This is a genomic window from Pseudomonas sp. B2021 (genome assembly GCF_018135665.1).
GTDB classification, from domain to species: Bacteria; Pseudomonadota; Gammaproteobacteria; order Pseudomonadales; family Pseudomonadaceae; genus Aquipseudomonas; species Aquipseudomonas lactis.
This window is the reverse complement of record NZ_SMOF01000001.1, coordinates 1,989,098-2,045,000: the sequence shown is the minus strand read 5'-3', so window position 1 is coordinate 2,045,000 and position 55,903 is coordinate 1,989,098. Positions and strand designations below refer to the sequence as shown.

Below are 55,903 nucleotides of genomic sequence, written 5' to 3'. Positions count from 1 at the left end.
ATCAAGTTGGCCATGCAGAGCTCTTCGCGCAAAAGCTGATACGCGTGAGCCGATGACCGCAATGACCAGACACGTGCTGGTCATTGCGGTTTTTTGCGCTGGCTGTTAATTGATATCGACTCGGCTTACCGCTGGATTCGCTTGCATCACAAAAGCCGAAGCGGGAAGCTGGAACTGTCATTCACGTTACGGAGAACCTGCGCCTTGGATTGGCCCACCCTGCTGACCCGCGAACGTCTTGGAAAACCCCTGCACAGCCCTGAAGAACTGGGCCGCAGCCCCTTCCACAAAGATCACGACCGCATTATTTTCTCCGGCGCGTTCCGGCGCCTGGGCCGCAAGACCCAAGTGCATCCGGTTTCGAGTAACGACCATATCCATACACGCTTGACCCACTCCCTGGAAGTCAGCTGCGTGGGGCGTTCACTCGGCATGCGCGTGGGCGAAACCCTGCGCAGCGCCCTGCCCGACTGGTGCGACCCGAGCGACCTGGGCATGGTGGTGCAATCGGCCTGCCTGGCCCATGACATCGGCAACCCGCCATTCGGGCATTCTGGCGAAGACGCCATTCGCCACTGGTTCCAACAGGCCGCCGGGCGCGGCTGGCTGGATGACATGAGCGGCGCGGAACGCAATGACTTCCTGAACTTCGAAGGCAATGCCCAGGGCTTTCGGGTACTCACCCAACTTGAATACCATCAGTTCGACGGCGGCACGCGGCTGACCTACGCCACGTTGGGCACTTACCTCAAATACCCCTGGACCGCCCGCCACGCCGACTCGCTGGGCTACAAGAAACACAAGTTCGGCTGTTATCAGAGCGAGCTGCCGATTCTTGAGCAGATCGCCCACAAGCTTGGCCTGCCCCAGTTGGAGGAGCAACGCTGGGCACGTCACCCGCTCGTCTACCTGATGGAGGCCGCCGACGATATCTGCTATGCGCTGATCGACTTGGAAGACGGCCTGGAAATGGAGCTTCTGCAGTACGCCGAAGTCGAGTCGCTGCTGCTGAACCTGGTCGGCGATGACCTGCCGCAAACCTATCGCCAACTGGGCCCAATGGACTCACGTCGCCGCAAGCTGGCGATCCTGCGCGGCAAAGCCATCGAGCACCTGACCAATGCGGCGGCGCAGGCGTTTGTCGAACAGCAGGACGCCCTGTTGGCCGGCACGCTGCCCGGTGACTTGGTGGAGCACATGCACGGCCCGGCAAAGCGCTGCGTGCTGGATGCCAAGGACATGGCGCGCAAGAAGATCTTCCAGGACAAGCGCAAGACATTGCATGAGATCGGGGCCTACACCACCCTGGAAATTCTGCTGAATGCCTTTTGCGGCGCGGCCCTGGAGCAACATGGCGGGCGCACGCCGTCGTTCAAGAACCGGCGCATTCTCGATTTGCTGGGCAATAGCGCGCCGGACCCCGCCTGGCCGCTGCACGCCTCTTTCCTGCGCATGATCGACTTCATCGCCGGTATGACCGACAGCTACGCCACCGAAATGGCACGGGAAATGACTGGGCGCTCCAGCCCTCAATAACGACTCCATCCAGCTGCCTGTTCCCTGAAGCGAATTGCCCTACGATGGGAACAGAGCGGCCTGATCGAATTCGTACAGGCGCACGAAGAATAATCACGCGCGCCCCCAACGGACCCGCCGAGTAATTCCTACTGCCCCCATCGACGCTTGCCTTACTGTGTGCTCTTTATGCCCAGCTATTCTCTTCGTATTGTTTTGGTGGAGGATCACCCCTTTCAACTCATGGCCACCCAGTGCCTGCTCAGAAGCTTCGGCTTCGATCAACTGACCCCGGTGGAAAACGCCGAGCAAGCCATACGCGTGATGAGTCAGTCCGAACACCCTTTCGACCTGATGTTATGCGACCAATGCCTGCCCGACCTGCCCGGGCTTGAATTGGTGGAAATCGCCAGCCGCCGGCGCTTCATCACCAGCGCTATCTTGTTAAGCGGTTTACCCACCTCGGAATTGGTTAACCTGACGATACAAGCCGCACAACGAAGTCTGCCCCTCCTTGGCTACTTATCAAAACCTCTGAACAAAGATGAACTTGAGCGATTAGTCCGCTCAACTTTTAACCCGCTCCTGTAGGATTTTAAACATCCCCTACAACGAAAAACGATTCGGGGTCCGCCGTAAATCTCCAAGCCTCCTTTCTTGTCTGGCTCATCCTCAAAACGCTCACATGCGCTGTCACGATTACCTAACAACTTGTAGGCCGATACCTTTTTAAATGTAGGAACTTTCCTGTTCTGCATCTACTCCGTGCGAGCTTCATACTGCGCACTCACCTTCTGAGCTAATGTGCCCGCTTTATCTGCACCTGCATGGAAAGTGACTATGAACACAGTTTTTATTATCGATGACCACCCCGTTATCCGGCTTGCCATTCGAATGTTGCTGGAGCACGAAGGTTACAAAGTCGTCGGCGAAACAGATAACGGGTGCGATGCCATACAGATGGTCCGTGAATGCCTTCCAGACCTGGTGATTCTCGACATCAGCATCCCGAAACTTGATGGCCTTGAGGTGCTCTGCCGGTTCAACGCCATGAACACCTCCATGAAAACCCTGGTGCTCACGGCCCAATGCCCCACGCTGTTTGCCACGCGCTGCATGCGCTCGGGGGCGGAAGGCTACGTGTGCAAGGAGGGTGACCTGAGCGAGTTGCTGAGTGCCATTCGCGCGGTGCTGTCCGGCTACAACTACTTCCCCAGCCAGGCCTTGAATGGCCCCGGAACCGAAGGCATGGATGCTCAAGAGCTGGAGCTGTTCAAGACCGTCAACGACCGGGAACTGATGGTCCTGCAACTGTTTGCACAGGGCCGCACTAACAAGGAAATCGCCAAAGGCATGTTCTTAAGTAACAAGACCGTCAGCACTTATAAAAAGAGACTCATGCAAAAACTTCAAGCCAAATCCTTGGTTGACCTCATCGAGATGGCAAAACGAAACGCGCTAGTGTGAGAAAGCGGATGCCCAGGCGTATAAAGGACTATCTAATAATACTAAGTGCCGGTTTGTACTTCAGCACGACTGTGCTCGCTGAGCACCAAACCAGCCCGGAACGCTTCACCCTCTTGAGTCGCGCGGGAGCTGTTCAACTGGACACTCATTTTGACAAGGCCCAGCGCCAGTGGCTGCAGAACAAACGTGAACTAACGCTGGGGACATCCACGCCCGACTACCCGCCCTTCGACCTCACTTCCAGCGGCCATGATTACGAAGGCCTTACCGCCGACTATGCAGGACTGCTGGCCAAGGCACTCTCCCTGCCCATCACTGTGATGCGCTACCCCTCCCGAGCGGCGGCCATTCGTGCCCTGGAAGCCGGGGAAATTGACCTGCTGGGCTCCTCCAACGGGTTTGAAGCTGCAACGCCGAACCTTATCCTCTCCGAACCCTATGCCGTGGACCAGCCGGTGCTGGTCACGCGCGAGGGAGAAACCCGCAGCCTCAGCGAAGGCCTCGACGGGCTGCGCCTGAGCCTTGTCTATCACTACCTGCCGCTCAATGAGGTGGAAAAGCTGTACCCCAAGGCGATCATCCGCGCCTACCCGTCTTATCAAAATGCCTTGAATGCAGTGGCCTTCGACCAGGCGGATGTGTTTCTCGGTGACACCATTTCCACCCATTACATGATCAACAAGGGCTATCTCAAAAACATTCGCATGGCCAACTTCGGCAAGCATGAAGCTTATGGTTTCAGTTTTGCCACACGCCAGGACAACCGGATGCTCCTCAGCATTGTCGATTCAGCCCTGGCCTCGGTGCCCATCAACGAAAGGGACAGCATTGCCAAGCGCTGGAGCGCCGGCAGCGACATCCTGCTGACCGACCAGAAACTGCAACTGACCCAGCGCGAAGAGCGTTGGCTCAAAGATCACCCGGTGGTCACGGTGATCGTCAACGAAACCTTCGCGCCCCTGACGTTCTTCGATGCGGACGGTAATTTTCGCGGGATCACCGCCGATCTGCTGGAGTTGATTCGCCTGCGCACCGGCCTGCGTTTTTCGGTGCAGCGCGGGCGCGACGTCAACGCGATGATCGATCAGGTCGCGGCTCAGAAAATCGATATGATCGGGGCCATCGTTCCAAGCAACGAACGAGACTCACAGCTTAATTTCAGCCGTCCTTACCTGGAAAACTCCTATGTGCTGCTGACGCGCAAAGAGCCAGGGGCGCCCACGAACATGGAGCAAATGGCAGGAAAGCGTCTGGCTATAACCCAGGGCAACCCCTTGGCCGCAACTTTGGGCAAGGACTTTCCTGAGATTCACCTGGTGGAAACCAGTGATACATTCAGAGCATCTGAGTTGCTCGCACAGGGACAAGTGGACGGGGCCGTGAATACCCTGGTGATCGCCAACTACTTCCTGTCTTCCCAGGTTTTCCAGGACCGCCTGCAAATCAGTGCCAGCATCGGCACGACCCCTGCGACCTTCACCCTGGCCACCTCGCGTCAAGCCACGGAGTTGAGCTCTATCCTCGACAAGGCCCTGCTCAGCATTGCCCCGGATGAAATGGGTGTGATCAACAGCCGCTGGCGTGGCTATACCGCCGCGTCCGACAGCTACTGGCGTAACTACCATCAATTGATCGCGCGCATCATCATCGGCACCGGGCTGTTGCTATTGATTTCCCTGGCCTGGAATGCCTACATGCGTCGCCAGATCAAGCATCGAAAAATGGCCGAACGCGCCCTCAACGATCAGTTCGAGTTCATGCGCGCACTGGTCAATGAGACGCCGCATCCGATCTACGTGCGCGACCGCAATGGGCTGTTGCAGACCTGTAACGACAGCTACCTGCAGGTGTTCGATGTCAAGCGCGAAGAGGTGATCGGCAAAAGCGTGACCCAGATGACCATGGCCCTGGCGTCGGAAGCAGCCCAGTATCATGCTGACTACCTGCGCGTAGTCGCCGAGGGCAACCCGCTGATCCTCGATCGCAGCCTGCATATCCACGACAGGAAACTGACCATCTACCATTGGATCCTGCCCTACCGCGACTCCACGGGTGAAGTCCAAGGCATCATCGGTGGCTGGATCGATATCAGTGACCGACGCCAGCTATTCGATGAACTACGCGCAGCCAAGGAGCGTGCCGACGAGGCCAACCGCGCCAAGAGCACGTTCCTGGCCACCATGAGCCACGAGATTCGCACCCCGATGAACGCCGTGATCGGCATGCTCGAACTGACGCTCAAGCGCGCCGACCAAGGGCACCTTGACCGTCCGGCGATCGAGGTGGCGTACAACTCGGCCAGAGACCTGCTGGAGCTGATCGGTGACATTCTCGACATCGCGCGTATCGAGTCCGGCCGCCTCAGCCTAGCGCCGGAGCGCGTCAACCTGCGGGAGGTGATTGAATCAGTGGTGCGCGTCTTCGACGGGCTGGCACGGCAGAAAACCCTCAGCCTGCTGCTGGAGTTCAAACCCGATCTGAACGATATCGAGGTGCTGATAGACCCACTGCGCTTCAAGCAGGTGCTATCGAACCTTGTCAGCAACGCGATCAAGTTCACCGAACAGGGGCAGGTCAAGATCAAGGTTGAGCTGCAGCCTACCCAGGCCCCGGAGCAGATCGAGCTGAGACTGGTGGTGGAAGACACCGGCATCGGCATCAGCCGGGAAGACCAACTGCGCCTGTTCGAACCCTTTGCCCAAGCGGACAACTCCGGGCAACTGGCCCGCAGTGGCGCGGGCCTGGGGCTGGTGATCTGCCGCAGCCTGTGCGCGATGATGGGCGGCCAATTGAGCCTGAGCAGCGTGCCCATGGTAGGCACCCAGGTGCACGTCAACCTCAGCATGCCTCGCCTGCAAGCGATCCAGGCGGAGGGTGAACACACGCCGCAAACGCCGGCCACCGCACTGGTGCTTAACGTACTGGTGGTAGACGACCACCCGGCGAACCGCCTGCTGATGTGCCAGCAACTGGGCTACCTGGGGCATAAATTCACCGCTGCCGAGCACGGTGCGGCGGGGTTCCAGGCCTGGCGTAAAGAGCATTTCGACCTGGTGATTGCCGACTGCAACATGCCCATCATGAATGGCTATGAACTGAGTCGCTCAATCCGTGAGTATGAGCAGCGCGAACAATTGGTGCCCTGCGTGGTACTGGGCTTTACCGCCAATGCCCAGCCAGAAGAAAGACAACGGTGCGTGCAGGCCGGCATGGATGACTGTCTGTTCAAGCCCATCAGCCTCACCGTATTGGAGCGCCAACTGGCACACATTGTCCCTAAAGCCGTGCACCAACGACTGGACCTCGAATGCCTGGAAGCGTTGACCGGAGGTGACCCCCATTTGAGTAGACGCCTGCTGGAGGAACTACTGAGCAGCAGCCATCAAGACCGCCAGATCCTTAGCGAACTGCTGGATCGACACGCGCCACTCTCGGAAATTATTGAGCAAGCCCACAAGATCAAGGGCGCAGCCCGTATCGTGCAAGCCCATTCATTGGCGGGGCAATGCGAAGCCTTGGAGCAAAGCTGTTCTCGCAATGAGGAGTGGGCCGTGATCGAAAGCGGTATCAAGGCCCTGGAACAACTCATGCAGGCACTGGAAAAGATGCTGCAGGTTCAACTGGATGAGCTGCAAAGCCAATAATCGCCAGGGCCGGTAGGGGCAGGAGTGAGCAAACGCGCCCCTACCCCAACCTGCCTTAGCACCAGCCGCTTCAGCAGTCGGTCAACCGCAGGAAAATCTCCGCCAGCCGCTCAATGCCCACCTGGTCCTGAGGGGTGAACCGGGCCAGCAATGGGCTGTCGAGGTCAAGAACGCCAATCAGGCGACCGTCCTTGACCAAGGGCACTACCAATTCACTGTTCGAAGCGCTGTCACAGGCGATATGGCCTGGGAACGCGTGCACATCCTCCACGCGCTGGGTTTGCCGCGTTGCCGCAGCCGCACCACACACGCCACGACCAAATGGAATGCGCACACAGGCGATCTGCCCCTGGAAGGGCCCCAGTACCAACTCTTCATTGCGATTGAGGTAAAAGCCCGCCCAGTTCAAGTCATCCAACTGGTTGAACAGGAACGCGGAAAACTGCGCACTGTTGGCAATAAAATCGCGCTCATCAGCCAACAACGACTCCAGTTGCGCGCACAGCATGGCATAGCCATCAAGGCCGCTGCCGGCCTGTTGTAAATCGATCATGGTTGACGTTCCAACAATTTAAGACCCACCCAGTAACGGGCGAATTGATAGGCACACCGGCCATTGCGGTTGCCCCGCCCAGTGGCCCAACGCACCGCGAGGACATCAAGCTGCTCATCGCGCTGCCACTGCAAGCCGGCCTTGCTGGCCAACTCGCCGATCCAGTGCTCCACCACACCCAGGAAATGCTCCTGGCTAAACGGGTAGAACGACAGCCACAGGCCAAAACGATCCGACAAGGCAATCTTGTCTTCAACCGCCTCGCTCGGGTGCAATTCGCCATCCACGCGCTTCCAGTTGTCATTGTCGCTCTGGTTTTCCGGCACCAGGTGGCGACGGTTGGACGTGGCATACAGCAGCACGTTTTCCGGCGCCTGTTCCAGGGAGCCATCGAGCACGCTCTTGAGCACGCGATAGTCGCCTTCGCCGGCCTCAAACGACAGGTCATCGCAAAACAGAATAAAGCGTTGGGGGAGCTTGAGCAGTTGCTCGACTACCCGCGGCAGATCCGCCAGGTGGTCACGCTCGATCTCGATAAGACGCAAGCCCGCCTTGGCGTGCTGGGCAAGCAAGGCACGAACCATGGAAGACTTGCCGGTGCCACGCGAACCCCATAACAGCGCATGGTTGGCGGGCAAACCGTCGAGGAACTGTTGGGTGTTGCGCGCCAGTTGCTCGCGTTGTTTATCGACACCGATCAGGTCCGACAGGCGCATGTCCAGGCTGACTTCCAGCGGCAACAGGAAGCCACTGCGGCCTTCGCGCTGCCAACGGGCGGCCAGGCATTGGCTCCAGTCGATCGCTTGGCGCGGGGCGGGTAACAACGGTTCCAGGCGAGCCAGCACCGCATCGGCGCGCTCAAGAAAGGCATTCAATCGAGAATCCACAGCTATTCCTCTGGCAACTTCTTGCAAAAGATGGCGTATTGGCAACCCTGCGGCACACTGCATGGGCTGCATCAAAAAAACGATTCATGCCGGGCGAGCCAAAGCGTGTGGATGTTCAGCTATGCTTGCCGGGCGAAGGGAAACGCTAAGTGGTTCAACACTCGATGGATATCAAGTTCGCCCACCGCTTGTCTTATAAACAAGCCAGATTGACTGTGCTGGTCGGTTTCGTCTTGGGAACCCTGCTCAGCCTGATCCAAATCGGCATTGATTATGCCAGTGAAGACGCATCCATCAACCGTGAAATACGCTCACTGATTGAAATCAGCCACAACCCGGCGTCACGCATCGCCTACAACATCGATGCCGAACTCGCCCAGGAACTGACCCTGGGCCTGCTGCACTCCCCTGCCATCATCCGCGCGCAGTTGATCGACAACAATGGGGTGGTGCTGGCGGACGTCAACCGCCCGCGCAAAGAAAGCAACTATCGGCCCGTCAGCGATTTTCTGTTTGGCGCCAATCGCCAGTTCGAAGACCGGCTGTTTCTCAGCCATATGCCCAACGACTCGCTGGGTGTGCTGCGCCTGGACGTCGACACCTATGCCTTTGGCAGCCGTTTCCTGCATCGCGCCGAGATCACCCTGCTCAACGGCTTCGCCCGCAGCCTGCTGCTCACCGGGATTTTGCTCGGCCTGTTCTACGTAATGCTCACCCAACCGCTGGTGCGCATTATCCGCGAGCTGAGCACACGCAAACAGGCGCGCCTGGATTGCCCACCGGGGCATGAACACGATGAAATCGGCGTGCTGGTCAGCGTCGCCAACCAGCAATTCGAAAACATGGAAACCGAGATCCAGCAGCGGCGCCACGCCGAAGACCGCCTTACGGAGTACCTGGGGCAACTTGAGAATATCGTTTCGGCGCGCACCCTTGAACTCAAGGCCAGCAACCAACGCTTGAGCCAGTCCAACGATGAGCTGGAGGCGGCGAAAATGACGGCGCTGGGCATGGCCCAGGCGCGGGCGGCATTCCTGGCCAATATGAGCCATGAAATCCGCACGCCACTCAACGGGCTGCTGGGCATGATTGCCCTGTCACTGGACAGCCCGCTGACCGCCGAACAGCGCCAGCAACTGTCCATTGCCCATGACTCAGGCAAAGTGCTGGTGGAGTTGCTCAACGATATTCTCGACCTGTCCAAATTCGACGCCGGCCAGTTGGAACTGGAGCATATCCCCTTCGACCTGGGCTCCCTGGTGGAGGACACCGCCAACCTGCTGTCGCAAAACGCTGCGCCGAGTGTGGAGCTGACCTGCCTGATCGACCCGCAATTTCCCGCCCAGGTGATCGGTGACCCGACCCGTGTGCGGCAAATCGTCAGCAACTTGCTCTCCAATGCCTTGAAGTTCACCCGCTTCGGCCGCGTCGATGTGCGCCTGCGCGCCTTGGAAGGCCGGGTCAGCATCGAAGTGTGCGACACCGGCATTGGCATCGCCCAGGAAGCCCAGGTGAAAATTTTCCAACCGTTCACCCAGGCCGGCGCTGGCATCACCCGCCAGTTTGGTGGAACGGGATTGGGCCTGGCGTTGACCCATAACCTGTGCGAAGCGATGCAAGGTCGCTTGAGTATCAGTTCGGAGGTGGGCTTTGGCAGCCAGTTCTGCGCCGATCTACCGCTGCCGGCGCATTTGCCTGCCACACGCTATGCACCGCTCACCGGCGAGGTGATCGCCATCACCAACGCCGGCGGCGGGCTGACGGAGCTGCTCACCACGCTATTGCCCTCTTGGGGGCTGACGCCGCGCTGTTATTCCCAGGACGACGATTTGAGCGGGCTGGCGCCCGACCTGTTGATCACCGACTGCCCTGAGTGCTTGTTCCGCTTGCGCCCGGGCATCAGCGCGCCGATTCTGCTGGTCACCGCCTACGGCAACTTTTTGCCCAGCGCTGAAGTCGCGGCCCTGGCGCCGCTACAACAACAGGCACGCCCGTTGAGCCGTAACGCGCTGTACCAGATCTTGCAACGCAACCTGCGCAGCGACGCGCAACTGGTGCTCGACCCGGTACAGATAGAGGCCGCACCGCTTGCGCACCGTGCGCGCATCCTGTTGGTGGAGGACAACGCGGTCAACCAACTGGTGGCCAAGGGCATGCTCAGCAAGCTCGGGTGCGAGGTGATCGTCGCGGCCCACGGTGGCGAAGCCCTCAGGCTGCTGGAGGACCAGCGCTTCGATATGGTGTTGATGGACTGCAACATGCCCGTGATGGATGGCTATGAGGCCAGCCGACAAATTCGCCGCAGCGGGCGTTGGCCGGACTTGCCCATCGTGGCCTTGACCGCCAATGCGATGGCCGAAGAACGCGAGCGTTGCCGGGCGGCGGGTATGAACGACTACCTGGCCAAGCCGTTTCGACGGGAAGAACTCAACGCCTTGCTGGAACTGTGGGTACCGAAGACCACCAGCCTCTGACGGGTACCCGCACCGCGTAGGTCATTTGAGCAGGGCTTCGATCTCCTGGGTCAAGTCCTGGGGCTTGGTGGTTGGCGCAAAACGCTTGACCTGCTGGCCATCACGGCCGATGAGAAACTTGGTGAAGTTCCACTTGATGTTCTTGGAGCCCAGCAGACCCGGTGCCTGTTTTTTCAACTGCACGAACAGCGGGTGGGCATCGCTGCCATTGACGTCGATTTTCTTGAACAGCGGAAAACTGACGCCGAAGTTCAGCTCGCAGAACTCGGATATCGCACCTTCGTTGCCCGGCTCCTGCTTGCCGAACTGGTTGCAGGGAAAGCCGAGCACTACCAGGCCCTGGTCCTTGTATTGCTGCCAAAGCTGCTCAAGGCCCTTGTACTGCGGGGTGAAGCCGCATTTGCTGGCGGTGTTGACCACCAGAATGGCCTTGCCGGCAAAATCGGCCAAGGTTTTTTGTTCACCCTTGATGGTGGTGCAAGGGATGCTCAGCAGGGAGTCGCTCATGGCAATACCTCAAGTCAGCGAAAGAAGAACCTTATTCGTGTAGGAGCGAGCTTGCTCGCGAAAAACTCCCAGACGCCGCGTTCATTCAGGCGCCCCGCGTTATCGTTGACGTTTTTCGCGAGCAAGCGCGCTCCTACGGGGGCTATGCAAGCCTAGCGCGGCACCAGATCCAGGCATACCGAGTTGATGCAGTAGCGCAGGCCCGTCGGCGGTGGACCGTCCGGGAACACATGCCCCAGGTGTGCATCACATTTGGCGCAGGTGACTTCGGTGCGAATCATGCCGTGACTGACGTCGCGGATCTCGACCATTGCGCTATCGGCAATCGGCTCATAGAAGCTGGGCCAGCCGCAGCCGGAATCAAACTTGGCCTTGGAATCGAACAGCGGCTCGTTGCAGCAGATGCAGTGGTAGACGCCGTCGGTCTTGGTGGCGTTGTACTTGCCGCTGAACGGTCGCTCGGTACCCTTGAGACGGCACACGTTGTACTGCTCCGGATCGAGCATCGCCTTCCATTCGTCTACAGTTTTCTGCAACTTATCCATCGGTACACCTCGGCAACTGAAAAACCCTGATCTGTGTCTTTTCCATGGATCAGGCGGCACGTATGATTGCGCCTCTTCAAAACGCCAGTCTGGCACCCGCGCCACCGGCATTCAAACGTATTTATGGGTGCGGGCCGTGCAGGCTTCACCCTACGGTAGTGCCTACGCCGTCGGGATCGTTCATTTTCAGGATCACATCGCCATGCAGGTCAGCAAATCGAACAAGCTCGCCAACGTCTGCTACGACATTCGCGGCCCAGTGCTCAAGCACGCCAAACGCCTGGAAGAGGAAGGCCATCGCATCCTCAAGCTGAACATTGGCAACCCGGCGCCGTTTGGTTTCGAGGCGCCGGACGAAATCCTCCAGGATGTGATCCGCAACCTGCCGACCGCCCAGGGTTACAGCGACTCCAAGGGCCTGTTCAGCGCGCGCAAGGCGGTGATGCAGTACTACCAGCAGAAGCAGGTCGAAGGCGTCGGCATCGAGGACATCTACCTGGGCAACGGCGTGTCCGAGTTGATCGTGATGTCCATGCAGGCATTGCTCAACAATGGCGATGAAGTCTTGGTACCAGCCCCGGATTACCCTCTATGGACCGCCGCCGTGACCCTGGCGGGCGGCCACCCGGTGCATTACCTGTGTGATGAAGGCGCCGACTGGTTCCCGGACCTGGCCGACATCAAGGCCAAGATCACCCCCAACACCAAAGCCCTGGTGATCATCAACCCGAACAACCCGACAGGCGCCGTTTATTCCAAAGAAGTGCTGCTGGGCATGCTGGAGCTGGCGCGCCAGCACAACCTGGTGGTGTTCTCCGACGAGATCTACGACAAGATCCTCTACGATGACGCCGTACATATCTGCACCGCCTCCCTGGCCCCGGACCTGCTGTGCCTGACCTTCAACGGCCTGTCCAAGTCCTACCGCGTGGCGGGTTTCCGCTCCGGCTGGATCGCCATCTCCGGGCCCAAGCACAACGCGCAAAGCTACATCGAAGGCATCGATATGCTGGCCAACATGCGCCTGTGCGCCAACGTGCCAAGCCAGCACGCGATCCAGACCGCCCTGGGCGGTTACCAGAGCATCAATGACCTGATCCTGCCCCAAGGCCGCTTGCTGGAGCAGCGTAACCGCACCTGGGAATTGCTCAATGCCATTCCAGGCGTGAGCTGTGTGAAGCCCATGGGTGCGCTCTATGCATTCCCGCGGATCGACCCGAAAGTCTGCCCGATCCTCAACGATGAGAAGTTCGTGCTCGACCTGCTGCTGTCAGAAAAACTGCTGGTCGTGCAAGGCACCGCCTTCAACTGGCCGTGGCCGGATCACTTTCGCGTAGTGACCTTGCCACGCGTGGATGACCTGGAAATGGCCATTGGTCGCATCGGCAACTTCCTGAAGTCCTATCGCCAGTAAGGCAATTGACGCTGTACGACTCACAAAGGGTCGTACAGCGATTATCTGGCAACACTTCTGTGTCACTTACTTGCGGTTGTACTTCATTTGGCCTCTGCCGATGACGTACCCCCTATAATCACGGGGCGACGGGGTAGCATCGGGTCGATCACGGCTGACAATACAGGTGGGAAAATCCCTTCAAGGCCCTACGCCCGAGGTGTAGGACACAGTTTGAAATAGTCCCCCGGTTGAATCACCCCATGCCGCACCTTATATACCCCGCAGTGAGCGACATATTAAGCATGAGGAGAATTCTACAACCATGATGCGCATCCTGCTGTTCTTGGCCACTAACCTGGCGGTCGTACTGATTGCCAGCGTCACCCTGAGCCTTTTTGGCTTCAACGGGTTCATGGCGGCCAATGGGGTTGATCTGAACCTCAATCAGCTGCTGATTTTCTGTGCGGTCTTTGGTTTTGCCGGTTCGCTGTTCTCGCTGTTCATCTCCAAGTGGATGGCGAAGATGAGCACCAGCACCCAGATCATCACTCAACCCCGCACTCGCCATGAACAATGGCTGATGCAAACCGTGGAGCAGTTGTCTCAAGAAGCAGGCATCAAAATGCCCGAAGTGGGGATTTTTCCTGCTTATGAGGCCAACGCCTTTGCCACCGGCTGGAACAAGAACGACGCGCTGGTGGCCGTGAGCCAGGGCCTGCTGGAGCGGTTTTCGCCCGATGAAGTCAAGGCGGTGCTGGCCCACGAGATCGGCCATGTAGCCAACGGCGACATGGTCACCCTGGCACTGGTACAGGGCGTGGTGAACACCTTCGTGATGTTCTTTGCGCGGATCATCGGCAACTTTGTCGACAAGGTCATCTTCAAGAACGAAGAAGGCCGTGGCATTGCCTACTTCGTGGCGACCATTTTCGCCGAGTTGGTCCTGGGCTTCCTGGCCAGCGCCATCGTGATGTGGTTCTCGCGCAAACGCGAGTTCCGCGCAGATGAAGCCGGCGCACGCCTGGCGGGCACCAGCGCAATGATCGGCGCGCTGCAACGCCTGCGCTCCGAACAGGGCCTGCCGGTGCATATGCCGGACAGCCTGACCGCCTTCGGCATCAACGGCGGCATCAAGCAGGGCCTGGCTCGCTTGTTCATGAGCCACCCGCCGCTGGAAGAGCGGATTGACGCACTGCGTCGCCGGGGCTGATAGCCAGATGACTCGACAAGGGGCGATATGATCGCCCCTTTTTTGTGCATGCTGATTTCTCACCCTCCTCTGTAGGAGCGAGCTTGCCCGCGAAAAACTAACAGGCGCCGCGTTCATTCACCAAGCACGCGTTATCGTTGACGTCTTTCGCGAGCAAGAACTAGGCGTCCCCCTCGCTCCTACAAAAGCAAAAGCCCTTTCAGCGCCGGGTCAGCCGATAAGCACGCTCTTCAAGGCGGGTAACACCGTCCTGCAGGAACTTCCCGCTCTCCCCCAGGATGTCCCGCTCCTCCAGCCGCTCCAACATCCAATATGGCCCCAGCAGCACCTGCACCTCCTCGTTCGAAACAGCAAAAGGCGGACCGGCCTTCTGAGCTTGGTCGTAATCAAGAGTAATCAGCAACCCCTGGCAGCCTGAGGGCAGCAAGGCATTCAGGTGCTCGGCGTATTGCGCACGCATCAGCGGCGGTAAGGCAATTAATGCCGCGCGGTCATAAACGGCGCTGCAACCGGCCACTGCCTCAGCATCCAGACTGAAGAAATCGCCACACCACAGTTCGATCTGGCCCGCCTGGTAAACCTTGAAGGCGCCCTTCTGAGTGACGTGCGGCACAAGCCCCTGCTCGCTGAAGAACGCCTCCACCGCCTGCTCCGACAGCTCCACGCCCATTACCGGGTACCCCTGGCTCTCGAGCCATACCAAGTCCAGACTTTTGCCACACAACGGCACCAGCACCTTTGCCCCCTCGGGCAGCCCCAGCACGGGCCAGTGCCGTTGCAAATAGGGATTGACCTCGCGCTGATGGAAACCGATCTGATTGCTCGCCCAGCGGTCCTGCCAAAATTCAGGCTGCATGAATCACTCCGAAAATTCGATCAAAAGGCGCTAAAACTTATATTAGATTTAGATCAATGAGCTGATTGAAGATGGCTCCATCTTAACCCTCAGGACCCTGCTCATGCTCCCCAGCCTGTTTATCTCCCACGGCTCGCCCATGCTGGCCTTGCAACCCGGCGCCAGCGGCCCTGCGCTGCAGCGTCTGGCTGCCGAGCTGCCACGGCCCAAAGCCATTGTGGTGGTGTCGGCGCATTGGGAAAGCCCGCAGCTGCTGGTCAGCGGCAGTGCTGCACCCGAAACCTGGCACGACTTCGGCGGCTTCCCGCGCGAGCTGTTTGCGGTGCAATACCCCGCGCCGGGTGACCCACAACTGGCCAGTGAGATCGTCGAATTGCTGCACGCCGACGGTCTGGCTGCCAGCATTGATGAACGTCGGCCCTTCGACCATGGCACCTGGGTCCCGCTGTCGCTGATGTACCCGGCAGCGGACATCCCGGTGGTGCAAGTCTCCTTGCCCAGTCGTATGGGCCCCGCCTTGCAGACCCGCGTGGGGCATGCACTCGCCAGCCTGCGTGAACAGGGTGTGCTGTTGATCGGCTCCGGCAGCATCACCCATAACCTGGGCGAATTGGATTGGCGCGCCGGGCCGGAGACGATCACACCGTGGGCGCGGGAGTTTCGCGACTGGGTGGTCGACAGACTGGCGGCCAATGACGACGCCGCCTTGCATGACTATCGCCGCCAGGCGCCCCATGCCGTGCGCAGCCATCCCAGCGATGAGCATCTGCTGCCGTTGTACTTCGCGCGGGGTGCGGGCGCAGATTTCAGCGTGGCGCACCAAGGCTTCACACTGGGCGCCCTGGGCATGGATATCTATCGCTTTGGCTGACACCGTTACCCCTGTGGGAGCTGGCTTGCCTGCGATAGCGGTGTATCAGTCACACACTGGCTTGCTGACTCCAGGTGTATCAGTCACACACTGGCTTGCTGACTCACCGCTATCGCAGGCAAGCCAGCTCCCACAGTTGTTCGTGCCGGAGACTAAACATCAGGCAAAAAAAATCCCCGAACCAGTCGGGGATTTTTTATGTGCGATCAATCAGCCCAAGGGCGGATCAATCTTCGCGGTAGCGACGCAGCTTGAGCTGCTTACCGGCAACGCGAGTATCTTTGAGCTTGGTCAGCAGTTTTTCCAGGCCGTCTTCCGGCAGCTCCACCAGGGAGAAGCTGTCACGCACCTGGATACGACCGATGGCTTCACGCGCCAGGCCACCCTCGTTGAGGATAGCGCCCAGCAGGTTCTTGGCAGCGATACCATCACGCGCACCCAGCGCGGTACGGCAACGAGCACGGCCTTCAGCCAATGGCACTGGAGCACGACGCTCACGGTCGCCACGGTCTGGACGGTCACCGGAACGCTCTGGACGATCACCGCGTGGCGCGCTGTTCGGAACCAGTGGACGTTCTTTCTCGATGGCTGCCAGGGTCAGGGCTTGACCGTTGGTGGCTTTGCGCAGCAGAGCTGCAGCCAGGGCACGCGGGGTGCAACCGATATCGGCGGTCAGGCGGTCCAGCAGGTCGCCGTGAGTCGATTCAGCGTCAGCCACCAGTGGCGCCAGGCTGTTGGTCAGTTTCTTGATGCGCGCATCGAGAACGGCCTGAGCATCCGGCAGGCGGACTTCGGCAACTTTCTGACCGGTAACACGCTCGATCACTTGCAGCATGCGGCGCTCACGTGGAGTCACCAGCAGCAATGCACGCCCTTCGCGACCGGCACGGCCAGTACGGCCGATACGGTGAACGTAGGACTCTGGATCGTAAGGCATGTCAACGTTGAACACGTGGGTGATACGTGGAACGTCGAGGCCACGGGCGGCAACGTCGGTCGCTACAACGATGTCCAGACGGCCATCCTTGAGGGAGTCGATCACGCGCTCACGCTGGTTCTGGGCAATGTCACCGTTCAGCGCAGCGGCTTTGTAGCCTTTGGCTTCCAGGGCGCTAGCCAGGTCCAGGGTCGCTTGTTTGGTGCGCACGAACATGATCAGGGCGTCGAAGTCTTCGACTTCCAGCAGGCTCAATACAGCCGAGGTCTTCTGGTCAGCGTGAACCAACAGGTGAGCCTGTTCGATCGCGGTAACGGTCTGGGTCTTGGTCTGGATCTTCACGTGCTCCGGATCGCGCAGGTGGCGTTCGGCAATGGCACGGATGGACTGCGGCAGGGTGGCCGAGAACAGTACAGTCTGACGGGTCGCTGGCAGTGCCTTGAAGATGACTTCCAGGTCATCCATGAAGCCCAGCTTCAACATTTCGTCAGCTTCGTCCAGAACCAGGTGGTTCACGGTCGACAGAACTTTTTCGTCACGACGCAGGTGGTCGCACAGACGGCCCGGAGTGGCGACAACAATCTGTGCGCCATTACGGATTGCCTTGAGTTGTGGGCCCATAGGCGCGCCGCCGTAAACGGCCACAACAGTTACACCCGGCATTTGCTTGGCGTAGGTTTCAAAGGCGGTTGCTACTTGCAGCGCCAACTCACGGGTTGGCGCCAGGATCAGGGCTTGCGGCTCGCGCTTGGCAGGATCGATGCAATGCAGAATAGGCAGGGCGAACGCGGCGGTTTTACCGGTACCGGTTTGCGCCTGGCCAATCATGTCCTTACCGGCCATGATGATCGGGATCGATTGCTGCTGAATCGCCGAAGGTTCTTCGTAGCCGGTCGCTGCGACGGCTGCAAGAATATTCGGGTTAAGATTAAAAGCGGCGAAGCCGCCGGTTTCCTGGGTCATGGGTCTGCCTCTAAGTGCATCCGCAAAGACCCATGCTCCAAAGCTGCGCATGCCGTGTTGAGACTCAAGAGTCGCCCTGGCTGCTTTGTCGGCGGGGATTTGCGAAAACGAATGAATGAAAAAGATTCGTCAAGGGAGAGTCCGCTGTGCGGACGTGCAGCCGAAGCTGACTTCGGGGAATTGCGCTACCTAAACGCGGCCCGGTTAAAGGCCGGCGCGCACTATACCGGAAATAGCTGAAAAAGGGAGCTTTTTTTATCGTCAGGCACCGATAAAGCGCACTGCGTCACGCGTTTTGCAGATCCGTGCGCCAGGGTCTATTTTTCAGAGGCCCGGCCCTGTTGGCCATCAAGCTTAAACGGTTCACCCAACCATTGAGACCCTTTGGTCTGAAACCTTACCCGCGCCCCGAGGGCACACCCCATGAATCAAGCCAGCAGTAGCCGTGTCAGCCGCGCACTTGAGGGCCATGTTCTATTGCTGGGCCTGGACCGTGTGGCCAAACGCAACGCCTTCGACCTTGATTTGCTCAATGCGCTGAGCCTGGCCTATGGCGAATTTGATCGAAACGATGACGCTCGGGTGGCCGTGGTGTTTGCCCATGGCGATCACTTCACGGCTGGGCTGGACCTGGCCAATGTCAGCAGCGTGATGGCGGGCGGCTGGCAACCGCCGCTGGGAGGGTGCGACCCGTGGGGGGTGTTTGCCGGCCCGCGCGTAAGCAAGCCGGTGATCGTCGCCGCCCAGGGTTATTGCCTGACGATCGGTATCGAATTGATGCTGGCGGCGGATATCAACCTCTGCGCCAGCAATACCCGCTTTGCCCAGATGGAAGTTCAACGTGGGATCTTCCCGTTTGGCGGCGCGACATTGCGCTTTCATCAAATCGCCGGCTGGGGCAATGCGATGCGCTGGCTGCTCACTGGCGACGAATTCGACGCCCATGAAGCCCTGCGCCTGGGGTTGGTGCAGGAAGTGATGGCCAGTGAAGACCTGTTGCCCCGCGCCATCGAGTTGGCCAACCGCATTGCGCGCCAGGCACCGCTGGGTGTGCAGGCCACGTTGATGTCGGCGCGGCTGGCGCGGATGGAGGGTGAGGCCGTCGCAGCCGCCGCGCTGCCGCCCATGGTGGATAAACTGCTTAACAGTGAGGATGCCAAGGAGGGTGTTCGGGCGATGATCGAGAAGCGGCCGGGGGTGTTCAAGGGGATTTGAACGAACTGAATTAGCGGTCGGCAGTGAGGGCCTCTTCGCGGGCAAGCCCGCGAAAGCGCCCGAACTGACAACTAAGTTGCTGGCCGAATCGCCTTGATCAACGGCTGCAACGAATACCCCAACCGCGGCGCCAAGGCTTCGGCGCGGGCCGACAGCGCCTCCAGGTCCAGCTCCTGATCCAACTCCGAAGGCACCAACAGAATCACATTGCCCTCCTTCACCGGCAGCTCCCAGTAATGCCGGTGGTACAACCCACGCAGCAACGCCGCCCCCAGCGGTTTGCCATCATCGGTGGCCCACTGGTTGATCACCAGCCAGCCGCCGGGGTTGAGTTTCTTCTGGCAGTTTTCCAGAAAGGTCCAGGCCAGATGCCCCACGCCCGGGCCGACATCGGTGTAGAGGTCGACGAAAATCAGATCGGCAGATTCGGCACTGTCGAGCAATTGCAGCGCGTCACCAATGCGGATGTACAAGCGCGGATCGTCATCCAGCCCCAGATATTCAATCGCCAGGCGCGGTACATCGGGGCGCAGCTCAATGGCTTCGACATCGTCCAGCGCCAGGAACTTGAGGCACGCCTGGGTCAACGTGCCCGCGCCCAGGCCGAGAAACAACGCACTCTCCGGCTGCTCATGGCACAACGCACCGATCAGCATCGCGCGGGTATAGTCGTACTCCAGCCAGCTCGGGTCAGCGGTGAATACACAGCTTTGCTCAATGGCATCGCCGAATTCGAGAAAGCGGTAATCCGCCACTTCAAGCACACGGATCATGCCGAATTCATCATGGACTTCGGCCAGCAGGCGCTCGACACGCTCCTCGCTCATCACTACTCCTAAAGGGTCTACCGCACGACAAAGGCGCGATTGTCGGCCAAGCGGCAGCCACAGGTCACGTACTAATTGCTGCTAACATTGACGCCCCGACATCCACCCGCAAACGAGTTCATGATGAGCCAACCCTGGAGCCCCGATAGCTGGCGAGCCCTGCCGATCCAGCAGCAACCCCAATACCCGGACGCTGCCCACTTGCTGCAAGTGGAACAAAGCCTGGCGAGCTACCCGCCCCTGGTGTTTGCCGGGGAAGCCCGCGAATTGCGCCGTCAGTTTGCCGAAGTGACCCAGGGCCGTGCCTTCCTGCTGCAAGGTGGCGATTGCGCCGAGAGCTTTGCCGAGTTTTCCGCCGCGAAGATCCGCGACACCTTCAAGGTGCTGCTGCAGATGGCTATTGTCATGACCTTCGCCGCCGGTTGCCCGGTGGTGAAAGTCGGGCGCATGGCCGGTCAGTTCGCCAAGCCACGCTCGGCCAACGATGAAACCATCGACGGCATCACCCTGCCCGCCTACCGTGGCGATATCGTCAACGGCATCGGCTTCGACGAAAAAAGCCGCGTGCCAGACCCGGACCGTCTGCTGCAGTCCTACCACCAGTCCACCGCCACCCTCAACCTGCTGCGCGCCTTTGCCCAGGGCGGTTTCGCGGACCTGCACCAAGTGCACAAGTGGAACCTGGATTTCATCGCCAACTCCGCCCTCGCCGAGAAGTACAGCCAACTGGCCGACCGCATCGACGAAACCCTGGCCTTCATGCGCGCCTGTGGCATGGACAGCTCGCCGCAATTGCGCGAAACCAGCTTCTTCACTGCCCACGAAGCGTTGCTGCTCAACTATGAACAAGCCTTCGTACGCCGCGACAGCCTGACCAACGACTACTACGACTGCTCGGCACATATGCTGTGGATCGGCGACCGCACCCGTCAGTTGGACGGCGCCCATGTCGAGTTCCTGCGCGGGGTAAACAACCCGATCGGCGTGAAGGTCGGACCGAGCATGAACCCTGACGACCTGATCCGCCTGATCGACATCCTCAACCCGGATAACGACCCCGGCCGCCTTAACCTCATCGCCCGTATGGGGGCAGGCAAGGTCGGCGACCATTTGCCCAACCTGATCCGTGCCGTGCAGCGCGAAGGCAAGCAAGTGCTGTGGAGCTGCGACCCGATGCACGGCAACACCATCAAGGCCAGCAGTGGCTACAAGACCCGTGACTTTGCGCAGATCCTTGGCGAAGTGAAGGATTTCTTCCAGGTGCACCAGGCAGAAGGCACCTATGCTGGCGGGATCCATATCGAGATGACCGGGCAGAACGTCACCGAATGCATCGGCGGCGCACGGCCGATCACCGAAGATGGCCTGTCGGACCGCTATCACACCCATTGCGACCCACGGATGAATGCCGATCAGTCGCTGGAGTTGGCGTTTCTGATTGCCGAGACCTTGAAACAGGTAAAGCGCTGACGCTTTATCGACCGGGATGACGCCATCGCGGGCAAGCCCGGCTCCCACATTTGAACGCGTTTCTCTGTGGGAGCCGGGCTGGCCCGCGATAGGGCCCTTAAAGGCTGACATCCCGGTTCAGCATCGCAGCCCTCAATCGGGCAGCGCTGGGCCGTTGGCAATTGAGCTGAACCTGTTCCAGCCCTAGCCAGTCGGCCATTTTGCGTAGGTTCAATGCCAGCGCCAGCATGCCTTCCTCATCCAGCCCCGGCTCTTCCTCGTGCACGGCATGTACGGCCAGGCGCCCATGGGCACGCTCGGCCCGCAGGTCGACGCGCGCGGCAATGCGCTCGTTGTGCAGAAACGGCAGCACGTAATAGCCATACACGCGCTTTTCTTGCGGGGTGTAGATCTCCAGCCGATAGCGAAAGTCGAACAAGCGCTCGGTGCGGCTGCGCTCCCATATCAGCGAATCGAACGGTGACAACAGTGCGCTGGCCGGTACGTTGCGCGGCAGTTTCGGCTGCGCCAGGCAATACGCGGGTTGCTGCCAACCCCGCACCTGGCACGTCAGCAGTTGCCTATCCTCGACCAGCTCGGCCAAGCGGTTGCGGCTGTCGGCGGGCTCGAGGCGAAAATAATCGCGCAGGTCTTTTTCGGTGGCGACACCCAATGCCGTCGCACTGTGCAACAGCAAGCCGCGCTGCGCTTGAGCCTCACCCATGGAGACATTGAGCACCTCGGCGGGGATAACGCGTTCGGGCAAATCATAAAGCCGCTCGAACCCTCGGCGACCGGCAACCGTGACCAAACCAGCGGCGAACAGCCATTCCAGCGCGTGCTTTTCATCACTCCAATCCCACCAAGGCCCGGCACGCTCCTCGCGGGTCGACAAGCTGCCGGCCCCCAAGGCGCCCTGCTGTTCGACGATGCGTAACACGCGCTGGATAGTCGCCTGCTGTTCACGGCCAAAACGTGCCATTTGCGCATAGATCCCCTGCCCTTGCCGCGCGCGCTCCATGCGCCACTTCATCAGCGGGTACAGGGCCATGGGCAGCAGCGACGCCTCATGCCCCCAGTATTCGAACAGTGAGCGTCGCCGCCCCTGGCTCCAGGCGGCCTGCTCAAGGATCGACGGGGAATAAGAACCAAGGCGGGAAAACACCGGCAGATAGTGGGAACGCACCAGCGCATTGACCGAGTCGACCTGTAAAACGCCCAGGCGTTCGATCAAGCGGTTGAGGTGCGCAGCCTTTATCTGTGCAGGCGCCTGGCGCCCGGAAAATCCCTGGGCAGCCAGCGCCATGCGTCGAGCTTGCTTGAGTGAAAAACACAGGTCAGCGGGCATGGCAATCTCCATAGAAGCTCGCCCCCTACCCTACTGCATCCGCGCTTATTTTCGCAGCGGGTCTTCCCAGAAATGCCGATGGCTTTCCTGCGCGACGTCGGCGCGATTGAGCCCGATGTCCTTGAGGGCTTCATCGCTCAGGGTCGCCAGCATCTGGCGCTCCTGATGCAACAGCTGCCAACGCGCGAATGTGTGAAACAACCCGGCAAACGGCCATTTATCCGTCGATATGAAACCTTTTTGACCTTTCATCTTCTCGCCCTCCAGTGGGGATGACGACAGTGTGTGCCGGGCATTATGATCAATCCAACGAATGTTTCTTATGCATTACATCTCGGAGATTGATCAATTGTCCGCCTATCCCAGCATCGACACAGACGTGCTGCGCACCTTCGTCGCCATTGCCGACCAGGGCGGTTTCACCCGCGCCGGCGAGCAGGTCAACCGCACTCAATCGGCGGTGAGCATGCAGATGAAGCGCCTGGAAGAGGACATACTGCAGCGCAAACTGTTCGAGCGCGATGGCCGGCAGGTACGGCTCACGCCCGAAGGCCAGGTGCTGTTGGGTTATGCGCGGCGCATCCTGAAATTGCACAGCGAGGTGTTCAATACCTTGCGCGAGCCCCACATGGTGGGCTTGGTGCGCATCGGCACGCCGGATGACTACGTGATGCGCTTTCTGCCTGGGATCCTTAAGCAGTTTTCCAAAGCCTACCCACTGATTCAGATCGAAATGCACTGCGAAGCATCGACCGTATTGATGCAGCGGCGGGACCTGGCGTTGACCGTGATCAGCCGCGAACCTGGAAACGATCTGGGTGAGTTATTGCGTACCGAACGCATGGTGTGGGCAGCATCGCCGTGCTTTTGTGTGGAGGAGCACGATGCCCTACCCCTGGCGGTGTCCGGCGACGAGTGCCTGTACACCCATTGGGCACGTGCCGCACTGGACGCGGCTGGGCGAGATTATCGCCTGGCCTATCACAGCTCTAACGGAGCAGCGATCCTGGCGGTGGTGAGTGCGGGCCTGGCGGCGATGGTCAGCATGGAAAGCCTGGTCACCGACGACCTGCGCGTGCTCGGCAGCGACGAAGGCTTCCCGCCTTTGCCGTCGATGAACCTGCGCTTGCTGCGTAACCCGCAGATGACCTCGCCGATCACCGAATGCCTGGCGGACTACATCGTCGAAGGCTTCAAACTTTAAAGGTCAGCATCACCGCGCACACCACCAAAAAGCCACAGAAGAGGCCGCGCAACAGACGCTCCGGCAAGGCATGGGCCACTTTCACGCCCCAACTGATACTCAGCAGCCCCCCCACCGCCAGCGGCAGGCCGATCATCCAGTCCACCTCGTGGTGCCAGGCATAGGTGACCAGGGTCACACCGGTGCTGGGCAGCGCCAAGGCCAGGGACAAACCCTGGGCGACCACTTGAGCGGTGCCGAACACACTGGTGAGCACGGGTGTGGCGACCACCGCGCCCCCTACCCCAAATAATCCGCCCATGGATCCGGACGCTGCGCCCAACACACCCAGCCAGGGCCAGGAGTAGCGCATCTGCGCCGTGGGCGGCGCGTTGCGGGTGAACATGCGCAATAGGTTGTAGGCCGACAACGCCACCAGGAAAACAATAAAGCCGATGCGCATTGCCCCGGCATCCAGCCCCACCGCCCAGATCGACCCCAGCCACGCAAAGCAGAAGCCCATCACGCCCAGCGGCAAGGCGTGGCGCAACTCGATGCGATTACGCTGGTGATAGCGCCACAGGGCGAGCATCACATTGGGTACCACCATGACCAGCGCGGTGCCTTGGGCAATTTGCTGATCCAGGCCGAACAGCACGCCGAGCACCGGAATGGCTATCAGCCCGCCGCCAATGCCAAACAACCCACCCACGGTGCCCAGGGCTGCGCCCAATATCAGGTACATGACTAAATCCAACACCACGCACTACTCCGCAATCCCAAGACTGGCATGCTACGCAGTCAGCTCTGGTATGGAAACGCACAGCAACGCACAATGGCTATGCCAATATCGCACAAGCGCTCGCCTATGAACCCCAATACTCTGACCGACCAACTGAGCCTGTTTCTCGATGTGATGGAAACCGGAAGCTTTTCCGCTGCCGCACGACGTCATCCACTGACGCCCTCGGCAGTAGCGCGTCGAATCGACAGCCTGGAAGGTTCAGTGGGTAGCCGCCTGTTCCAGCGCAGCACCCACGCGGTAGTGCCTACACCTGCCGGCTTGGCCTTTGCCGAACGCGCGCGGCGGATTGTCAGTGAACTGCAATTGGCGCGGGCCGAAGCGGTGTCCCTGAGCCATGCGCCGGAAGGGTTGATCCGGGTAGATGCACCGGCAGCGTTTGGTCGCCGCCACCTGGCGCCGGTGATCGCGGACTTCTTGAACGTGTATCCAGGGCTGGATGTGCACCTGCACTTGATCGACAGCTTTGTCGATATGCAAGGCGCACACCTTGGCAAGGTAGACCTGGTGCTGCGCGCCGGGCATATCGTCGACACTCGTCGGATCGCTACACCCCTGGCGAGCATCGTGCGCATTGCCTGTGCGAGCCCGACCTATCTGAAAACCCGCGGCACACCCACCCATCCGCGGGAACTGAGCGAGCATGACGGCCTCGATTGGGATGGCCTGGCGCCGATGTTCGCCTGGCGCTTTGAACTGGACGGGCGCCGCACTACCTATCGCCCCCGGCGCATCCGCATGAGCGCCAATAACGCCGAGGCGCTGCTTTCGGGCGCACTGGCCGGGCTGGGCATCGCGCACCTGCCGACCTGGTTGGCCAGTGAATATCTGGTGCGTGGAGAACTGTTGCCGCTGTTTTGTGCAAACGGCTTGCCCAGCCCCGAAACCGCCGGCATTTACGCGCTGCGCCTCGAACAACAGCCCAACGCACGTAGCCGATTATTGCTCGAATACCTCAAATCCCGTTTCAGCCCGGTGCCGCCCTGGGATCTGGCATTGCAAAGCGGCCTGGTCTGACCACTTGGATAGAATTATCTGGCGCATTAAAGATTCGCCCGCTAGATTCCAGCACAGACACGTTTTTTCGAGGCACCACAATGAGCAAAAACCCTGACCCCTGCCAATCCCTGCTGCTGGATAACCAGTTGTGCTTCGCCCTGCACTCCACCTCGCTGCTGATGACCAAGGTCTACAAGCCCCTGCTCCAAGCCCTGGGCCTGACTTACCCGCAATACCTGGCCATGATGGTGCTGTGGGAAGAGGATGGATTGACCGTCGGCGAAATCAGCAGCCGCCTGCTGACCGACCCTGGCTCGCTGACGCCGCTGCTCAAGCGTCTGGAAGCTGAGGGCCTGCTCAGTCGCACCCGCAGCCGCGAAGATGAGCGGGTGGTCGTAGTGGAACTGACCGACGCCGGCCGCGCGTTGCGAGGGAAGGCCATGGATGTTCCCCAATGCATCCTCGGCGCCAGCGGGTTGGACATCGAACAACTGCGCACGCTGCAAAACGATCTGCTGGCGCTGAGAGGCAACCTTCAAGACAGCCTGTAATACCGCCCGGAGCCATCACTCCCCCTCTCCAGTTAAACGGCTCAGATTAGTCCTATAGTCCGAGCCGTATTGCTCACGTCATAAAGCACTTTCTTCTTACAACCTAAGCGCGGCGGTCGGAAAAATTCGGCTTTTTAAAATTTAACTTGCGCGCAAAATATTAGCGGAATATATTCGCTACAAATTACTTAGCGCGCAAATATTTTGCGCAAAAACCCGCGAGGAAAGTCCCATGCAAACTCTCTATACCGCCGTAGCCACTGCCACCGGCGGCCGTGATGGCCGTGCTGTTTCCAGCGACAACATCCTTGACGTCAAACTGTCCACCCCGAAGGAATTGGGCGGCGCCGGTGGCCAGGCCACCAACCCTGAACAACTGTTCGCTGCCGGCTACTCGGCTTGCTTTATCGGTGCCCTGAAATTCGTCGCCAGCCAGACCCAACGCAATATCCCGGATGACGTATCGATCACTGCCCATGTAGGCATCGGGCAGATCCCCGGCGGTTTCGGCCTGGACATCGACCTGCACATCAGCCTGCCGGGCCTGGCCCAGGACGATGCGCAAAGCCTGGTCGACGCCGCCCACCAAGTCTGCCCGTACTCCAACGCTACTCGCGGCAACGTTGATGTGCGCCTGCACGTAGCCGTGTAACGACCACTACCACCCCCAGGAGGAAACATGAAAACGATCGGCAAAATGCTCACCGGCACCCTGCTTGCCCTGTCTATCACCAGCGCCTTCGCCGCTAACGGTGATATCGAGCACAACACCCAGGCCTTCCTGGATGTATTGAATTCGGGTACCGGCAAGCCGCTGGAACAACTGACACCCCAAGAGGCGCGCGCGGTGCTGACTGGCGCCCAGGCCGGGGTGAAGCTGACCCTGCCCAAGACGGATGTGAGCCAGAAGACCATTCAAGTCGACGGCCAGCCGCTTGACCTGACCATCGTGCGACCGGCCGGGGTCAAGGGCACTTTGCCGGTGTTTATGTTTTTCCACGGGGGCGGCTGGGTGCTCGGGGATTACCCGACCCATGAACGCCTGGTACGTGATCTGGTAGTGGGCTCGGGGGCGGTCGCGGTATTCGTCAACTACACGCCATCACCGGAAGCGCATTACCCAGTGGCGATCAACCAGGCCTACGGTGCAACCAAGTGGGTCGCTGAACACGGCAAGGAGATCAATGTTGATGGCAAACGTCTCGCCGTGGCAGGCAATAGCGTCGGCGGTAATATGGCGGCGGTGGTCAGCCTGATGGCCAAGGATAAGGGCACGCCAGCCATCAAGTTCCAACTTCTACTATGGCCGGTGACGGACGCCAACTTCGACACAGGCTCCTACAACCAGTTTGCCGAGGGGCACTTCCTCACCAAAAACATGATGAAATGGTTCTGGGACAACTACACCACCGATGCCACTCAGCGCGCCGAGATCTATGCTTCACCATTGCGGGCTACAACTGCGCAGCTCAAAGGCTTGCCGCCTGCGCTGGTGCAGACCGCCGAGGCCGACGTGCTGCGTGACGAAGGTGAGGCGTATGCCCGCAAGCTGGATCAGGCAGGTGTACCGGTGACGGCCGTACGCTACAACGGCATGATCCACGACTACGGCTTGCTCAATGTGGTCAGCCAGGTGCCTGCGGTACGTTCGGCCTTACTGCAAGCATCAGATGAGTTGAAACAACACTTGAAGTGATCAAGTAGACGCCAAAAAAAAGCCCGACTCAAGGTCGGGCTTTTTTTCGTATCGCCGGGGCCAGAATTACTTCTTGGCGCGACCTTTGTACGAACCACCTTCACGGGTGTCGATCTCGATCAGGTCGTCGATTTCGATGAAATCGGCCACTTGCAGTTCGGTACCGTTGCTCAGCTTGGCAGGCTTCATCACCTTGCCGGAAGTGTCGCCGCGAGCGGAGCCTTCGGTGTAAGCAACCTTACGCACGATGGTGGTCGGCAGTTCTACGGAAACCAGGCGCTCTTCGAAGAAGATCGCTTCGCAGACGTCTTCCATGCCTTCTTCGATGAACGGCAGAACGGCTTCGATATCTTCAGCGTTCAGCTCGTACATGGTGTAGTCGGTGGTGTCCATGAACGTGTAGGTGTCGCCGCTGATGAAGGACAGGGTCGCTTCTTTGCGGTCGAGGATCACGTCGTCCAGTTTGTCATCGGCGCTGTAGACGATTTCGGTCTTGTAACCGGTCAGCAGGTTCTTCAGCTTGGTCTTCATGATTGCGCTGTTACGACCAGACTTGGTGAACTCAGCTTTCTGAACCAGCCAAGGGTCGTTTTCGAGACGGATCACTGTACCGGGTTTCAGTTCTTTACCAGTTTTCATTGCGTATATCCGAAATTTGGATGGGATTGACAAAAATCAAGGTGGCGTATCATATCCAACTTTCATAAAACTGTACCAGCGCCGTCGCAAGATCGGCCTGCAAGCCTTGTTCCAGACACCAGTTCTGCGCGTGCTGGCTGACCTCCGGCCAATGTTCCAGCAGCATTTTCCAGGACTGTGCCATATCGCCATCAGCGTTCCAGGCTTGCCAGAGCGTAACGACGGCAGCCTTGGCGGTCGGCGAAAGTGCGGCGGTGTACAGTTCCAGGAAGGCGTCGAGCTTGTCCAGGTGGATGTCTTCGTCCTGGCGGTAGATGTGCCACAGCAATGGCCTGCCCGCCCACTGGGCACGCACGAATGAGTCCTCGCCACGCACGGCGTTGAATTCGCAGCACCATAGCAATCGGTCATATTGCTCCTGACGCACGAATGCAATGACCTGTACGGTCAGCGCACCACGCACCTGGATGTCACCTGCGGACAAGCTGTTCACGCCCAGCCAGCGTTGCACATCCCCCAGAATGCGCCCTTCCGGCACCAGCAAGTGCGTCCCACGCCTATCGGCTGCCAATACGTCCAGCCAGCCGGCCAAGCCGTCATTCTCATAGGCAAACAGCGACATCAAACGCGCACCGGCCGTCGGAGCAACACCCAGGCTTTGCAGGAACTGTTGCTGCGCGAGGTCATCCTGCTGAAATGCCTGGCGGCGCTCCAACAAGCCGGCTTCGCGCAACAGGCCGCCGGTGCCTGGGCGAAAACCGGGGAAGAAAAAGTATTTCTGCACGCCCTTGTACTTCACCGAAGGCAAGCGATGGCAGCCCACCACCCAGTCTTCGGCGCTGAGGTAATCGAGGTTCATCCACAAGGGCGCACGCTCACGCTCGGCCATGCGGTCCATGTACTCAGGCGGTAGCTGGCAGGCGAACGCGGCAATCACCACATCGGCAGGGTGTGCGCCCGGCCATTCGGCCGGCCAGTGACGCACTTGCACGCCCTCTTGCCATTGCTGGCCCACCTGCACATCAATGTCCGGGCACATGCGTTCGAAGGCCCGCAGGTCGTCGACCCACAAACGCACGTCACAGCCCTGCTCCACCACCAACTGCCGGGCCAGGCGCCAGGTCACGCCGATGTCGCCGTAGTTGTCGACGACACTGCAAAAAATATCCCAGCGGGCTTTCATTCCGGGCTCCATCGATCAAAGGTCTGATTGTCCGCATAAATGCGTGGATGCAGAAGGCTTGATCGCGATTATTCTGCACGGAGGCTGTGCGACAATCACCGCCATGCCGTCAATGCCTGCCAGGAGGCCCTTATGTCTGACCGTCCGTTATCGCTGTTCAAGCTCTGCATCGCGATTGCCGCAGGCGTGTGGCTAGGGTTTATCGCCATTGCGCTGACCACCTGGCTGGCGTCTCGCTACCTGTTCCCCCAGAGCCTGGCGCCGGTGGCACAGGCGGTTCAGCAATTGGGCCAACCGGCGATGGTTGAGCCGCAGCCACCGAACCGCCTGTTCGAACAGTACCAACAGAACCTGCATAAACAGGAACAACAACAGGCTCTGGAACAGGCCCGAAGCAACGCGCGTAACCTGTCCAACCCCAAATGCCAGTTCTGGCTGCAACAAGACCAGAACGCTCCCAATGAAAAGACGCGGGCCAATGTCCTGCAATTCTGCGATTGATGCCAGATACCGCCATGAATAAACACGCCGTGCTCCAGTTGATCCTGGAAAAGCTCACCGTCGACCTCGACATCGTCCAACGCGCCGCGCAGACCGCTTACGAAACCGCGACCCACGAAGAAAACATCGCCGAGAACAAATACGACACCCTCGGCCTGGAGGCTTCGTACCTGGCCACCGGGCAGGCCCGGCGAGTGGAGGAGATCAAGCAATCGCTGGTCTTGTGCCAGCAATTGCAGCTACGTGCGTACGATGATCAACGTGGGATAGAGACAGGCACGCTGGTAGGCCTGGAAGACGAGGACGGTCGCCAGCAATGGCTGTTCCTGGCGCCGGATGCAGCGGGTTTGAAAGTGGATGTGGTCGGGCAACCAGTGACCGTCATCACGCCGCGCTCGCCCTTGGGCAAAGGCCTGCTGGGCAAGCGTATCGATGAAGAGGTGGAGATTCTGGTGGCCGGCGCTCGGCAGTACTTTACGGTGACCGAGGCCAGATAACCTACGGCCCCTGTAGGCGCGAGCTTGCTCGCGCCTACAGGGTAATCGTGTCAGTGGACGGGCAATTCGACGCCGTCGAACAGCTCTTCCAGCTCTTGCTTGTTGTGGCACTGAATCGCCTTTGCCATCACTTCGCGGGTCAGGTGCGGGGCGAACTTCTCGATGAAATCGCACATGAAGCCGCGCAGGAAAGTACCGCGGCGGAAACCGATCTTGGTCACGCTGGACTCGAACAATTCGCTGGCATCCAGCACCACCAGGTCTTTGTCCAGGTTGGTGTCGACCGCCATCTTGGCAACGATCCCGACGCCCAGGCCGAGGCGCACATAGGTCTTGATCACGTCGGCATCGGCAGCGGTGAACACCACCTTGGGCGTGAGGCCGCGATGGCTGAAGGCTTCGTCGAGCTTGGAACGGCCGGTAAAGCCGAACACATAGGTCACAATCGGGTATTCAGCCAAGGCTTCCAGGGTCAGCTTCGGCAACTTGGCCAACGGGTGCCCCTGAGGCACAACCACGCAACGGTTCCAGCGGTAGCAGGGCATCATCACCAGGTCGCCGAACAGTTCCAGGGCTTCGGTGGCGATGGCAAAATCGACGGTGCCGTCAGCGGCCATTTCGGCAATCTGCATCGGCGAACCCTGGTGCATGTGCAGCGCCACGTCCGGGTATTGCTTGATGAAATCGCGGATCACCGGCGGCAGTGCATAACGTGCCTGGGTGTGAGTGGTGGCGATCGACAAGGTGCCTTTCTTCTCGTTGGAGAATTCCTGGGCAATCTGCTTGATGCTTTCGACTTTACGCAGGATCTCGCCGGCGGTGGTGATGATGCGCTCGCCAGCCGGAGTGACGCGGGTCAGGTGTTTGCCACTGCGTGCGAAGACTTCGACGCCCAGCTCGTCTTCGAGCAGGCGGATCTGCTTGCTGATACCAGGCTGCGAGGTGTAGAGGCTTTGAGCGGTAGCGGAAACGTTGAGGTCGTGGTGCGCCACTTCCCAGATGTAGCGCAGTTGTTGAAGCTTCATATCAATCCCTCAAAGCAGATAGACGCCACGGGTATCAGCGACGGTATATAACTATATTAAAGGTTTGGCGGATAAATCTAGAACTTTTTATCGTTTTTACCGATCAGCTGTCGTCACTGCGCCGACGCTGCAGCGACGGCACCAAGTAAACCGGCACTGGGGACAACTGCAACACCCGTGCGGCGGTACGTCCAAGGGGGACGGCCACGCCGGTTGCCTGGCTATGACTGCCGACGACCAGCAAGTCGACAGACAGTTTTCGCAACTGGTCGAGAATCACCTCGCAAGGGTCCCCCTGGATCACCTTGACCGAGCGAATCCATTGCAGGTCCTGCTCCCCTTCCCCCCACTCCTCGCGAAAGCTGTCGAGCACGCGCTGTTCAATCGTCGCCATCACCGTGCTCAGCCCCTTGCTCTGCCATTCGCTCAAGGCGGCCTCATCAAGGTAGCTCTGCAACACCGATTCGGCGAACAAGCCGATGGGCTCGACCACGTGGATCACATACAGGTCAGCCTTGAACGTTCGCGCCAGCGCCAATGCATGTTGCATCACATAGGGTGCATACAGACCGAGGTCCGTGGCAAACAGCATCGAACGAATCATAAAACCTCCTGGACTGCCAGGATGGCGGGGATGGAATGAGCTTAGCAGCTAGCGCTCGGTCTGGATTCTCAACTCGTTGCTGATGCCATAGGGCACATGCCCAGTGGCCACCACCTCCCTGGCTTTCTCGCAATGGCCAGCCTGGTCAGTGGTTCCCCCCCAATCAGCGGTTGTGCCGATCAATGAAACTCAAGGCCTGGTACAGCGCCTGTATGCGTGGCAGTTCGCAACCGGCCGCTTTGGCAGCGGCCAAGGGACGGGCGTAGATAGCCGCCAGTTCCAAGGGCCGCTTGTGCAGGTGGTCGTGGTACATGCTGGGCAGGTAGTCGTCCATGGTTTCGGTCATGGCGAACATCTGCCCGGCGTAGCTGGCAGGAATTTCATGCCCACAGGCATGAGCGCCCTGCACCACCTCGGCCATCAGCGCCTGGATCAACTCGCGGCTGGACTCGTCGGCCATCATGGCCGTGGTGCCCGTGCCCAGCAACACCGAGAGGCCGTTGAATGGCACATTCCAGACCAGCTTGTGCCAACGCGCCAGATGCACATTGGCCATGGCCTGGGACTCGATACCGGCTTGATGAAACAGCCCGGCGCCGGCTTCGACAATCGCCTGTTGCCGCGCCTCATCGTTGGCCGCCGTGCCACTGTGATAGCCCAGGTTGACCCGGCCCAACGCCTGATGCTCGACCACACCGGGGGCCGAGCGGTGCACACCGATGTAGCACAGGCCGCCCAACAGATGCAGCGAAGGCGGCAGGTGTTCACGCAGGCTATCTTCCACATCGAGGCCGTTTTGCAGGAGCACCACTTTGGCGTCCGGCGCCGCCACTTGGGCGATGGTCGGCGCCAGGTCCACATTGCCGGTGGACTTGGTGCCCACCAATAGCCAGTCGCACGGCGGCATGTCGGCGGCGCTGGCATAGGCCTGCACCGGATGCAGGTGCAGTTGCCCATGCACCGTACTGTTGACGTGCAGGCCATGCTTGCTCACCGCGGCGTATTCGCTGCGCAACAGGAAATGCACGTCGAAGCCGGCACGCGCCAGCATCAGTCCGTAGTAACCACCAATGGCACCGGTGCCGATAATGCCAATGCGTGGCGACGGGGCTGCAACTGCTGTCATGGCAAATCCTCTGGTGTTCGGGTTAGCGCCTGGTTTACGCATTCGGCGAGGTCGGATGCTGTAAGACGTGCCTGTAATTGCCCAAGGAATTGACCCTCGCATACCAGGAACAATGCCGGCAAATGAAAGATCTGGTAGCGTTGCACCGCACCGCCGTTGTGCCCGGCATCCACCCAGCACACGCGGTCCACCGGCAAGTGCCAGCCGGGCAATTGCTGGCGTGCCCAGCGGCAACTGGTACAACCGACACTGGTGAACACTACCAGCGAAATACCTGGCAATCCCAGCAATTGCTGGTCAATATCCAGGTCGGTCAATTCCAGTTCCTTCACTATACTGCTGCCATTGCCGTCAACTGGACGGCGCTCGGAGTCCGTGTGCATGGGTCGTTTTTTACCTCACCCTGATGATGTCGCTGTCGAGTTGATCCAACGTCCCTCTCCCGCCCTTCCCTGCCAACGCCTGCACACTATCGGCCGTGGCGGCATCGCCTGCAATTGGCCGCGTGCCTGGCGCGCCGGCACGGCGGTTGATCTGCATATCCCTTCCCTGGGGCCCAGCGCCCGTTATCCGGGCTATGTTGCCTGGTGCCGCAAGGTCGAACAGGGCTATCGCATCGGTATCTGCTTTACCGACGAACACGCCTTGTTCGGTGCGCGGATGGGCGAGCAAGTGTGCCAGATCGAGCGTTACTGCCGCCTGCACGAAGATGCCGAGCCAACGCCTGCGCAACTGGAAGCCATGGCCCGTGATTGGGTGTCGCGCCATGCCGGCGAGTTCTCCCATGAGGCGGTTGTGCAGCCAGCGCTGGATTAAACCGGGCTTTGCCCATTGTCGCGGGCCCGTGTTACGCGCTAAGGTTCCTCCCCCCTGCATTCAAATCATGCTGTGCCCGCCGCACGGGGATAGCTGGCGGCCGGCACCCGTGACCCTGGCGAGTAACACGATGGCTGATTTACCGATCAATGACCTTAACGTTGAATCCAACGAGACCCTGATCACCCCCGATCAGCTCAAGCGCGAAATCCCCCTGAGCGACGCTGCCCTGCAGACCGTCACCAAGGGCCGCGAAGTCATCCGTGACATTCTCGACGGCACCGACCACCGCCTCTTCGTGGTGATCGGGCCCTGCTCTATCCACGACCTCAAGGCCGCCCACGAATATGCCGAGCGCCTCAAGGTGCTGGCAGCTGAGGTGTCCGACACCTTGTACCTGGTCATGCGCGTGTATTTCGAGAAGCCGCGTACCACCGTCGGCTGGAAAGGCTTGATCAACGACCCGTACCTGGACGACTCCTTCAAAATCCAGGACGGCTTGCACATCGGTCGCAAGCTGCTGCTGGACCTGGCTGAAATGGGCCTGCCCACCGCCACCGAAGCCCTCGACCCGATCTCCCCGCAATACCTCCAGGACCTGATCAGTTGGTCGGCTATCGGCGCACGCACCACCGAATCCCAGACCCACCGCGAAATGGCGTCCGGCCTGTCCTCGGCCGTAGGCTTCAAGAACGGCACCGACGGCGGCCTGACCGTGGCGATCAATGCGCTGCAATCGGTCTCCAGCCCTCACCGTTTCCTGGGTATCAACCAGGAAGGCGGCGTGTCCATCGTGACCACCAAGGGCAACGCCTACGGTCACGTGGTGCTGCGTGGCGGCAATGGCAAGCCCAACTATGATTCGGTCAGCGTCGCCCTGTGCGAACAGGCGCTGAACAAGGCCAAGATCAAGCCAAACATCATGGTCGATTGCAGCCACGCCAACTCCAACAAAGACCCGGCGTTGCAGCCGTTGGTGATGGAGAACGTTGCCAACCAGATCCTGGAAGGCAACCAGTCGATCATCGGCTTGATGGTGGAGAGCCATCTGAACTGGGGTTGCCAGGCGATTCCAAAAGACCTGGCCGACTTGCAGTACGGCGTATCGATCACCGATGCCTGTATCGACTGGTCCGCCACCGAAACCACCCTGCGCAGCATGCATGCCAAACTCAAGGACGTGTTGCCCCAGCGCAAACGCACCTGAGCCTGTACCTGTTTCGCGCACACAAAAACGCCGGGCTAAGCCCGGCGTTTTTTATTGGCAACTGGTCAGTTACAGCTTCGCGGCATGGCGCTGGTGGCGCTCCATGTAGCGTTCGACATAGGAGCACGACGGGATCACCGTGTAGCCAGCCTCTTCGGCAAACTTCAAGGCTTCCTCGGTCAACGCAGCCGCAATGCCTCGCCCCCGCAGTGCGTTGGGCACGAAGGTGCGATAGATATCCAGGGTCTGCTTCCCGAGGTCCATGTAGGTCAGGTAGGCACGATGACCGTCCACATTGGTCTCGAACTGATGACCAGCCTGGTCATGGTGGATGGACAACGCCTCGCTCATCACTACTCCTCGCGGGTCTGAATTAACGACCCTACCTTACCGATGTTTTTCCGGCGAAGGAACATCTACGCCACCCCGTGCCGGTTTCGACAGCGAGAAAACCGTGAGCGCTCACAACCAGCACATAGGGAATAGTAGGCACCAAACCTGAAATTGCTCAAGGCGCACTCGTCATTCCCCGCCGCTGATGGATATAGAAAGGGCCTCGATCAATCGGCGACCGATAGCCTGAACATTGCCGGCAGTTGAACCTTGAGACGAACTGGCGCTCTTAAAGTCACCTCTAGATGCGCAAAAGATGCCTGGCGCAGTAAAGCCAAGCGCGACCAAAGTGCCCCGCTTCGTTATATAAAATTTCATCGATTTACAAGGCTTAACACATGCGGGCCGGCCCTTTCAGCCTGGATCCAATGTTCGTCGAGGCGCAAAAAACTGGACGGTTTTCATACAAACCGTCAAAAGATTAGCCAAAATAGATTCGGCACAAGAAATTTTTTTGCTTCTTGCGCAACGTCAGTTTACTTACTACAAGTAATGGGTAGTATGTACGCCGGCTATTAGCTCACTCTGAGAAAGTAGCCATTAAATTGAAAGTCCTTGAAGGGGAACACGATGAACAACGTTCTGAAATTCTCTGCTCTGGCTCTGGCCGCAGTTCTGGCTACCGGTTGCAGCAGCGTCTCCAAAGAAACCGAAGCTCGTCTGACTGCAACTGAAGACGCAGCAGCTCGCTCCCAGGCCCGTGCAGACGAAGCCTACCGTAAAGCTGATGAAGCTCTGGCTGCTGCTCAAAAAGCACAACAGACTGCTGACGAAGCTAACGAGCGCGCTCTGCGCATGCTTGAAAAAGCAAGCCGCAAGTAATAATCCTTCGGGGTTGTTATCAAGCCGATCCATTTATGGGTCGGCTTTTTTTTGCCTTTGATTTGGCACGCGCCACCTGTAGGAGCGAGCTTGCTCGCGAAGATGGTCAACGATGACGCGGGCGTCCTGAATGACAGCGGCGCCCTCAGGTTTTTCGCGAGCAAGCTCGCTCCTACAGCAGGTCGGCCGGCGTACTTGAGGCCACAGGCGCCGCGCCTGGCACACCAATTTCGGTCGGCAAGCCATCCTCGGCGGCGACCACGTCACGTACCTGGTCCCAGTTGACCCGCAGGTTATTGGACAGGTCTTCGCGCTTGAGCAACGCATTGATAACCGCAGTGTGCTTGTCGACCACCGAGGGCGTACCGTCATCGTTCAACGGCGTGTGGGCTTCAAGGTAGACCTTGCCGCCGCTGCTGCCGAACTTGTACGCGTCGTTGATGATGCGCACTGACGTGCCCACCGGCACCATGCCCGCCATTTCCAACACGTTGTTATTGAACATGCGGAAGCAGCCGTGGCTGGTGCGCGTGCCGATCCCGAATTTCATGTTGGAGCCGTGAATCAGGTAACCCGGCGTGCCCAGGGTGAACTTGAACGGCCCCAGTGGGTTGTCGGGGCCGGCAGGCACCACATTGGGCAGCGGGTCACCGTTGGCGGCGTGCTCGGCCTTGATCGAGGCCGGTGGTGTCCAGGTCGGGTTGGGCGTCTTGGCGATGATACTGGTATGGGCAATCGGCGAGCCCCAGCCTTCCCGGCCAATACCCAGCGGGAAGGTATAGACGACGTTTTGGCCTTTGGGATAGTAGTAGAGCCGGTATTCCGCCAGGTTGATCACAATGCCTTCCCGCGGCCCGGGCGGCAGGATAAAGCGTGTGGGCAGCACAATCTCGGTGCCCGCGCCCGGCAACCAGGCATCGACGCCCGGGTTGGCCGCGACCATTTCCGAATAGCCCAGGTCGTAGGTGGTGCCAAGGTCAGCAAAGGTATCTTCGTACTTGGCCTTGATCACTTGGACCTGGCCGACAATGTCCTCACCGGGCGGCGGCAAGGGCAACTGCAAGGCCGCCGCCGAACCCGCCGCACAAAGCGCAGCAAGAGACAGGCAGCAGGTGACGACGGAAAGGCGCGACAACATCCGGAAAATCCTTCGCAAGACGACGGGTAGGGAAAAACTGATTGTATACGGCTTCGCAGCGCCAAGCTTCAAGCTGTTTTACAGCTCGAAGCGCAGCTCCGGCCAGATCGGCGGCGTGCCGCGCTTTTGCGATTCGAGAATCGCCCGGCATAACGGGCAGAGTCGCTGGTCTTGAAAAATCGAGCGGTTGACCGATGACCAGCGTGGCTGTGCGGGCAATAAAGTGCCGCAGAGCGTGCGGTCGATGGAGCCGCCCAGTTCCAATTGACGCGCCACCAAATGCACCCGCACTTCCTGGCAGGCGAACAGGTCCAGCTGCTCGTCCGGCTCGATCAGTTGGTAGTTAAACAGGGACCAGGCAGGGCGCGACATCGAGGGCTCCAAATCGGGGGGGCGCCACCTTAGCCGAAAGCCTGCCGGTAGAAAAGCGTCATAACAGCGGTTTTAGCGTTGGCCAGACATTTTCCAGCAACTTGCCTTGCGCCGCGACTGCCGGATGCAATTGATCAGCCTGCATCAGCTCTGGATGACCGCCCACGCCCTCAAGGAAAAACGGTACCAGAGGAATGTTTTTTTCCTTGGCCAATGCACCATAGACTTGTGCAAACGCGTTGGTGTATCGAGGCCCGTAATTGGGTGGCAACTGCATCCCCAGCAGCAGCACCTTGGCACCACCGGCCTTGGACTGGTCAATCATCGACGCAAGATTTTGTTTCAATTGCGCCGGCGGCTGGCCGCGCAAGCCATCGTTGCCACCCAACTCGATCACCACCACATCCGGTTTATGCGCCGCAAGCGCCGCCGGCAGCCGCGCGAGGCCTCCTGCACTGGTGTCGCCACTGATGGAAGCATTGACGACTTTATCGTCAAAACCCTCCTGCTTGAGCCGTTGCTCCAGCAACGCGACCCACCCTTTGCGGGTATCCAGGCCGAAACCGGCACTGATACTATCGCCAACGATCAGGACTGTACCCGCCGCTGCGTTCTGGGCCATGCACATCAAGGCCAGGCCAGCACTCAAAAACCACACTCGCATCGGATTCTCCATGGGCGCAAGCATTCTCACCGCGCGAAACCTTAGCAAAGTGGTTCCCAGCGCGGAAGGTGAACTGACTATCCTGCACGAACTGAGCCTGGAACTGAACAAGGGCGATAGCCTGGCTATCGTCGGCAGCTCCGGTTCCGGCAAATCCACCCTACTGGGCCTGCTGGCCGGCCTCGACCTGCCCAGCAGCGGCGAAGTCACCCTGGCCGGGCAAGCCCTGAGCACCCTCGACGAAGACCAGCGCGCACGCATCCGCGCCGAGCATGTGGGCTTCGTATTCCAATCCTTTCAGTTGCTCGACAGCTTGAACGCGCTGGAAAACGTGATGCTGCCGCTGGAGCTGGACGGTCGCCAGGACGCCCGCGAGCGAGCCAAACACCTGCTGGAGCGCGTAGGCCTGGGCCAGCGCCTGACCCACTCGCCTCGCCAGCTGTCCGGTGGCGAACAACAACGCGTGGCGATTGCCCGCGCGTTTGCCGCCGAACCGGATGTGCTGTTTGCCGACGAGCCCACCGGCAACCTCGACAGCCATACTGGCGAGCGCATCAGCGACCTGCTGTTCGAGTTGAATAAAGAGAGCGGTACGACCCTGGTACTGGTCACCCATGACGAGCGCCTGGCCCACCGTTGCCGACGCCTGATCCGCCTTGAAGCCGGCCTGATGGTCGCGCCCCTGGAGCCTTGATGGCACGTTTGCCGCTGTTGCGTCTGTTCAGCCTTGCCATGCGTCAGTTACTGCGCGACGCCCGCGCCGGTGAATTGCGCGTGCTGTTCTTTGCCCTGCTGGTGGCCGTGGCCGCCAGCACCGCCATCGGCTACTTTGGTGCGCGCCTCAACGGCGCCATGCTGCTGCGTGCCACCGAGTTCCTCGGCGCCGACCTGGTGCTCGAAGGCAGCTCGCCGGCCCGCCCCGAGCAAATCAAATCAGGGACCGAACTGGGCCTGGATCACGCCCGCATCGTGGAGTTCTCCAGCGTTATCGCCACCGACAATGGCATCCAGCTTTCCAGTATCAAGGCGGTCAACGAGCAGTACCCGCTGCGTGGCGAGCTTAAAAGCAGCACCGAGCCTTTCGGCGCTGAAGTTCCGGGCAGTGCCCCAAAACCCGGCGAAGCCTGGGTGGAAGCACGATTGCTGACGGCGCTGGACCTGAAAGTCGGCGACAGCATTGATGTCGGCATGAAAACCCTGCGCTTGGCGCGCATCCTGACCTATGAGCCCGACCGCGCCGGCAACTTCTACAGCCTCACGCCCAGGGTCATGATCAACCTGGCGGACCTGGACGCCACCGGTGTCGTGCAGCCAGGCAGCCGGGTGAGCTACCGCGAACTATGGCGTGCGCCGCAAGGCAGCACTGCGCTGCAAACCTATCGCGACCTGGTCAAACCGGGCCTGGCCGCCAACCAGCGCCTGCAGGACTCCCGCGATGGCAACCAGCAAATCGGCGGCGCGCTGGGCAAGGCCGAACGCTACCTGAACATGGCCAGCCTGGTGGCCGTGCTGCTGGCTGGCGTGGCCGTGGCGCTGTCGGCCAACCGCTTCGCCAGCCGACGTTTCGATGCCAGCGCGTTGTTGCGCTGCCTGGGCCTGTCGCGCCGTGAAGCGATGTTGTTGTTCACCCTGCAACTGAGTGTGCTGGGCTTGCTGGCGAGCCTGGCCGGCGCCCTGCTCGGCTGGCTGGCGCAGTTTGGCCTGTTCTATTTCCTGCACGACTTGCTCCCCGCCGACGTACCGCCGGGCGGGCTGCTGCCGGCCGTCGCCGGGATCGGTACCGGGCTGGTCGCCCTCGCCGGCTTCGCCCTCCCGCCGCTGGCCGCACTGGGCCGGGTACCACCGCTGCGGGTGTTGCGCCGCGATTTGCTGCCTATCCCCTCAAGCACTTGGATGGTTTACGGCGCGGCGCTGTTTGCCTTGGGCCTGATCATGTGGCGCCTGAGCCTGGACCTGGTATTGACCTTCGCATTACTCGGTGGCGGTGTGGTGGCTGCGTTGCTCCTGGGTGGCTTGCTGTTGCTGTTGCTGCAAAGCCTGCGACGGTTATTGGCTCGCGCCTCCCTGCCCTGGCGCCTGGGCCTGGGCCAGTTGTTGCGTCACCCGTTGGCGGCGGCAGGCCAGTCCCTGGCGTTTGGCTTGATCCTGTTGTCCATGGGGTTGATCGCGCTGTTGCGGGGCGAATTGCTCGACACCTGGCAAAACCAGCTGCCCAAGGATGCACCCAACTACTTCGCCCTGAATATCCTGCCGGCCGACAAGGACGCCTTTGGCGCCCGCCTGCTGGATGTCCAGGCGCAAGCGGCGCCGCTTTACCCGGTGGTACCAGGGCGCTTGATCAGCATCAATGGCGAACCGGTGCAGGAGATTGTCAGCAAGGACTCCAGCGGCGACCGTGCCACTCAACGCGACCTGAGCCTGACCTGGGCAGCCGACTTGCCAGCGGGTAACGTCCTGACGGCAGGTAGCTGGTGGTCGGCGCAACCCACTGATGGGGTTCCTGGCGTGTCGGTGGAAGCCAAAGTGGCCGAGAGCCTGAAGCTCAAGCTCAACGACCATCTGGTGTTCACCATCGGAGGGGAAAACCGTGAGGCGCGGGTCACCAGCCTGCGCACCATCAACTGGGATAACTTCCAGCCCAACTTCTTCATGATTTTCCAACCGGGCACCTTGAAGGATCTGCCCGCGACCTACCTCACCAGCTTCTATCTGGCTCCCGGCCATGACCAACAGATCGTCGACCTGTCACGGGCCTTCCCGGCGGTCACTATCCTGCAGGTCGAGGCCCTGCTGGAGCAATTGCGCAGCATCCTTGCCCAAGTGACCTTGGCGGTCGAATACGTGCTGTTGTTTGTACTCGCGGCGGGCATGGCGGTGTTGTTCTCTGGCCTGCAGGCCACCCTGGATGAACGAATCCGCCAGGGTGCATTGCTGCGCGCCCTGGGTGCCGAGCGTAAGTTGCTGGTCAAGGCCCGACGCATTGAGTTCGGCCTGCTGGGCGCCGTCAGCGGCTTGTTGGCGGCACTGGGCACCGAACTGGTGACCTGGGTGCTGTACCGCTACGCCTTTGACCTGGCGTGGCATCCCCACCCGTGGTTGTTACTGCTGCCCGTGATCGGTGCTTTGTTGATTGGCGCTGCCGGAGTGTTCGGCACGCGCCGTGCGCTGAATGCCAGCCCGCTGACCGTATTGCGCGAAGGCTGAAACCCGGATGGCACGTACCCAGCCAAGGTACGTGCCATCAGGCGGGCTTCACATATTCGATCTTGGTGATCCACCAGCACACCTCCCCGCCTGGGGTCTGTACGATTGCCTCGTCATCCACCTCCTTGCGCAGCAGGGCCCGTGCCATGGGTGAGTCGATGGAGATGTAATCCATGCGGTCGTAGATCTCGTCATAACCGACGATGCGAAAGCGCTTGGTCTCGCCCTGTTCGTTTTCGATTTCGACCCATGCGCCGAAAAACACCTTTCCCTCCTGCTCGGGCATGTACTCCACCACCCGCATGTCTTCCAGGCGTTTGCGCAGGTAACGCACGCGTCGGTCGATCTCGCGCAACAGCTTCTTGTTGTACTGGTAATCGGCGTTTTCACTGCGATCTCCCAGGGAGGCCGCCCAGGTCACTTTGCGCGTGGTATCCGGACGCTTTTCACGCCACAGGTAATCCAGCTCTTTTTTCAGCGCTTCATGACCTTCTTTGGTAATCAGCTTGGTACTCAAACGCTTGCATCCCCAGGCAATGTCCAATGGTGCCGTTATGCCAGGGCATCATGCCCAGGCAGCGGCTGGCTGGGACTGATGATAAATGAACCCTGGAAAGTATCCAGGCCGGCGCCCCATTACCTCACCCATGCCCCTCCAGCACTTGATCCAACTCAAGCAACGTGCCCTGCATACGCTGGCGCATACCCGACAACTGCAACATCATCATTGCCAGCTTCTCGGCCTTCTGGCTGACCTCCAAGCCCTGCTCCTGCAAATAGGCATGGCGCTGTTCAAGTTCACGGCCCTTCTCTTCCAGCTGGCTCTGCTGCTGTTGCAATCGCGCCTGCCACTGTTCGAGCATCTGTTCCTTCTCCAGTACTGCGCATTTTTTTTGCGTCAGTTCCTGGGCGACCTTGGCCAGGTTGCTCAGTGCGCTGTCCATTTCGAGCAAAGAGGTATGGTCCATCTGAGCAGGCGGGTCCAAGGGTTCGGGCTCAGGCTCAGGTGGGTCCAACCGCAGGTTGTCTGGCTCAAACTGACTGTCATTTTGTTCAACCAGAACCGGCGACGCAATGGTCTCAACCTGCTCCTGCGGTATCGCGACCAGCGACCGCGCCGGTTCCTCAACGGTGTCTTCATCCATAGGCTGCGGCGCAGTCGTGACTGAGCGCGGATTTCGCGGCGGCGCAACCATTTGCGACGAGAAGCGAATGGACGGCACGATCACTGCGCTGCTTTCGATCGCAGGCAACGCCGGGGCTGACATGCCCAGGGTGATGACCTTCATGACCAGAGCCTTCTTGATGATCACCGAGTGGTGATCCTCTGGCCTGGCCGGCGGTAACCGGCAGCCTTTCAAATCAATGAAATGAAAGGGAACCTGAGGTTCGGCAATGGGCGTCGTCTTCGAGCCAGCTGCGGCTGCCATCGTCAAGATCTGTTTGAAGACCTGCATGGCTAATTGCAGGTCTTCTTTGGAATCAACGCCTCCCAAGAAATACCGTTCAATCTTTTTACGCAGTGCCGCGATATAGACCCTGGAATGGCCGGGCTCGGCCTCCTCATCCAGGCTATACACCAGAAAGTTGGACGCCGTTTGCGTAACAGCAAACCCGCACAACAAGGCGCCGTTAACAGGCGTCCCTTCATCGTTGCGCTCAAGAACAAGAGTACGTAAAAGCATCATGGCAATCAGGCCTCATTACAAAAGAAAAAACCTTATATAAACATCCGATAAACATCTGGGCATTAATAAGTATTCAAAACAAAACAATTGTTTCAGCGAATTATCGGGTCGAACGTAGGATTCTTCTTATTAAGCATACTTCGCGTTCCCAAGCCTTCATATTGAACGTACCCTTTTTAAAGCACTTTTCCATACTGCCGGCCCCTCTCACACGCCCTGCAAAACTTATTCGGTAAAACCATGATCGAGATAAGCAACCTGACAAAACAGCTGGGCAAAACACGCGTAATCAGCAACGTGTCCTTCTGTGCCCAGCGCCAGGAGTGTATCGGCTTGCTGGGAGAGAGTGGTGCGGGAAAAACAACACTCCTGAGCTTGATCGCCGGGGCGATCAAGCCGACGGCCGGGCACATCACTGTTCAAGGTTTCAATACCCATACCCATTCAACTCAAGCCAAAAAGGTCATTGGCTATCAACTCCAAGGCGGCCTTGACCATCACACGATGTCCGTCAAACACATGCTCAATTTCATTGCTGCCATTCGCGGTTTGAGCGGGCTGGAAAAACGCAGCCAGGTGGCGCAGGTGGCCGCACGCCTGGAACTGCTGCCCGTACTCGACTGCCCCATCAGCGTACTTTCCCTTGGCTTGAAGCGCAGAGTGGCAATGGCCCAGGCGCTCCTGCATGCGCCAAGCCTGCTGCTGCTGGATGAACCCACAGAAGGCCTCTGTCCTGATCAACGCGTCAAGTTCCGGGCACTCATCCAGTCCCTGAACGAGGAAATGACCATCATCATCGCTTCCCGCCATTACCAGGAGCTGGCGGACATCTGCACCCGTGCCTTGGTTATGGCCGGTGGCCGCCTGGTGGCCGATGCCTCGCTGCCCGATTTACAGCGCAGCTCCCGGCATTTTCAGGCCGTCACCCTCGCAGCAGACACCCCGCTGGACTTGCTCGCGCTGGCCGTATTGCCCGGCGTCGCCGGCATCGAAGAAGACCGACATGCACCCGGCAAGGTGACGGTCCTGGCCATGCCTGGGCATTGCATATTTTCCGCAATCAACGCGCTTATCACCCATCGCGGCTGGAACATCACGTCAATGAATCTGGAGCCGGGTCGCCTGAACGATGTCGTTCACCATCTGAGCCAAGAGGTAACACCTTGAGACTGCTACCTGTCATTTTCAAACGACAACTGGCCAACTATGCCTGCGCGCCCAGCACCTATCTGAGCGTGGCGATTTTTCTCGCGCTATGCGCAGTGCTGGGGCTGCATTCCAGCCAATGGATGGAGCGCAACAGCAGCGATCTGCAGGCCTTTTTCGATCTGCATCCCTGGCTCTATCTCCTGCTGGTCCCCCTGTTATCGACGCAGTTGTGGTCGGATGAATCCAACGTCAGCTTTTACGACACCCTGAATGCCTTGCCTGTCACCTCAGTGGAACGAGTGATCGGCAAATTTATCGCAGCATGGACTGTCTGTGGCATTGCGCTGATGCTTAACTTCCCCTTGGTAATTGCCGTAAATTATCTGGGCACGCCTGACAATAGCGTTATCGCTTCGCAGTTCCTGGCCAGTTGGTTGCTGGCGGGAAGTTATCTTTCCGTGGGTTGCTTCATCTGTGTACTTGCGAACCAACGCCTGCTGATTTTCTTTTTCACCCTCGGCTTGTTGCTGACCGCCAGTGGGCTTTCGTCAGTACTGGATGCACTTGAACAACAAGCACCGATATGGGTTATCGACAGTTTGATGTCCCTGGATCCCATTGCCCGCTTCAGCGCGATGGATAACGGCAGACTCACACTGCATGACAGCCTGTACTTTATCAGCATGATCGTTGCTTTTCTGTTTGCAACCACCCTAACACTCAACTACAAAAGCAGTTGAGAAAAGGAAGACCACTGATGGGATCCGCTTTTCGTGCGGGTATGACACTTCTCGTCATATCACTGCTGTTTCTGGCACTCAATCTAGTCTGGGTACCCAAACTACCTACTGCCCAATGGGACTTTTCCCAAGAAAAAATCCATACGTTATCCCCAGCAACGCGGCAACTACTTGCCTCACTTGAAAGCCCACTGGATCTGTATTACTTCAATACCCTCCATGCGCCGCAAAAAAGCCAGGCATTAGAACGTTATGGTCGACGCGTCGAAGACGTGCTCAAGGCGTTCGAAAAAGCGGCAAACGGCATGATCAACTTACATATCATTAACCCCGCTCCCTTTTCTGAAGACGCCTACAAAGCCAGCTTGTTCGGGCTTGATGACACACAAGGATTTCTTGGTCTTATCGGCACCCGCGCTGGCCAGGGCGCCCAACGCATCGAAGCGTTCCGCCCTGAGCACGAGTCATTACTTGAATATGAGATCAGCCACCTGATCTCTAAGTTGGGGCATCCTGAGCGTGCCACTGTCGGCCTGCTGTCGGGCCTGTCGCTGGATAAACCGGGCAGCGAGCTGCTGGCGTTGATGCGCGAGCAATTCAATGTGGTGGAACTGGCGGCGAACATTGCTCAGGTACCGCCATCCATCGCGACATTGATGGTCATACAGCCGCACGCCTTACCTGAGCGGGCCTTATATGCCATTGAGCAATCGGTATTGAAAGGCACCCCGTTGATGATGTTCATCGACCCCGTGAGCGAGATAGGCGCTGACGCCGTGTCAGCGAACGCGAGAATGGAGGGGCTGCTGAACGCTTGGGGCATCCAGATGCCGGAGGACAAGCTGTTGATCGACAATCTTTATGCCTCATCAGCCACGCCCGGTCCGGGAATGCCCCGGGTACTGCACCCGGCCCGGCTACACCTGCCGCGACAGGCCATGGCCACGACAGATATCAGCACCTGGGGGCTGGACAGCGTCATCGTCTCAAGCAGTGGCGCACTTTCGCTAGCGCCCAAAAGCCGCTCACTGTTGACCCCGCTTCTACTGAGCTCAGGGCAATCGGCCCTGTTGAACGCCAAACGCTTTGCCTCGGCGACGACATTCGACTCGCTCATCGATGAAACGGCAACTTCAGGGCAGCGCCATGTAATCGCGGCGCGCGTTGAGGGGCCCGCCTACTCAGCGTTTCCCGACGGCTTCAAGGGCCAGCCGCCCGGGCTGCAAAAAGCAGAACTGATTCAGATGGTAGTCGTGGCCGACACTGACCTGCTAGCGGACACTCTCAGCCAGGCACGACCCAACGGCAACGCGCAGTTTGTATTGAACACATTGGATAACCTGGCGGCGCCCGACGCACTCAAACGCATTCGACCCCGTGTCATGCACCAACCGTTGCACAGGCTGGATCAGATGCGGGACCAAGCCGCGCAGGCGTATCGGAAAAATTCGGTTGAGCTGGAGCGACGACTTGAGCAGACGGAGCAAGCATGGCGAAAGTTGAACCCACTGCACACACGGCTTATCACCCAAGCGGTGGATACCAGTACCCAGTTGCAGGCACTGAACAAGGAGCGCCTGCAACTGCCCATCGAGTTGCATGCATTCAAGGCGCAGGCCTATGCCCCGGTGCAGCGTTTCGAGCGACAGCTGAGAGGGCTGATAATCGTGCCCCTTCCGCTGCTGTTGTGCCTGATTGCCTGGTTACTTTTCCTACACCAGCGCCGGCGTCGTACCCCCGCGATCTTTCACTAATCGCTCACCGACGAGCAATCAGCCCTTGCCGGGCAATGCGCGTCAGTTGGTGGATCACCTCATGGGCATTGCTGGCACTCGGTGCCTGAATCACTGCCAGGTCGAAACTGTCGCTGGCAAAACGGGCCAGGGAATCGCCGTCTTCAACAAACTGGATCAGGAACGCCGAGGGCCGACCGGAACGACGTGGCCAGCCGTCCAGATAGCGCAGCAGTGTCGGCTGGTGCTTGCCGCCCAGCAGGATTTTCGGATTGCGTTGCGTCAGGTCCGCGGTGATCGGGGCCAGGCGTATGAGGGGGCGTAGTGCATTCATCGTGTCGTGTCTCTGCCTCAAAAGTCTGCGGGCAGGTGAGAGGCAACACCGAACCAGCGCTTTAGCGGTATTTCGAAGAACGCCCTGCGTGAGCAAGCGTGCTTCTGTCGGGCTGCATTGAGACCCAGTGGCGCCCCGCAATTAGCTGTTTAAATCGGCGCATGAGCAGCATCCTAGAGAAGCCGGTGGGGCAGTGTCAAGAATCCCGGGCAACGAAAAGGCCCGCATCAGCGGGCCTTTTGTGCAGCTTGCAAAACGATCAGTGAGTGATCGCGCGGTCGACAGACAATTTGCCCGCACCTTCCAGCAACACCGCCAGCGCGCCACCGAGCAACGCCAGTGCGAACTCATAACCGTTGTTGGCCATGAACAGCCCGTTGTGGATGTGTACAGAGAAAATCGCCACCAGCGTCAGGAAGGTCAGGCCCAATGCAGCAGGACGAACCAGCAAACCGATGATCAGGGCCAGGCCGGCGAAGAACTCGGTACCGCCCGACAGCAGCGCCATCAGCGTACCCGGCGCCAGGCCGATGCTTTCCATCCATTGTGCGGTGCCCGCCAGGCCACCACCGCCAAACCAGCCGAAGAGTTTTTGCGAGCCGTGGGCAGCGAAGATGATGCCGACGAAGATGCGCAGAATAGTCAGGCCATAACCGGCGCGAGTGGACAGTACACGGGTAATCATTGGGCTCATGGGGTTAAATCCTTTTCCAGGTAGGGGTTGGTTGGCCGCTATATTAATCAGTTTAAGCAATGATAAAAGCCGAAATATCGCCTAATTAATATCTAACAATTCGATTATTTGCGCGAGGCAATTTTAGCAGCTACCGGCTCAAGGGACTCCCGCTCCCGATCGAACGCCAAATAATACTTGTTGACGCTATTAACATAGCTGACGCCGCCCATCCCTACCTGCTCCATGGCAATGCGTTCAACCTGGAAGAACCACTGATTGGGGTTAAGCCCGCGGCGCTTGGCCTCGGTGCGCATGCCTTGCACTCGCTCCGGCCCCATGTTGTACGCCGCCAGCATAAAGGCCATGCGCTCGCGCTCATTGAGCTTGGGGCTGGCGAAAAACTTGCGACGGATCATCGCCAGGTAACGTGCCCCCGCTTGCACGTTATTGTCGAGCGTCTCGATATTGTTGATCCCCACCCGCTGGGCCGCCGACGGCGTGATCTGCATCAGGCCGGTGGGGCCGCCGCTGTTGCGTGCACCTGGGTCCAGGGAAGACTCCTTGAACGCCAACGCCGCCAGGTTCAGCCAGTCCATACCTTGCTCACGCGCATGTTTTTGCAAAACCGGGCGCAGTTTTTCCAGGCGCTGGCGGTCAGCCCGCGCCAATGGGTTACGGACCTGGTAGAGGCGTCGATAGATACGCTGGAAGGCCACATCCTGGTCGGAAGGCGTGTGATAGGTCTTGATAAACCGATCAATGCTGGCGCGCAGCATCGACGCGTCCTGGCGTACAAACCAGAACTCGTCGCCCGGCTCGCTGATCACCACCTGCTTGTCAAAGCGCAACTTGGGCAGGATTTTCGACCAGCGTTGGGCAATCGGTTTTTCCACGATCGTCAGGTGAAAAATCCCCGCCTGCACCATCTCCAGGACGTCTTCCACCGCCAGGCTGGGGTCAACCCATTCCACTTTCACCGGTGGACGCTTGTGCAGGGCCAGCTTTTGATTGACCTGACTGATGGCATCCGCCGCCGCACTGCCCGTGGTCAGCGTCACCGTGCGCCCCGACAGTTGCTCCAGCTTGGTAAAGCGTCGCTCACCCTTGACGCCCACCAACCACAACGGCACATCGCTGACAATCGGGGCGCTGGCGCTGACCTTGTGCACGCCCTTCACATCCAGCAACTCACCGGGTGCCACCAGGTCGCCTTCACCACGGGCCAGCGCGCCGAGTAACTGGTCCTTGGCCTTGGGGATGATCTTGAGGTTGATGGCCTGCCCATCACGGGCATGGCCGTTGAGGTATTGCTCGAAGGCGCGCAACCGGTGGTATTCGACGCCGATGGCCTGGCCCTGCACTTCACCGGAACTGTTGCGGCTCTGGTTGACCAAGACGCGCAGGGTGCGGCTGGAGCGAATTTGCGCCAGGTCACGGACCTTGCCGGGCTTGGTCACTTGCAGCGGCCCATCCAGACGTGCGACCGCCGCCATGGGCAGCCATAACGTCAGGCACAACATAAGCAACGCCGAGGGTCGGATCATCCGCTCTCCGGAAAGAAAACTGGCCAGCGCCTGCGCAAATAACGCAGTGCTGGTGGTCAGAAACAGAGCGCTTTATGCGCTGGCAAGGCGTGCAACGGCGCCACGGTGGCAGGCAATCGGCCCACCACAATGTCGCTTGCGACGTTCAAAGACAGCGTTAACGCATTGTAGTTCTTGGTTTTTCTTATCAATCTACAGCTCTGATATGCTTTCCGGCCGCAGGCGGAGATAGCACCATGCAACTCATTGATATTGGCGTCAACCTGACCAACCCCAGTTTCGACGAGAGGCACATGGCCGTTCTCGAACGCGCCTACGCCGCTGGCGTGCAGCAATTGGTACTCACCGGCACCAGCGTCGAGGGCAGTGAACAGGCCCAGCAACTGTGTGTAAAACTCGACGAAAGCGGCCAACGCCTGTTCAGCACCGCCGGCATTCACCCCCACTCTGCCAGCGACTGGAACAGCGACAGCGCCCAACGTCTGCGCAGCTTGCTGGGCGACAGCCGAGTGCGCGCCGTGGGTGAATGCGGGCTGGATTTCAACCGGGACTTCTCCCCTCGCCCCCAGCAGGAAAAAGTCCTCGAAGAACACCTGGCCCTGGCGGTCGAGCTGCAACTGCCGGTATTTCTCCATGAGCGCGATGCCAACCAGCGTCTGCTGGAGATCCTCAAGGACTACCGCGACCACCTGCCAGCCGCCGTGGTGCACTGCTTCACCGGTGAACAGGCAGCGCTGTTCAGCTACCTGGACCTGGACTTGCACATTGGCATCACGGGTTGGATCTGCGACGAACGCCGTGGCACTCATCTGCATCCGCTGGTCAGGGAAATTCCCCGAGGCCGTCTGATGCTGGAAAGCGATGCGCCCTACCTGCTGCCACGCACCCTGCGCCCCAAGCCGAAGAATGGTCGCAATGAACCGGCGTACCTGCCCGAAGTACTGCGCGAAGTGGCCCTGCACCGTAACGAAACGATGGAAGACCTGGCGCTGCACAGCACCGCCTGCGCCCGGCGCTTTTTCGGTTTGCCTGCCGTGGATTAATGCAGCGCATTGACCCATGTCAAAAGCGCTTTTCTGAATAGCGGCACAATAATGGCACCTTGCCAATACTGTTTCCGCTATCAGAGAAAACCTTCCATGGGTGCCTGGCTTAGCAATATCTCGCTCAAATACAAATTCTGGGCCGTCAATGCGGTCGCCTTCATCACCACCCTGTTGCTGGTGCTGTACGCCGTACAGCTTGAACAACAGGCGCGCAGCCAGGCGTCGCAGGCATCGGCCCAGGCCCAGGGGCGCATGCTCAGCGCCTGGCCAGCCGACAAAACCTTGCCCACGGGTGAGCACTGGCTCACCTTTGCCAAAGGCCAGATCCCCCAGGATCTGCCCGCCCTGAGCACTGCCAACGGCTGGACTGAACTCAACCCCATGCCGTTGTTCGGCGAAAACCCGCTGATCGGCGCCGAAGTGATCAGCCGGGCCGACGGCCAGCAGGTCGCAGTCCTGGCCTACGCGCCGAGCCTGAGCCAGGTGTTCCGTGACCGCTTCACTCATTACGCCGTCGCTGTGGCAGTGCTGATGCTGGCCATGCTCGGCGCCTCGCAGTTGTTGATCCGTTTTCTGCTCAGCCAACTCAACACCCTCAAGGATGTGATGCTGCACGTTGAAAAAACCGGCGACCTCTCGGCGCGGGTGCCATTGGCCTGCAAGGATGAAGTCGGCCAGATGGCCAGTGCCTTCAACGCCATGCAAGCCGGCTACCAGCGGGTGGTCAATACCGTGGCCCGCACCGCCCGGCAACTGGACGACGGCGCCGCACGCCTGGCTAGCAGCATGAACGAGGTACAACACGGCATGCTCGGCCAGCAGAGCGAAACCGACCAGGCCGCCACCGCCATCAACGAAATGACCGCCACCGTCTACCACATCGCCCAGCACGCAGGCGCCACCCGTGACTTGTCCCAGTCCGCCGACACCCTCGCCGGCAGCGGCCAGGCTGTGGTCACTCGGGTGCAGCGTTCGATCGCCGGGCTGTCCAGTGGCGTACAGCAGACCGCCGAAATGATCCAGAAACTGGCTGAAGACAGCCAGAAAATCAACGGCGTGGTCGGGGTGATCCACAGCATCGCCGAACAGACCAACCTGCTCGCCCTCAACGCCGCCATCGAAGCCGCCCGCGCCGGGGAAATGGGCCGCGGTTTCGCGGTGGTCGCCGACGAAGTGCGCAACCTGGCCAAGCGCGTGCAAAGCTCCACCGACGAAATCACCCGCATGGTCTCGGCACTGCAAGCCGGCACCCGCGACGCCGTGGACTTCATGCAGGAAAGCTCATTCAAGGCCGATGACTGCGTGCAGCAGGCCCAGGAAGCTGGCATCGCGCTGGCTGAAATTACCGGGGCCGTGGCACAGATGCGCGAAAGCAACACCCAGATTGCCGTGGCCGCCGAGCAACAAAGCCATGTCGCCGAAGAAATGAACCGCGCCGTGGTGAGCATTCGCGATGTGACCGAAAACACCGTGCATCAAACCGTGGCATCAGCGACTACCAGCAATGAACTGGCGACGCTGGCTGGGGAGTTGAGCAAGGCGATTGGGCAGTTGAAGTTGTAAGACTGTTCCAGCTGTAATCCGACTCCTACGACCAAGCCTCGGTTTACCTGAGGTTAAGACGAAACTTCCTCGCCCCTCTCGCGAATAACGCCGACTTCTTTTACCTGACAACCGCTGCAAAGTCCCTCGCCTGATCAAACAGTGCGAGGGATTGCAGATGGTGGTTTTCGTTAAAGCCCTAATGGATGGGGCTGTCTCTTGATCTCGGTGTTGGCCAACCTGGTGCTGGTGCCGATGGATCCCGAAGCGCCGAAGGTTGAGCGCGTATTTGCGGATTTCCGCACCTGCCTGAATACCTTTGATACGTGGGCCGACAGCTTTTTAAGTGGTTCGGCACTTAGTGTGGAGCAGGTATTCAAGGTGGGAGAACAGGTCGCACTGGTCGCGCCGGCTTCTTCCAAAAAAACCAGTCGCACGGTCGCTCAATGCAAAGCCCAGGGCGGGCTGACCCTGGTGCATCTGTTCGAAAGCACGCAGTTCGTGCCCATCGGCAACACGCCTGTGATGCTGCAAGCCGTTGCTCGGGACGGCAGCCCGGTAGGTGCGCCACTGCATCGCACCATTGGCCCCAGCGGCATTCTTGAAGTCAACGACTGTACCCGCGACCAGACGTACGAAATCACCTTTTACCCCAACGTTTCCAAGGCTCACGTCCAGGCGCTGTATGCGTCCTATGAGTCTGTGATCGCCGGGCTGGAAGCGGATTTGCGCAAGGCCTGGGCCGAGTACTTCAAGCCTCGATGGGCAGACTTTGCCAAAGCGCCTGCTTACAAGCGCAGTGCGTTACAGGGCATGGCCTTTGCTGCCGGGCTTGGCGGCGCGCTTTATAACCTGTGGGACAACATCACCGAGCTGTACGACCTGCTCGCCAATCTCAAATCCAACAGCGAAAAGTTGCTGAAGTACCTGTCCGAAGCTGAGCTGAAGGCGCTGCTCAAGCTGGGCAAAGACACGCTGGCCAAGGGGTTGCTGGTACTCAGTGATGAGCCGCTGTTGTTTATCTACCTGTCGGCGCTGGTGGCCTGGGTACGCATGCTGCCGCCACCTGACATGTACGAACTGCTGGGTGAAATCACCGGCGAAGTCTTGATCAATCTACTGCTGATCTGGGCCACGCGAGGCATTGGGGTCCAGCTGCGCCTGGGTGCTCAGATCCTTAGTGGCGTCAAGTCCGGCCGGGCGCGGGCGTTGTTGGAATTGCTGGCCAAGCAGGTGACGGGGCCTCGGCTGGAAGCTCATGTCGAGGTCGCCAAGCCGGTGTTGCTGAGCAATGCGGCGACGCCGGTCAAGGCCGTGCCAGTGGTTCCATTGAAGGCCGGCGACACGCTGGTTTCGAACCCGGTGCCGGTGGTTCGCAACAAGACCCGACAGACCGTGTTGGTCCGTCAGGAACACGTCGATGATCTGCCTGCCGTGGCGTCGAATCCGAAAGGGGATGCGACGGCGCCAGCGGACAAGACGGTCACCAACGGCTGCCCGGTGTCGATGGTCACCGGGGAAGAATTGCTCACCCTCACCGATGGCGCGCTGGACGGGGTTTTGCCGTTTGAGTGGACGCGGCTGTATCGCACCAGTGCGGTGGATGTGGATTGCGGGTTGGGGTTTGGCTGGAGTCATGCGCTGGCGCACAGGCTTTGTCTGTCGGGCGATTCGGTGGTGTGGACCGACCATGAGAACCGCTCGACTACCCTGCCCTTGCCCACATCTGCCCGACCCGCGATCACCAATAGCCTGGCGGAAGCAGCGATCTACTTGGGCTCGGCTCCTGATGAGTTAGTGCTGGCCCAGGCGTCGCGGTTCTATCACTTTCGCGATGGTGTGCTGGTCTCGATCAGCGATGCGTATGACAACCGGCTGCGCATTTGCCGTGATCCCTCCGGGCGGATTGAGCGGCTGGATAACGGTGCTGGCCGCTCGCTGCTGCTGCGTTATGAATTGGATCGCATCGTGGCGGTGGACTACCAGGTTCATCGTGCCAAAGGCCGTGATCCCTACGTGTGGGAGACCGAGCAGAACGTCGTTTCCTACGCCTATGACGAAGATGGACGACTGGTTTGCGCGACCAATGCTGTCGGTGAAAGCGAGCGTTATCGGTACGACGATCAGCACGTCATTCTTGAACGCCAACTGGCCGGTGGGGCGAGTTTCTTCTGGGCGTGGGAACGATCTGGCAAAGCGGCGCGGTGTGTCCGGCATTGGGCGAGTTTTTCCCAGATGGACACGCGCTATGCCTGGGGGGATGACGGCCGTGTCACCGTGCATAACGCCGATGGCAGCCAGGAAGTGTATGTCCATGACCAGCGGGCGCGGTTGGTGCAGCGCATCGATCCGGACGGCGCGCAGCATTTCAAATCCTACAATGCCGAGGGGCGGCTGACCGTCGAACAGGATCCGCTGGGCGCGGTGACGGCGTATCAGTACGACGAAGCCGGACGCTTGGTGGCGTTGTTTCCGGGGGATGACGAGCCGACATCTTACGAGCATGACAACGGCTTCGTAAGGGTTGTAAGGCGCGGTGAGGCGGTTTGGAAATATGAGCGCAATGACCAGGGTGACGTCATCCGCAAGATTGATCCGGATGGCAGCGCGATCGACTACAGCTACAACAAACACGGGCAACTGACGGGGGTTTGGTACCCGGATCACAGTTGCCATCGGCTGGTGTGGAATGAGCGTGGGCAGTTGCTTGAGGAGCAATTGCCCAATGGTGGGATCAAGCGTTATCGCTATGACGACCTCGGAAGGCAAATCGCCCGTGAGGATGAGCACGGCGCGCAAACAGTCTTTGAATGGGACAGCGTCGGTCGGCTGATTCGCCTCGTCTTGCCAGGCGGCGCCACACGCGAATTCAGCTACAACCCCTACGGCAAAATCATCGCCGAACGCGACGAACTCGGCCACGTCACCCGCTACGAATACGAAGGTGGCCTGCACCTGATCAGCCGCCGTCTCAACGCCGACGGCACCCAGGTCAAGTACCGCTACGACAACACACGGCTGCTGCTCACCGAGATCGAAAACGAAGCCGGCGAAACCTACCAACTCGACTACCACCCCAACGGCCTGATCCGCCAGGAAACCGGCTTCGACGGCCAGCGCACCGCCTACGCCTACGACCTCAACGGCAACCTGCTGGAGAAATCCGAATACGGCGACGATGGCAGTCAGCTCATCACCCGTTACGAGCGCGACCACGCCGGGCGCCTCGTAAGAAAAACCCTGCCCGACAGCAACGTTGTCGACTACGCCTACGACCGCCAAGGCAACCTCCTCAGCGTCGAAGACGGTCACTGGGCGTTGGCCTACGAATACGACCGCCAAAACCGCCTGACCGCCGAGCACCA

At 59.6% G+C, this 55,903-nt stretch carries 54 protein-coding genes and 2 pseudogenes (1 of these 56 only partly in view); 30 read left to right on the top strand and 26 right to left on the bottom strand.

Translation table 11 applies throughout. From position 1 onward, the window contains the following. From E1K68_RS09295 to E1K68_RS09275, 5 genes are all read left to right on the top strand, one after another. On the top strand, positions 1 to 39 hold the end of the coding sequence (locus E1K68_RS09295) for a hypothetical protein (protein ID WP_003189922.1). Its footprint begins 303 nt before the window's first position; only the last 39 of its 342 coding nucleotides appear in the window; its start codon lies beyond the left edge, outside the window; its stop codon occupies positions 37 to 39. Positions 40 to 204: 165 nt separating this feature from the next. Next, positions 205 to 1,536 (top strand): deoxyguanosinetriphosphate triphosphohydrolase, encoded by a 1,332-nt coding sequence (locus E1K68_RS09290; protein ID WP_003189920.1) that lies wholly within the window; start codon positions 205 to 207, stop codon positions 1,534 to 1,536. 168 nt (positions 1,537 to 1,704) lie between these two features. Then, positions 1,705 to 2,106, top strand: a complete 402-nt coding sequence (locus tag E1K68_RS09285) for a response regulator (RefSeq protein ID WP_003189919.1) — start codon at positions 1,705 to 1,707, stop codon at positions 2,104 to 2,106. 249 nt (positions 2,107 to 2,355) lie between these two features. Beyond that, complete coding sequence (locus E1K68_RS09280; RefSeq protein ID WP_003189917.1) at positions 2,356 to 2,982, top strand: response regulator transcription factor; 627 nt, start codon at positions 2,356 to 2,358, stop codon at positions 2,980 to 2,982. Between the two features lie 8 nt (positions 2,983 to 2,990). Then, on the top strand, positions 2,991 to 6,626 hold the full coding sequence (locus tag E1K68_RS09275) for a transporter substrate-binding domain-containing protein (RefSeq protein WP_003189916.1): 3,636 nt from the start codon (positions 2,991 to 2,993) through the stop codon (positions 6,624 to 6,626). 70 nt (positions 6,627 to 6,696) lie between these two features. Here the strand turns inward: E1K68_RS09275 and E1K68_RS09270 are convergent, their stop codons facing one another. Continuing rightward, complete coding sequence (locus E1K68_RS09270; RefSeq protein ID WP_003189914.1) at positions 6,697 to 7,179, bottom strand: GAF domain-containing protein; 483 nt, start codon at positions 7,177 to 7,179, stop codon at positions 6,697 to 6,699. Continuing rightward, positions 7,176 to 8,066 carry an ATP-binding protein gene (locus E1K68_RS09265; RefSeq protein ID WP_212613996.1) on the bottom strand — a complete coding sequence of 297 codons (891 nt, stop codon included), beginning with the start codon at positions 8,064 to 8,066 and terminating at the stop codon, positions 7,176 to 7,178. Before E1K68_RS09265 ends, E1K68_RS09270 begins: the two co-directional genes overlap by 4 nt. A 164-nt stretch (positions 8,067 to 8,230) precedes the next feature. Between E1K68_RS09265 and E1K68_RS09260 the strand changes: the two genes are divergently transcribed. Next, a complete protein-coding gene (locus tag E1K68_RS09260) occupies positions 8,231 to 10,540 on the top strand; it encodes a response regulator (protein WP_120247717.1) in 2,310 nt (769 codons plus the stop codon). Positions 10,541 to 10,561: 21 nt separating this feature from the next. On the opposite strand, the gene E1K68_RS09255 is transcribed toward E1K68_RS09260, so the two are convergent. Continuing rightward, positions 10,562 to 11,047 carry a glutathione peroxidase gene (locus tag E1K68_RS09255; RefSeq protein WP_014717681.1) on the bottom strand — a complete coding sequence of 162 codons (486 nt, stop codon included), beginning with the start codon at positions 11,045 to 11,047 and terminating at the stop codon, positions 10,562 to 10,564. Between the two features lie 152 nt (positions 11,048 to 11,199). Continuing rightward, positions 11,200 to 11,592, bottom strand: a complete 393-nt coding sequence (gene msrB / locus E1K68_RS09250; protein WP_003189907.1) for a peptide-methionine (R)-S-oxide reductase MsrB — start codon at positions 11,590 to 11,592, stop codon at positions 11,200 to 11,202. 202 nt (positions 11,593 to 11,794) lie between these two features. Here msrB and E1K68_RS09245 point away from each other — a divergent pair, with 202 nt between their 5' ends. Both E1K68_RS09245 and htpX read left to right on the top strand, forming a co-directional pair. After that, a complete protein-coding gene (locus tag E1K68_RS09245; RefSeq protein WP_003189906.1) occupies positions 11,795 to 13,006 on the top strand; it encodes a pyridoxal phosphate-dependent aminotransferase in 1,212 nt (403 codons plus the stop codon). 304 nt (positions 13,007 to 13,310) lie between these two features. Further along, complete coding sequence (htpX, locus tag E1K68_RS09240) at positions 13,311 to 14,198, top strand: protease HtpX (RefSeq protein ID WP_003189904.1); 888 nt, start codon at positions 13,311 to 13,313, stop codon at positions 14,196 to 14,198. 199 nt (positions 14,199 to 14,397) lie between these two features. On the opposite strand, the gene E1K68_RS09235 is transcribed toward htpX, so the two are convergent. Continuing rightward, on the bottom strand, positions 14,398 to 15,054 hold the full coding sequence (locus tag E1K68_RS09235) for a thiopurine S-methyltransferase (RefSeq protein ID WP_003189903.1): 657 nt from the start codon (positions 15,052 to 15,054) through the stop codon (positions 14,398 to 14,400). Positions 15,055 to 15,157: 103 nt separating this feature from the next. On the opposite strand from E1K68_RS09235, the gene E1K68_RS09230 reads away from it, so the two are divergent. Then, positions 15,158 to 15,925 carry a class III extradiol ring-cleavage dioxygenase gene (locus E1K68_RS09230; protein ID WP_212613995.1) on the top strand — a complete coding sequence of 256 codons (768 nt, stop codon included), beginning with the start codon at positions 15,158 to 15,160 and terminating at the stop codon, positions 15,923 to 15,925. A gap of 226 nt (positions 15,926 to 16,151) precedes the next feature. Here the strand turns inward: E1K68_RS09230 and E1K68_RS09225 are convergent, their stop codons facing one another. Further along, on the bottom strand, positions 16,152 to 17,825 hold the full coding sequence (locus E1K68_RS09225; RefSeq protein WP_003189900.1) for a DEAD/DEAH box helicase: 1,674 nt from the start codon (positions 17,823 to 17,825) through the stop codon (positions 16,152 to 16,154). Between the two features lie 423 nt (positions 17,826 to 18,248). On the opposite strand from E1K68_RS09225, the gene E1K68_RS09220 reads away from it, so the two are divergent. Then, complete coding sequence (locus E1K68_RS09220) at positions 18,249 to 19,040, top strand: crotonase/enoyl-CoA hydratase family protein (protein ID WP_003189899.1); 792 nt, start codon at positions 18,249 to 18,251, stop codon at positions 19,038 to 19,040. A gap of 71 nt (positions 19,041 to 19,111) precedes the next feature. Here E1K68_RS09220 and E1K68_RS09215 read toward each other — a convergent pair whose 3' ends face one another. Continuing rightward, positions 19,112 to 19,867 (bottom strand): spermidine synthase, encoded by a 756-nt coding sequence (locus E1K68_RS09215; protein WP_003189897.1) that lies wholly within the window; start codon positions 19,865 to 19,867, stop codon positions 19,112 to 19,114. A 123-nt stretch (positions 19,868 to 19,990) separates the two neighbouring features. Here E1K68_RS09215 and E1K68_RS09210 point away from each other — a divergent pair, with 123 nt between their 5' ends. Further along, positions 19,991 to 21,337, top strand: coding sequence for a 3-deoxy-7-phosphoheptulonate synthase class II (locus E1K68_RS09210; RefSeq protein ID WP_003189896.1), 1,347 nt, complete (start codon positions 19,991 to 19,993; stop codon positions 21,335 to 21,337). Between the two features lie 97 nt (positions 21,338 to 21,434). On the opposite strand, the gene E1K68_RS09205 is transcribed toward E1K68_RS09210, so the two are convergent. Then, a complete protein-coding gene (locus tag E1K68_RS09205; RefSeq protein WP_212613994.1) occupies positions 21,435 to 22,664 on the bottom strand; it encodes a winged helix-turn-helix domain-containing protein in 1,230 nt (409 codons plus the stop codon). A 45-nt stretch (positions 22,665 to 22,709) separates the two neighbouring features. Continuing rightward, on the bottom strand, positions 22,710 to 22,916 hold the full coding sequence (locus tag E1K68_RS09200) for a DUF1127 domain-containing protein (RefSeq protein WP_116665477.1): 207 nt from the start codon (positions 22,914 to 22,916) through the stop codon (positions 22,710 to 22,712). A gap of 70 nt (positions 22,917 to 22,986) precedes the next feature. Here E1K68_RS09200 and E1K68_RS09195 point away from each other — a divergent pair, with 70 nt between their 5' ends. Continuing rightward, the gene (locus E1K68_RS09195) at positions 22,987 to 23,868 is read left to right on the top strand and encodes a LysR family transcriptional regulator (RefSeq protein WP_212613993.1); all 882 of its coding nucleotides are present in this window, start codon (positions 22,987 to 22,989) and stop codon (positions 23,866 to 23,868) included. Here the strand turns inward: E1K68_RS09195 and E1K68_RS09190 are convergent. Next, positions 23,858 to 24,607, bottom strand: a complete 750-nt coding sequence (locus E1K68_RS09190; protein WP_034135228.1) for a sulfite exporter TauE/SafE family protein — start codon at positions 24,605 to 24,607, stop codon at positions 23,858 to 23,860. The two genes, E1K68_RS09195 and E1K68_RS09190, sit on opposite strands and share 11 nt — an antisense overlap. A gap of 108 nt (positions 24,608 to 24,715) precedes the next feature. On the opposite strand from E1K68_RS09190, the gene E1K68_RS09185 reads away from it, so the two are divergent. From E1K68_RS09185 to E1K68_RS09170, 4 genes are all read left to right on the top strand, one after another. Beyond that, the gene (locus E1K68_RS09185) at positions 24,716 to 25,666 is read left to right on the top strand and encodes a LysR family transcriptional regulator (RefSeq protein ID WP_003189888.1); all 951 of its coding nucleotides are present in this window, start codon (positions 24,716 to 24,718) and stop codon (positions 25,664 to 25,666) included. Between the two features lie 80 nt (positions 25,667 to 25,746). Further along, positions 25,747 to 26,199, top strand: a complete 453-nt coding sequence (locus E1K68_RS09180; protein WP_003189887.1) for a MarR family transcriptional regulator — start codon at positions 25,747 to 25,749, stop codon at positions 26,197 to 26,199. Positions 26,200 to 26,431: 232 nt separating this feature from the next. Then, on the top strand, positions 26,432 to 26,851 hold the full coding sequence (locus E1K68_RS09175; RefSeq protein ID WP_003189884.1) for an organic hydroperoxide resistance protein: 420 nt from the start codon (positions 26,432 to 26,434) through the stop codon (positions 26,849 to 26,851). Positions 26,852 to 26,878: 27 nt separating this feature from the next. Further along, complete coding sequence (locus E1K68_RS09170) at positions 26,879 to 27,895, top strand: alpha/beta hydrolase (RefSeq protein ID WP_003189882.1); 1,017 nt, start codon at positions 26,879 to 26,881, stop codon at positions 27,893 to 27,895. A 66-nt stretch (positions 27,896 to 27,961) separates the two neighbouring features. Here E1K68_RS09170 and E1K68_RS09165 read toward each other — a convergent pair whose 3' ends face one another. Both E1K68_RS09165 and earP read right to left on the bottom strand, forming a co-directional pair. Continuing rightward, positions 27,962 to 28,534 (bottom strand): elongation factor P, encoded by a 573-nt coding sequence (locus E1K68_RS09165; RefSeq protein ID WP_003172723.1) that lies wholly within the window; start codon positions 28,532 to 28,534, stop codon positions 27,962 to 27,964. Between the two features lie 49 nt (positions 28,535 to 28,583). Next, a complete protein-coding gene (gene earP / locus E1K68_RS09160; RefSeq protein WP_003189880.1) occupies positions 28,584 to 29,717 on the bottom strand; it encodes an elongation factor P maturation arginine rhamnosyltransferase EarP in 1,134 nt (377 codons plus the stop codon). A 132-nt stretch (positions 29,718 to 29,849) separates the two neighbouring features. On the opposite strand from earP, the gene E1K68_RS09155 reads away from it, so the two are divergent. Beyond that, the gene (locus E1K68_RS09155; RefSeq protein WP_003189878.1) at positions 29,850 to 30,218 is read left to right on the top strand and encodes a hypothetical protein; all 369 of its coding nucleotides are present in this window, start codon (positions 29,850 to 29,852) and stop codon (positions 30,216 to 30,218) included. 14 nt (positions 30,219 to 30,232) lie between these two features. Then, positions 30,233 to 30,715: a GreA/GreB family elongation factor gene (locus tag E1K68_RS09150; RefSeq protein ID WP_003189877.1), complete on the top strand. Its 483-nt coding sequence runs from the start codon at positions 30,233 to 30,235 to the stop codon at positions 30,713 to 30,715. 50 nt (positions 30,716 to 30,765) lie between these two features. Here the strand turns inward: E1K68_RS09150 and cysB are convergent, their stop codons facing one another. From cysB to E1K68_RS09130, 5 genes and pseudogenes are all read right to left on the bottom strand, one after another. Next, on the bottom strand, positions 30,766 to 31,740 hold the full coding sequence (gene cysB / locus E1K68_RS09145) for an HTH-type transcriptional regulator CysB (protein ID WP_003189876.1): 975 nt from the start codon (positions 31,738 to 31,740) through the stop codon (positions 30,766 to 30,768). Positions 31,741 to 31,843: 103 nt separating this feature from the next. Next, a complete protein-coding gene (locus tag E1K68_RS09140; RefSeq protein ID WP_003189875.1) occupies positions 31,844 to 32,344 on the bottom strand; it encodes a universal stress protein in 501 nt (166 codons plus the stop codon). A 48-nt stretch (positions 32,345 to 32,392) separates the two neighbouring features. Next, positions 32,393 to 32,491, bottom strand: a pseudogene (locus E1K68_RS27755) (5'-nucleotidase); the annotation flags it as partial. Positions 32,492 to 32,507: 16 nt separating this feature from the next. Beyond that, entirely contained in the window at positions 32,508 to 33,470 is a 963-nt protein-coding gene (locus E1K68_RS09135) for a putative 2-dehydropantoate 2-reductase (protein ID WP_212613992.1), read from the bottom strand. After that, positions 33,467 to 33,853: a thioredoxin gene (locus E1K68_RS09130; protein WP_094774933.1), complete on the bottom strand. Its 387-nt coding sequence runs from the start codon at positions 33,851 to 33,853 to the stop codon at positions 33,467 to 33,469. Before E1K68_RS09130 ends, E1K68_RS09135 begins: the two co-directional genes overlap by 4 nt. Here E1K68_RS09130 and E1K68_RS09125 point away from each other — a divergent pair. Further along, positions 33,852 to 34,286 carry a PilZ domain-containing protein gene (locus E1K68_RS09125; protein ID WP_212613991.1) on the top strand — a complete coding sequence of 145 codons (435 nt, stop codon included), beginning with the start codon at positions 33,852 to 33,854 and terminating at the stop codon, positions 34,284 to 34,286. The two genes, E1K68_RS09130 and E1K68_RS09125, sit on opposite strands and share 2 nt — an antisense overlap. 130 nt (positions 34,287 to 34,416) lie before the next feature. Then, positions 34,417 to 35,493 carry a 3-deoxy-7-phosphoheptulonate synthase gene (locus E1K68_RS09120; protein ID WP_003189871.1) on the top strand — a complete coding sequence of 359 codons (1,077 nt, stop codon included), beginning with the start codon at positions 34,417 to 34,419 and terminating at the stop codon, positions 35,491 to 35,493. A gap of 69 nt (positions 35,494 to 35,562) precedes the next feature. Here E1K68_RS09120 and E1K68_RS09115 read toward each other — a convergent pair whose 3' ends face one another. Next, positions 35,563 to 35,844 (bottom strand): GNAT family N-acetyltransferase, encoded by a 282-nt coding sequence (locus E1K68_RS09115; protein ID WP_003189869.1) that lies wholly within the window; start codon positions 35,842 to 35,844, stop codon positions 35,563 to 35,565. Positions 35,845 to 36,456: 612 nt separating this feature from the next. On the opposite strand from E1K68_RS09115, the gene oprI reads away from it, so the two are divergent. Together oprI and E1K68_RS28145 are read left to right on the top strand one after the other, a co-directional pair. Then, positions 36,457 to 36,708, top strand: a complete 252-nt coding sequence (gene oprI, locus E1K68_RS09110) for an outer membrane lipoprotei OprI (protein WP_003172710.1) — start codon at positions 36,457 to 36,459, stop codon at positions 36,706 to 36,708. Between the two features lie 57 nt (positions 36,709 to 36,765). Then, positions 36,766 to 36,885: pseudogene (locus E1K68_RS28145) on the top strand (outer membrane lipoprotein carrier protein LolA); the annotation flags it as partial. Here E1K68_RS28145 and E1K68_RS09105 read toward each other — a convergent pair. The 3 genes from E1K68_RS09105 to E1K68_RS09095 all read right to left on the bottom strand — a co-directional run bounded on the left by E1K68_RS09105 (position 36,881) and on the right by E1K68_RS09095 (position 38,882). Then, the gene (locus E1K68_RS09105; protein WP_003189867.1) at positions 36,881 to 37,846 is read right to left on the bottom strand and encodes a L,D-transpeptidase family protein; all 966 of its coding nucleotides are present in this window, start codon (positions 37,844 to 37,846) and stop codon (positions 36,881 to 36,883) included. The pseudogene E1K68_RS28145 and the gene E1K68_RS09105 sit on opposite strands and share 5 nt — an antisense overlap. A 78-nt stretch (positions 37,847 to 37,924) precedes the next feature. Then, positions 37,925 to 38,218 carry a hypothetical protein gene (locus E1K68_RS09100; RefSeq protein ID WP_003189866.1) on the bottom strand — a complete coding sequence of 98 codons (294 nt, stop codon included), beginning with the start codon at positions 38,216 to 38,218 and terminating at the stop codon, positions 37,925 to 37,927. A 58-nt stretch (positions 38,219 to 38,276) separates the two neighbouring features. Continuing rightward, on the bottom strand, positions 38,277 to 38,882 hold the full coding sequence (locus tag E1K68_RS09095; RefSeq protein ID WP_003189865.1) for an arylesterase: 606 nt from the start codon (positions 38,880 to 38,882) through the stop codon (positions 38,277 to 38,279). 10 nt (positions 38,883 to 38,892) lie between these two features. Between E1K68_RS09095 and E1K68_RS09090 the strand changes: the two genes are divergently transcribed. Beyond that, positions 38,893 to 39,576, top strand: a complete 684-nt coding sequence (locus E1K68_RS09090) for an ABC transporter ATP-binding protein (RefSeq protein WP_003189864.1) — start codon at positions 38,893 to 38,895, stop codon at positions 39,574 to 39,576. After that, a complete protein-coding gene (locus E1K68_RS09085) occupies positions 39,576 to 42,086 on the top strand; it encodes an ABC transporter permease (RefSeq protein WP_003189863.1) in 2,511 nt (836 codons plus the stop codon). Before E1K68_RS09090 ends, E1K68_RS09085 begins: the two co-directional genes overlap by 1 nt. A gap of 37 nt (positions 42,087 to 42,123) precedes the next feature. Here the strand turns inward: E1K68_RS09085 and greB are convergent, their stop codons facing one another. Together greB and E1K68_RS09075 are read right to left on the bottom strand one after the other, a co-directional pair. Further along, the gene (gene greB, locus E1K68_RS09080; protein ID WP_032897540.1) at positions 42,124 to 42,603 is read right to left on the bottom strand and encodes a transcription elongation factor GreB; all 480 of its coding nucleotides are present in this window, start codon (positions 42,601 to 42,603) and stop codon (positions 42,124 to 42,126) included. Between the two features lie 124 nt (positions 42,604 to 42,727). Continuing rightward, on the bottom strand, positions 42,728 to 43,774 hold the full coding sequence (locus E1K68_RS09075) for a hypothetical protein (protein ID WP_003189860.1): 1,047 nt from the start codon (positions 43,772 to 43,774) through the stop codon (positions 42,728 to 42,730). Between the two features lie 240 nt (positions 43,775 to 44,014). Here E1K68_RS09075 and E1K68_RS09070 point away from each other — a divergent pair, with 240 nt between their 5' ends. From E1K68_RS09070 to E1K68_RS09060, 3 genes are read left to right on the top strand one after another with little or no spacing between them, the layout of a single operon-like run. After that, positions 44,015 to 44,941, top strand: coding sequence for an ABC transporter ATP-binding protein (locus tag E1K68_RS09070; RefSeq protein ID WP_003189858.1), 927 nt, complete (start codon positions 44,015 to 44,017; stop codon positions 44,939 to 44,941). Next, positions 44,938 to 45,663, top strand: a complete 726-nt coding sequence (locus tag E1K68_RS09065) for a hypothetical protein (RefSeq protein ID WP_003189857.1) — start codon at positions 44,938 to 44,940, stop codon at positions 45,661 to 45,663. Before E1K68_RS09070 ends, E1K68_RS09065 begins: the two co-directional genes overlap by 4 nt. Positions 45,664 to 45,680: 17 nt before the next feature. Continuing rightward, positions 45,681 to 47,417: a Gldg family protein gene (locus E1K68_RS09060; protein ID WP_003189854.1), complete on the top strand. Its 1,737-nt coding sequence runs from the start codon at positions 45,681 to 45,683 to the stop codon at positions 47,415 to 47,417. A gap of 4 nt (positions 47,418 to 47,421) precedes the next feature. Here E1K68_RS09060 and E1K68_RS09055 read toward each other — a convergent pair whose 3' ends face one another. The 3 genes from E1K68_RS09055 to E1K68_RS09045 all read right to left on the bottom strand — a co-directional run bounded on the left by E1K68_RS09055 (position 47,422) and on the right by E1K68_RS09045 (position 49,950). Continuing rightward, positions 47,422 to 47,730, bottom strand: coding sequence for a hypothetical protein (locus E1K68_RS09055; protein WP_003189853.1), 309 nt, complete (start codon positions 47,728 to 47,730; stop codon positions 47,422 to 47,424). A gap of 259 nt (positions 47,731 to 47,989) precedes the next feature. Beyond that, on the bottom strand, positions 47,990 to 48,424 hold the full coding sequence (locus E1K68_RS09050) for a DoxX family protein (protein ID WP_003189852.1): 435 nt from the start codon (positions 48,422 to 48,424) through the stop codon (positions 47,990 to 47,992). 104 nt (positions 48,425 to 48,528) lie between these two features. Further along, complete coding sequence (locus E1K68_RS09045) at positions 48,529 to 49,950, bottom strand: transglycosylase SLT domain-containing protein (RefSeq protein ID WP_212613990.1); 1,422 nt, start codon at positions 49,948 to 49,950, stop codon at positions 48,529 to 48,531. Between the two features lie 236 nt (positions 49,951 to 50,186). Between E1K68_RS09045 and E1K68_RS09040 the strand changes: the two genes are divergently transcribed. From E1K68_RS09040 to E1K68_RS09030, 3 genes are all read left to right on the top strand, one after another. Beyond that, positions 50,187 to 50,993, top strand: a complete 807-nt coding sequence (locus tag E1K68_RS09040; protein WP_212613989.1) for a TatD family hydrolase — start codon at positions 50,187 to 50,189, stop codon at positions 50,991 to 50,993. Positions 50,994 to 51,089: 96 nt separating this feature from the next. Next, on the top strand, positions 51,090 to 52,559 hold the full coding sequence (locus tag E1K68_RS09035; protein WP_212613988.1) for a methyl-accepting chemotaxis protein: 1,470 nt from the start codon (positions 51,090 to 51,092) through the stop codon (positions 52,557 to 52,559). A gap of 198 nt (positions 52,560 to 52,757) precedes the next feature. Further along, positions 52,758 to 55,903: DUF6531 domain-containing protein (locus E1K68_RS09030; RefSeq protein WP_212613987.1), on the top strand; the 3,146-nt coding region annotated here is incomplete at its 3' end.

Excerpts from the sequence above, each read along its gene's own strand:
- E1K68_RS09285 (WP_003189919.1), top strand. The coding sequence starts at position 1,705 with ATGCCCAGCTATTCTCTTCGTATTGTTTTGGTGGAGGATCACCCCTTT.
- E1K68_RS09280 (WP_003189917.1), top strand. The coding sequence starts at position 2,356 with ATGAACACAGTTTTTATTATCGATGACCACCCCGTTATCCGGCTTGCC.
- E1K68_RS09275 (WP_003189916.1), top strand. The coding sequence starts at position 2,991 with ATGCCCAGGCGTATAAAGGACTATCTAATAATACTAAGTGCCGGTTTG.
- E1K68_RS09270 (WP_003189914.1), bottom strand. The coding sequence starts at position 7,179 with ATGATCGATTTACAACAGGCCGGCAGCGGCCTTGATGGCTATGCCATG.
- E1K68_RS09260 (WP_120247717.1), top strand. The coding sequence starts at position 8,231 with ATGGATATCAAGTTCGCCCACCGCTTGTCTTATAAACAAGCCAGATTG.
- E1K68_RS09255 (WP_014717681.1), bottom strand. The coding sequence starts at position 11,047 with ATGAGCGACTCCCTGCTGAGCATCCCTTGCACCACCATCAAGGGTGAA.
- msrB (WP_003189907.1), bottom strand. The coding sequence starts at position 11,592 with ATGGATAAGTTGCAGAAAACTGTAGACGAATGGAAGGCGATGCTCGAT.
- E1K68_RS09245 (WP_003189906.1), top strand. The coding sequence starts at position 11,795 with ATGCAGGTCAGCAAATCGAACAAGCTCGCCAACGTCTGCTACGACATT.
- htpX (WP_003189904.1), top strand. The coding sequence starts at position 13,311 with ATGATGCGCATCCTGCTGTTCTTGGCCACTAACCTGGCGGTCGTACTG.
- E1K68_RS09235 (WP_003189903.1), bottom strand. The coding sequence starts at position 15,054 with ATGCAGCCTGAATTTTGGCAGGACCGCTGGGCGAGCAATCAGATCGGT.
- E1K68_RS09230 (WP_212613995.1), top strand. The coding sequence starts at position 15,158 with ATGCTCCCCAGCCTGTTTATCTCCCACGGCTCGCCCATGCTGGCCTTG.
- E1K68_RS09225 (WP_003189900.1), bottom strand. The coding sequence starts at position 17,825 with ATGACCCAGGAAACCGGCGGCTTCGCCGCTTTTAATCTTAACCCGAAT.
- E1K68_RS09220 (WP_003189899.1), top strand. The coding sequence starts at position 18,249 with ATGAATCAAGCCAGCAGTAGCCGTGTCAGCCGCGCACTTGAGGGCCAT.
- E1K68_RS09215 (WP_003189897.1), bottom strand. The coding sequence starts at position 19,867 with ATGAGCGAGGAGCGTGTCGAGCGCCTGCTGGCCGAAGTCCATGATGAA.
- E1K68_RS09210 (WP_003189896.1), top strand. The coding sequence starts at position 19,991 with ATGAGCCAACCCTGGAGCCCCGATAGCTGGCGAGCCCTGCCGATCCAG.
- E1K68_RS09205 (WP_212613994.1), bottom strand. The coding sequence starts at position 22,664 with ATGCCCGCTGACCTGTGTTTTTCACTCAAGCAAGCTCGACGCATGGCG.
- E1K68_RS09200 (WP_116665477.1), bottom strand. The coding sequence starts at position 22,916 with ATGAAAGGTCAAAAAGGTTTCATATCGACGGATAAATGGCCGTTTGCC.
- E1K68_RS09195 (WP_212613993.1), top strand. The coding sequence starts at position 22,987 with ATGCATTACATCTCGGAGATTGATCAATTGTCCGCCTATCCCAGCATC.
- E1K68_RS09185 (WP_003189888.1), top strand. The coding sequence starts at position 24,716 with ATGAACCCCAATACTCTGACCGACCAACTGAGCCTGTTTCTCGATGTG.
- E1K68_RS09180 (WP_003189887.1), top strand. The coding sequence starts at position 25,747 with ATGAGCAAAAACCCTGACCCCTGCCAATCCCTGCTGCTGGATAACCAG.
- E1K68_RS09175 (WP_003189884.1), top strand. The coding sequence starts at position 26,432 with ATGCAAACTCTCTATACCGCCGTAGCCACTGCCACCGGCGGCCGTGAT.
- E1K68_RS09170 (WP_003189882.1), top strand. The coding sequence starts at position 26,879 with ATGAAAACGATCGGCAAAATGCTCACCGGCACCCTGCTTGCCCTGTCT.
- E1K68_RS09165 (WP_003172723.1), bottom strand. The coding sequence starts at position 28,534 with ATGAAAACTGGTAAAGAACTGAAACCCGGTACAGTGATCCGTCTCGAA.
- earP (WP_003189880.1), bottom strand. The coding sequence starts at position 29,717 with ATGAAAGCCCGCTGGGATATTTTTTGCAGTGTCGTCGACAACTACGGC.
- E1K68_RS09155 (WP_003189878.1), top strand. The coding sequence starts at position 29,850 with ATGTCTGACCGTCCGTTATCGCTGTTCAAGCTCTGCATCGCGATTGCC.
- E1K68_RS09150 (WP_003189877.1), top strand. The coding sequence starts at position 30,233 with ATGAATAAACACGCCGTGCTCCAGTTGATCCTGGAAAAGCTCACCGTC.
- cysB (WP_003189876.1), bottom strand. The coding sequence starts at position 31,740 with ATGAAGCTTCAACAACTGCGCTACATCTGGGAAGTGGCGCACCACGAC.
- E1K68_RS09140 (WP_003189875.1), bottom strand. The coding sequence starts at position 32,344 with ATGATTCGTTCGATGCTGTTTGCCACGGACCTCGGTCTGTATGCACCC.
- E1K68_RS09135 (WP_212613992.1), bottom strand. The coding sequence starts at position 33,470 with ATGACAGCAGTTGCAGCCCCGTCGCCACGCATTGGCATTATCGGCACC.
- E1K68_RS09125 (WP_212613991.1), top strand. The coding sequence starts at position 33,852 with ATGGGTCGTTTTTTACCTCACCCTGATGATGTCGCTGTCGAGTTGATC.
- E1K68_RS09130 (WP_094774933.1), bottom strand. The coding sequence starts at position 33,853 with ATGCACACGGACTCCGAGCGCCGTCCAGTTGACGGCAATGGCAGCAGT.
- E1K68_RS09120 (WP_003189871.1), top strand. The coding sequence starts at position 34,417 with ATGGCTGATTTACCGATCAATGACCTTAACGTTGAATCCAACGAGACC.
- E1K68_RS09115 (WP_003189869.1), bottom strand. The coding sequence starts at position 35,844 with ATGAGCGAGGCGTTGTCCATCCACCATGACCAGGCTGGTCATCAGTTC.
- oprI (WP_003172710.1), top strand. The coding sequence starts at position 36,457 with ATGAACAACGTTCTGAAATTCTCTGCTCTGGCTCTGGCCGCAGTTCTG.
- E1K68_RS09105 (WP_003189867.1), bottom strand. The coding sequence starts at position 37,846 with ATGTTGTCGCGCCTTTCCGTCGTCACCTGCTGCCTGTCTCTTGCTGCG.
- E1K68_RS09100 (WP_003189866.1), bottom strand. The coding sequence starts at position 38,218 with ATGTCGCGCCCTGCCTGGTCCCTGTTTAACTACCAACTGATCGAGCCG.
- E1K68_RS09095 (WP_003189865.1), bottom strand. The coding sequence starts at position 38,882 with ATGCGAGTGTGGTTTTTGAGTGCTGGCCTGGCCTTGATGTGCATGGCC.
- E1K68_RS09090 (WP_003189864.1), top strand. The coding sequence starts at position 38,893 with ATGGGCGCAAGCATTCTCACCGCGCGAAACCTTAGCAAAGTGGTTCCC.
- E1K68_RS09085 (WP_003189863.1), top strand. The coding sequence starts at position 39,576 with ATGGCACGTTTGCCGCTGTTGCGTCTGTTCAGCCTTGCCATGCGTCAG.
- E1K68_RS09075 (WP_003189860.1), bottom strand. The coding sequence starts at position 43,774 with ATGATGCTTTTACGTACTCTTGTTCTTGAGCGCAACGATGAAGGGACG.
- E1K68_RS09070 (WP_003189858.1), top strand. The coding sequence starts at position 44,015 with ATGATCGAGATAAGCAACCTGACAAAACAGCTGGGCAAAACACGCGTA.
- E1K68_RS09060 (WP_003189854.1), top strand. The coding sequence starts at position 45,681 with ATGGGATCCGCTTTTCGTGCGGGTATGACACTTCTCGTCATATCACTG.
- E1K68_RS09055 (WP_003189853.1), bottom strand. The coding sequence starts at position 47,730 with ATGAATGCACTACGCCCCCTCATACGCCTGGCCCCGATCACCGCGGAC.
- E1K68_RS09050 (WP_003189852.1), bottom strand. The coding sequence starts at position 48,424 with ATGAGCCCAATGATTACCCGTGTACTGTCCACTCGCGCCGGTTATGGC.
- E1K68_RS09045 (WP_212613990.1), bottom strand. The coding sequence starts at position 49,950 with ATGATCCGACCCTCGGCGTTGCTTATGTTGTGCCTGACGTTATGGCTG.
- E1K68_RS09040 (WP_212613989.1), top strand. The coding sequence starts at position 50,187 with ATGCAACTCATTGATATTGGCGTCAACCTGACCAACCCCAGTTTCGAC.
- E1K68_RS09035 (WP_212613988.1), top strand. The coding sequence starts at position 51,090 with ATGGGTGCCTGGCTTAGCAATATCTCGCTCAAATACAAATTCTGGGCC.